At 69.7% G+C, this 56,530-nt stretch carries 55 protein-coding genes and 1 pseudogene (2 of these 56 only partly in view); 26 read left to right on the plus strand and 30 right to left on the minus strand.

Going from position 1 to position 56,530, the window contains the following annotated elements; translation table 11 throughout:
- Together idsA2 and A5757_RS09855 are read left to right on the plus strand one after the other, a co-directional pair.
- Positions 1–821: the 3' portion of a bifunctional (2E,6E)-farnesyl/geranyl diphosphate synthase gene (idsA2, locus tag A5757_RS09850; protein WP_066832596.1), read on the plus strand. It extends 262 nt beyond the left edge of the window; only the last 821 of its 1,083 coding nucleotides appear in the window; its start codon lies off the left edge, out of view; its stop codon occupies positions 819–821.
- A 16-nt stretch (positions 822–837) separates the two neighbouring features.
- Entirely contained in the window at positions 838–2,418 is a 1,581-nt protein-coding gene (locus tag A5757_RS09855) for an alpha-(1->6)-mannopyranosyltransferase A (RefSeq protein ID WP_066832598.1), read from the plus strand.
- On the opposite strand, the gene A5757_RS09860 is transcribed toward A5757_RS09855, so the two are convergent.
- Positions 2,309–2,710, minus strand: a complete 402-nt coding sequence (locus A5757_RS09860) for an Rv2175c family DNA-binding protein (RefSeq protein ID WP_066832603.1) — start codon at positions 2,708–2,710, stop codon at positions 2,309–2,311. The genes A5757_RS09855 and A5757_RS09860 overlap by 110 nt on opposite strands.
- A gap of 45 nt (positions 2,711–2,755) precedes the next feature.
- On the opposite strand from A5757_RS09860, the gene A5757_RS09865 reads away from it, so the two are divergent.
- The gene (locus A5757_RS09865; protein ID WP_369815930.1) at positions 2,756–3,946 is read left to right on the plus strand and encodes a protein kinase; all 1,191 of its coding nucleotides are present in this window, start codon (positions 2,756–2,758) and stop codon (positions 3,944–3,946) included.
- On the opposite strand, the gene A5757_RS09870 is transcribed toward A5757_RS09865, so the two are convergent.
- The 3 genes from A5757_RS09870 to A5757_RS09880 are packed head-to-tail and all read right to left on the minus strand — an operon-like array spanning position 3,947 to position 6,687.
- Positions 3,947–5,344, minus strand: a complete 1,398-nt coding sequence (locus A5757_RS09870) for a class II 3-deoxy-7-phosphoheptulonate synthase (protein WP_066832608.1) — start codon at positions 5,342–5,344, stop codon at positions 3,947–3,949.
- Positions 5,345–5,358: 14 nt separating this feature from the next.
- Positions 5,359–5,865, minus strand: coding sequence for a polyadenylate-specific 3'-exoribonuclease AS (locus tag A5757_RS09875; RefSeq protein ID WP_066832612.1), 507 nt, complete (start codon positions 5,863–5,865; stop codon positions 5,359–5,361).
- Positions 5,866–6,687 carry a hypothetical protein gene (locus A5757_RS09880; protein WP_066832931.1) on the minus strand — a complete coding sequence of 274 codons (822 nt, stop codon included), beginning with the start codon at positions 6,685–6,687 and terminating at the stop codon, positions 5,866–5,868.
- 131 nt (positions 6,688–6,818) lie between these two features.
- Between A5757_RS09880 and A5757_RS09885 the strand changes: the two genes are divergently transcribed.
- A complete protein-coding gene (locus tag A5757_RS09885) occupies positions 6,819–8,093 on the plus strand; it encodes a glycosyltransferase 87 family protein (RefSeq protein WP_066832615.1) in 1,275 nt (424 codons plus the stop codon).
- Here A5757_RS09885 and A5757_RS09890 read toward each other — a convergent pair.
- From A5757_RS09890 to A5757_RS09910, 5 genes are all read right to left on the minus strand, one after another.
- The gene (locus tag A5757_RS09890) at positions 8,090–8,794 is read right to left on the minus strand and encodes a 1-acyl-sn-glycerol-3-phosphate acyltransferase (protein WP_066832617.1); all 705 of its coding nucleotides are present in this window, start codon (positions 8,792–8,794) and stop codon (positions 8,090–8,092) included. The genes A5757_RS09885 and A5757_RS09890 overlap by 4 nt on opposite strands.
- An 82-nt stretch (positions 8,795–8,876) precedes the next feature.
- On the minus strand, positions 8,877–9,251 hold the full coding sequence (locus A5757_RS09895; protein WP_066832933.1) for a hypothetical protein: 375 nt from the start codon (positions 9,249–9,251) through the stop codon (positions 8,877–8,879).
- The gene (locus A5757_RS09900) at positions 9,248–10,513 is read right to left on the minus strand and encodes an ArsA family ATPase (protein WP_066832620.1); all 1,266 of its coding nucleotides are present in this window, start codon (positions 10,511–10,513) and stop codon (positions 9,248–9,250) included. The genes A5757_RS09895 and A5757_RS09900 overlap by 4 nt, the downstream gene beginning before the upstream one ends.
- On the minus strand, positions 10,510–10,947 hold the full coding sequence (locus A5757_RS09905) for an SRPBCC family protein (RefSeq protein WP_066832622.1): 438 nt from the start codon (positions 10,945–10,947) through the stop codon (positions 10,510–10,512). The genes A5757_RS09900 and A5757_RS09905 overlap by 4 nt, the downstream gene beginning before the upstream one ends.
- Before the next feature lie 52 nt (positions 10,948–10,999).
- Complete coding sequence (locus A5757_RS09910; RefSeq protein ID WP_066832625.1) at positions 11,000–11,389, minus strand: SRPBCC family protein; 390 nt, start codon at positions 11,387–11,389, stop codon at positions 11,000–11,002.
- A 62-nt stretch (positions 11,390–11,451) separates the two neighbouring features.
- On the opposite strand from A5757_RS09910, the gene A5757_RS09915 reads away from it, so the two are divergent.
- A complete protein-coding gene (locus A5757_RS09915) occupies positions 11,452–13,287 on the plus strand; it encodes a long-chain fatty acid--CoA ligase (protein ID WP_066832627.1) in 1,836 nt (611 codons plus the stop codon).
- Here the strand turns inward: A5757_RS09915 and A5757_RS09920 are convergent.
- The 4 genes from A5757_RS09920 to A5757_RS09935 all read right to left on the minus strand — a co-directional run bounded on the left by A5757_RS09920 (position 13,284) and on the right by A5757_RS09935 (position 16,757).
- Positions 13,284–14,420, minus strand: a complete 1,137-nt coding sequence (locus tag A5757_RS09920; protein WP_066832629.1) for a glycosyltransferase family 4 protein — start codon at positions 14,418–14,420, stop codon at positions 13,284–13,286. The two genes, A5757_RS09915 and A5757_RS09920, sit on opposite strands and share 4 nt — an antisense overlap.
- Positions 14,421–14,429: 9 nt before the next feature.
- On the minus strand, positions 14,430–15,329 hold the full coding sequence (locus A5757_RS09925; protein ID WP_066832632.1) for a basic secretory protein-like protein: 900 nt from the start codon (positions 15,327–15,329) through the stop codon (positions 14,430–14,432).
- Positions 15,253–16,389, minus strand: coding sequence for a peptidoglycan hydrolase RipC (gene ripC / locus A5757_RS09930; RefSeq protein ID WP_066832634.1), 1,137 nt, complete (start codon positions 16,387–16,389; stop codon positions 15,253–15,255). The genes A5757_RS09925 and ripC overlap by 77 nt, the downstream gene beginning before the upstream one ends.
- A gap of 152 nt (positions 16,390–16,541) precedes the next feature.
- Positions 16,542–16,757, minus strand: coding sequence for a hypothetical protein (locus A5757_RS09935; RefSeq protein WP_066832637.1), 216 nt, complete (start codon positions 16,755–16,757; stop codon positions 16,542–16,544).
- 124 nt (positions 16,758–16,881) lie between these two features.
- Here A5757_RS09935 and A5757_RS09940 point away from each other — a divergent pair.
- Positions 16,882–18,663: pseudogene (locus A5757_RS09940) on the plus strand (DEDD exonuclease domain-containing protein); the annotation flags it as partial.
- On the opposite strand, the gene trpD reads toward A5757_RS09940, so the two are convergent.
- Positions 18,601–19,683 (minus strand): anthranilate phosphoribosyltransferase, encoded by a 1,083-nt coding sequence (gene trpD, locus A5757_RS22715; RefSeq protein ID WP_082929391.1) that lies wholly within the window; start codon positions 19,681–19,683, stop codon positions 18,601–18,603. The pseudogene A5757_RS09940 and the gene trpD overlap by 63 nt on opposite strands.
- Positions 19,684–19,750: 67 nt before the next feature.
- On the opposite strand from trpD, the gene A5757_RS09955 reads away from it, so the two are divergent.
- From A5757_RS09955 to A5757_RS09970, 4 genes are read left to right on the plus strand one after another with little or no spacing between them, the layout of a single operon-like run.
- Positions 19,751–20,362, plus strand: coding sequence for a heme-copper oxidase subunit III (locus A5757_RS09955; protein ID WP_066832646.1), 612 nt, complete (start codon positions 19,751–19,753; stop codon positions 20,360–20,362).
- On the plus strand, positions 20,359–21,177 hold the full coding sequence (locus tag A5757_RS09960; RefSeq protein WP_197497307.1) for a cytochrome c: 819 nt from the start codon (positions 20,359–20,361) through the stop codon (positions 21,175–21,177). The genes A5757_RS09955 and A5757_RS09960 overlap by 4 nt, the downstream gene beginning before the upstream one ends.
- Positions 21,174–22,439, plus strand: a complete 1,266-nt coding sequence (locus tag A5757_RS09965; RefSeq protein ID WP_082929392.1) for a ubiquinol-cytochrome c reductase iron-sulfur subunit — start codon at positions 21,174–21,176, stop codon at positions 22,437–22,439. The genes A5757_RS09960 and A5757_RS09965 overlap by 4 nt, the downstream gene beginning before the upstream one ends.
- A complete protein-coding gene (locus A5757_RS09970) occupies positions 22,436–24,136 on the plus strand; it encodes a cytochrome bc complex cytochrome b subunit (RefSeq protein ID WP_066832656.1) in 1,701 nt (566 codons plus the stop codon). The genes A5757_RS09965 and A5757_RS09970 overlap by 4 nt, the downstream gene beginning before the upstream one ends.
- A gap of 206 nt (positions 24,137–24,342) precedes the next feature.
- Here A5757_RS09970 and A5757_RS09975 read toward each other — a convergent pair whose 3' ends face one another.
- From A5757_RS09975 to A5757_RS09990, 4 genes are all read right to left on the minus strand, one after another.
- The gene (locus A5757_RS09975) at positions 24,343–24,954 is read right to left on the minus strand and encodes a DUF2561 family protein (protein ID WP_066832659.1); all 612 of its coding nucleotides are present in this window, start codon (positions 24,952–24,954) and stop codon (positions 24,343–24,345) included.
- A complete protein-coding gene (locus A5757_RS09980; RefSeq protein ID WP_066832662.1) occupies positions 24,954–25,730 on the minus strand; it encodes an MmpS family transport accessory protein in 777 nt (258 codons plus the stop codon). Before A5757_RS09980 ends, A5757_RS09975 begins: the two co-directional genes overlap by 1 nt.
- A 168-nt stretch (positions 25,731–25,898) precedes the next feature.
- Entirely contained in the window at positions 25,899–26,318 is a 420-nt protein-coding gene (locus A5757_RS09985; protein ID WP_066832664.1) for a cytochrome c oxidase subunit 4, read from the minus strand.
- 8 nt (positions 26,319–26,326) lie between these two features.
- The gene (locus A5757_RS09990; RefSeq protein ID WP_066832667.1) at positions 26,327–27,379 is read right to left on the minus strand and encodes a cytochrome c oxidase subunit II; all 1,053 of its coding nucleotides are present in this window, start codon (positions 27,377–27,379) and stop codon (positions 26,327–26,329) included.
- Between the two features lie 138 nt (positions 27,380–27,517).
- On the opposite strand from A5757_RS09990, the gene asnB reads away from it, so the two are divergent.
- Positions 27,518–29,473, plus strand: a complete 1,956-nt coding sequence (asnB, locus tag A5757_RS09995) for an asparagine synthase (glutamine-hydrolyzing) (RefSeq protein WP_066832670.1) — start codon at positions 27,518–27,520, stop codon at positions 29,471–29,473.
- Here the strand turns inward: asnB and A5757_RS10000 are convergent.
- Together A5757_RS10000 and A5757_RS10005 are read right to left on the minus strand one after the other, a co-directional pair.
- A complete protein-coding gene (locus A5757_RS10000; protein ID WP_066832673.1) occupies positions 29,470–30,201 on the minus strand; it encodes a DUF4333 domain-containing protein in 732 nt (243 codons plus the stop codon). The two genes, asnB and A5757_RS10000, sit on opposite strands and share 4 nt — an antisense overlap.
- 15 nt (positions 30,202–30,216) lie before the next feature.
- A complete protein-coding gene (locus tag A5757_RS10005) occupies positions 30,217–31,194 on the minus strand; it encodes a carbohydrate kinase family protein (RefSeq protein ID WP_066832676.1) in 978 nt (325 codons plus the stop codon).
- 203 nt (positions 31,195–31,397) lie between these two features.
- Here A5757_RS10005 and A5757_RS10010 point away from each other — a divergent pair, with 203 nt between their 5' ends.
- Positions 31,398–32,036, plus strand: a complete 639-nt coding sequence (locus A5757_RS10010; protein WP_066832679.1) for a hypothetical protein — start codon at positions 31,398–31,400, stop codon at positions 32,034–32,036.
- Positions 32,037–32,049: 13 nt separating this feature from the next.
- On the opposite strand, the gene A5757_RS10015 is transcribed toward A5757_RS10010, so the two are convergent.
- Positions 32,050–32,412, minus strand: coding sequence for an iron-sulfur cluster assembly accessory protein (locus A5757_RS10015; protein WP_066832682.1), 363 nt, complete (start codon positions 32,410–32,412; stop codon positions 32,050–32,052).
- Positions 32,413–32,538: 126 nt separating this feature from the next.
- On the opposite strand from A5757_RS10015, the gene A5757_RS10020 reads away from it, so the two are divergent.
- Genes A5757_RS10020 through A5757_RS10035 form a run of 4 tightly spaced genes read left to right on the plus strand, consistent with a single transcriptional unit; the run spans position 32,539 to position 35,543 of the window.
- A complete protein-coding gene (locus A5757_RS10020) occupies positions 32,539–33,231 on the plus strand; it encodes a DUF3043 domain-containing protein (protein WP_066832684.1) in 693 nt (230 codons plus the stop codon).
- Positions 33,224–33,757, plus strand: a complete 534-nt coding sequence (locus A5757_RS10025; protein WP_066832691.1) for a bifunctional adenosylcobinamide kinase/adenosylcobinamide-phosphate guanylyltransferase — start codon at positions 33,224–33,226, stop codon at positions 33,755–33,757. Before A5757_RS10020 ends, A5757_RS10025 begins: the two co-directional genes overlap by 8 nt.
- Before the next feature lie 44 nt (positions 33,758–33,801).
- The gene (cobT, locus tag A5757_RS10030; RefSeq protein WP_066832943.1) at positions 33,802–34,800 is read left to right on the plus strand and encodes a nicotinate-nucleotide--dimethylbenzimidazole phosphoribosyltransferase; all 999 of its coding nucleotides are present in this window, start codon (positions 33,802–33,804) and stop codon (positions 34,798–34,800) included.
- Positions 34,797–35,543 carry an adenosylcobinamide-GDP ribazoletransferase gene (locus tag A5757_RS10035; RefSeq protein WP_066832693.1) on the plus strand — a complete coding sequence of 249 codons (747 nt, stop codon included), beginning with the start codon at positions 34,797–34,799 and terminating at the stop codon, positions 35,541–35,543. The genes cobT and A5757_RS10035 overlap by 4 nt, the downstream gene beginning before the upstream one ends.
- A 12-nt stretch (positions 35,544–35,555) precedes the next feature.
- On the opposite strand, the gene A5757_RS10040 is transcribed toward A5757_RS10035, so the two are convergent.
- Together A5757_RS10040 and gcvT are read right to left on the minus strand one after the other, a co-directional pair.
- Entirely contained in the window at positions 35,556–36,662 is a 1,107-nt protein-coding gene (locus A5757_RS10040; RefSeq protein WP_066832696.1) for a branched-chain amino acid aminotransferase, read from the minus strand.
- Positions 36,663–36,685: 23 nt separating this feature from the next.
- Positions 36,686–37,783 (minus strand): glycine cleavage system aminomethyltransferase GcvT, encoded by a 1,098-nt coding sequence (gene gcvT, locus A5757_RS10045; RefSeq protein WP_066832699.1) that lies wholly within the window; start codon positions 37,781–37,783, stop codon positions 36,686–36,688.
- A gap of 22 nt (positions 37,784–37,805) precedes the next feature.
- On the opposite strand from gcvT, the gene A5757_RS10050 reads away from it, so the two are divergent.
- Positions 37,806–39,332 (plus strand): leucyl aminopeptidase, encoded by a 1,527-nt coding sequence (locus A5757_RS10050; RefSeq protein ID WP_066832701.1) that lies wholly within the window; start codon positions 37,806–37,808, stop codon positions 39,330–39,332.
- A gap of 33 nt (positions 39,333–39,365) precedes the next feature.
- Here A5757_RS10050 and A5757_RS10055 read toward each other — a convergent pair whose 3' ends face one another.
- On the minus strand, positions 39,366–41,075 hold the full coding sequence (locus A5757_RS10055; RefSeq protein WP_066832703.1) for an SDR family oxidoreductase: 1,710 nt from the start codon (positions 41,073–41,075) through the stop codon (positions 39,366–39,368).
- Positions 41,072–41,422 (minus strand): oxidoreductase, encoded by a 351-nt coding sequence (locus tag A5757_RS10060; RefSeq protein ID WP_066832705.1) that lies wholly within the window; start codon positions 41,420–41,422, stop codon positions 41,072–41,074. The genes A5757_RS10055 and A5757_RS10060 overlap by 4 nt, the downstream gene beginning before the upstream one ends.
- Positions 41,423–41,572: 150 nt before the next feature.
- Between A5757_RS10060 and sucB the strand changes: the two genes are divergently transcribed.
- From sucB to A5757_RS10090, 6 genes are read left to right on the plus strand one after another with little or no spacing between them, the layout of a single operon-like run.
- Positions 41,573–43,414 carry a 2-oxoglutarate dehydrogenase, E2 component, dihydrolipoamide succinyltransferase gene (gene sucB / locus A5757_RS10065; RefSeq protein WP_066832707.1) on the plus strand — a complete coding sequence of 614 codons (1,842 nt, stop codon included), beginning with the start codon at positions 41,573–41,575 and terminating at the stop codon, positions 43,412–43,414.
- Positions 43,415–43,419: 5 nt separating this feature from the next.
- On the plus strand, positions 43,420–44,322 hold the full coding sequence (locus tag A5757_RS10070) for a TIGR01777 family oxidoreductase (RefSeq protein ID WP_066832709.1): 903 nt from the start codon (positions 43,420–43,422) through the stop codon (positions 44,320–44,322).
- Positions 44,323–44,339: 17 nt separating this feature from the next.
- Entirely contained in the window at positions 44,340–45,032 is a 693-nt protein-coding gene (lipB, locus tag A5757_RS10075) for a lipoyl(octanoyl) transferase LipB (RefSeq protein WP_066832711.1), read from the plus strand.
- Positions 45,032–45,979 carry a lipoyl synthase gene (gene lipA, locus A5757_RS10080; protein ID WP_066832714.1) on the plus strand — a complete coding sequence of 316 codons (948 nt, stop codon included), beginning with the start codon at positions 45,032–45,034 and terminating at the stop codon, positions 45,977–45,979. Before lipB ends, lipA begins: the two co-directional genes overlap by 1 nt.
- A 5-nt stretch (positions 45,980–45,984) precedes the next feature.
- A complete protein-coding gene (locus A5757_RS10085; protein WP_066832717.1) occupies positions 45,985–46,749 on the plus strand; it encodes a DUF4191 domain-containing protein in 765 nt (254 codons plus the stop codon).
- A gap of 10 nt (positions 46,750–46,759) precedes the next feature.
- Positions 46,760–48,580, plus strand: a complete 1,821-nt coding sequence (locus tag A5757_RS10090; RefSeq protein WP_082929395.1) for an amidohydrolase — start codon at positions 46,760–46,762, stop codon at positions 48,578–48,580.
- Between the two features lie 58 nt (positions 48,581–48,638).
- Here the strand turns inward: A5757_RS10090 and A5757_RS10095 are convergent, their stop codons facing one another.
- Complete coding sequence (locus A5757_RS10095; protein WP_066832948.1) at positions 48,639–49,121, minus strand: RDD family protein; 483 nt, start codon at positions 49,119–49,121, stop codon at positions 48,639–48,641.
- 145 nt (positions 49,122–49,266) lie between these two features.
- Here A5757_RS10095 and glnA (A5757_RS10100) point away from each other — a divergent pair, with 145 nt between their 5' ends.
- The 3 genes from glnA (A5757_RS10100) to A5757_RS10110 all read left to right on the plus strand — a co-directional run bounded on the left by glnA (A5757_RS10100) (position 49,267) and on the right by A5757_RS10110 (position 51,772).
- Positions 49,267–50,703, plus strand: a complete 1,437-nt coding sequence (gene glnA / locus A5757_RS10100) for a type I glutamate--ammonia ligase (protein WP_066832719.1) — start codon at positions 49,267–49,269, stop codon at positions 50,701–50,703.
- Positions 50,704–50,768: 65 nt separating this feature from the next.
- A complete protein-coding gene (dtd, locus tag A5757_RS10105; protein WP_066832952.1) occupies positions 50,769–51,200 on the plus strand; it encodes a D-aminoacyl-tRNA deacylase in 432 nt (143 codons plus the stop codon).
- A 32-nt stretch (positions 51,201–51,232) separates the two neighbouring features.
- Positions 51,233–51,772: a DoxX family protein gene (locus A5757_RS10110; RefSeq protein WP_066832723.1), complete on the plus strand. Its 540-nt coding sequence runs from the start codon at positions 51,233–51,235 to the stop codon at positions 51,770–51,772.
- On the opposite strand, the gene A5757_RS10115 is transcribed toward A5757_RS10110, so the two are convergent.
- The 4 genes in view from A5757_RS10115 to glnA (A5757_RS10130) are tightly spaced (at most 27 nt apart) and all read right to left on the minus strand, a layout consistent with a single transcriptional unit that may run on beyond the window.
- On the minus strand, positions 51,769–52,629 hold the full coding sequence (locus tag A5757_RS10115; protein ID WP_066832726.1) for a TIGR03619 family F420-dependent LLM class oxidoreductase: 861 nt from the start codon (positions 52,627–52,629) through the stop codon (positions 51,769–51,771). The genes A5757_RS10110 and A5757_RS10115 overlap by 4 nt on opposite strands.
- Positions 52,626–53,255 (minus strand): PaaI family thioesterase, encoded by a 630-nt coding sequence (locus tag A5757_RS10120; protein WP_066832728.1) that lies wholly within the window; start codon positions 53,253–53,255, stop codon positions 52,626–52,628. Before A5757_RS10120 ends, A5757_RS10115 begins: the two co-directional genes overlap by 4 nt.
- Before the next feature lie 10 nt (positions 53,256–53,265).
- Positions 53,266–56,241, minus strand: coding sequence for a bifunctional [glutamine synthetase] adenylyltransferase/[glutamine synthetase]-adenylyl-L-tyrosine phosphorylase (locus A5757_RS10125; RefSeq protein ID WP_066832731.1), 2,976 nt, complete (start codon positions 56,239–56,241; stop codon positions 53,266–53,268).
- 27 nt (positions 56,242–56,268) lie between these two features.
- Positions 56,269–56,530 carry the final stretch of a type I glutamate--ammonia ligase gene (gene glnA, locus A5757_RS10130; RefSeq protein WP_066832734.1) on the minus strand. It continues 1,079 nt past the right edge of the window, so the window shows 262 of its 1,341 coding nt (coding positions 1,080–1,341); its start codon lies beyond the right edge, outside the window; its stop codon occupies positions 56,269–56,271.

Raw genomic sequence — 56,530 nt, forward strand, 5'->3', positions numbered from 1 at the left:
ACGCCTGCGCGCTGGTGCACGACGACGTCATCGACGCGTCGGCCACCCGCCGCGGCCTGCCCACCGTGCACCGGCACTTCTCCGACCGCCACCGGGACCGGGACTGGCACGGATCGTCGGACCAGTTCGGGTTGTCCGCGGCGATCCTCGCCGGTGACCTGTCCCTGGTCTGGGCCGACGACATCGTCGCCTCCGCTGACCTGTCCGTCGACGCGCACCGACGCGTCCAGCGGGTGTGGAGCGACATCCGCACCGAGGTCCTCGGCGGGCAGTACCTCGACATCGTCGCCGAGGCGAGCCGCGCGGAATCGGTGGCGTCGGCGATGAACGTCAACACCTTCAAGACCGCGTCCTACACCGTCGCGCGCCCGCTGCAGATGGGCGCGGCCGCGGCCGCGGACCGCCCGGACGTGCAGAAGATCTTCCACGAGGTCGGCAACGACATCGGCGTGGCGTTCCAGCTGCGCGACGACGTACTCGGCGTCTTCGGCGACCCCGCGGTCACCGGCAAGCCGTCGGGGGACGATCTGCGCTCGGGTAAGCGCACCGTCCTGCTGTCGGAGGCCCTCGAACTGGCCGGCCGAACCGATCCGCGCGCGGCCGACCTGATCCGCGCCTCGATCGGCACCGACCTGTCCGACGCCCAGGTGCGCGAGGTGTGCTCGGCGATCGAGTCGGTGGGCGCGCTCGCCGCCGTCGAGGAGCGGATCGAGCTGCTGTTCCGCCGATCGCTGGACCTGCTCGACTCCGCCCCCATCAACGCCCAGGCGAAGGTGGGGCTCGCCGAGCTCGCCGGATTGGCCGCCAACCGGTCTGCCTAGATCGGCGCACACGAACATGGCATCACCTGTGCTCAGCCCCGCGACTCGGCTGCTCGACTTCGTCCGGTCCGCGGAGGCCAAACCCGCGCTGCTCGGCTGCCTGGGCGCGCTGCTGATCGCGATCGGGGCGCCCGGGGCAGGCAGCACCCGCCTGCACGATCCGCTGCTGGAGTCGCTGCACCTGTCATGGCTGCGGTTCGGCCACGGTCTGGTGCTGTCGTCGGTGCTGCTGTGGAGTGGCGTCGCGCTGATGCTGATCGCGTGGCTGTGGCTGGGCCGGCGGGTGGTCGGGGACGATCCGGAGCGCCGGCCCACGGAGTACACGCTGATCGCGACGACGGGGATCTGGCTTCTGCCGCTTCTGCTGTCGGCGCCGGTGTTCAGCCGCGACACCTACTCCTATCTGGCCCAGGGCGCGCTGCTGCGCGACGGCTTCGACCCCTACGTGGTCGGCCCGATCGCGAATCCGAATTCGCTGCTCGACGACGTCAGCCCGATCTGGACGACCACCACGGCGCCCTACGGCCCGGCGTTCATCCTCGTTGCGAAGTTCGTGACGATGCTGGTGGGCAACGACGTGCTGGCCGGGACGATGCTGCTGCGGCTGTGCATGCTGCCGGGGCTGGTGCTGCTGATCTGGGCGGCCCCGCGGGTGGCGCGCCACGTGGGCGCCAGCGGCGCGGCGGCGCTATGGATCTGCGTGCTCAACCCGCTGGTGATCATCCATCTGATGGGCGGCGTGCACAACGAGATGCTGATGGTCGGGCTGATGATGGCCGCGCTGGCGCTGACTCTGAACCGGCATCCGGTCGCCGGGGTCAGCGTGATGGCCACCGCCGTCGCGGTCAAGGCCACCGCCGGTCTGGCGCTGCCCTTCATGGTGTGGATGTGGATGCGTCAGTTGCGCGATCAGCGCGGTTACCGGTCCCCGCGGGCGTTCGCCGTCGCCACCGCTGCGTCGGTGCTGATCTTCGGCGCCGTGTTCGCCGTGCTGTCCTGGGTGGCCGGAGTGGGTCTGGGCTGGCTGACGGCGCTGGCGGGTTCGGTGAAGATCATCAACTGGCTGACGGTGCCCACCGCCGTGGCCAATCTGACCAACGCCGTCGCCGGACTGTTCGTCCCGGTGAACTTCTACGCCGTCCTGGAGGCCACCCGCATCGCCGGCGTGGCGATCATCGCGATCACGCTGCCGCTGATCTGGTGGCGGTTCCGGCACGACGACCGCGAAGCGCTCGTCGGCATCGCCGCGGTGATGGGCGTCGTGGTGCTGTTCGTTCCGGCCGCGCTGCCTTGGTACTACACGTGGCCGCTCGCGGTGGTGTCGGCGCTGGCCCGCTCACGGCGCGACATCGCGCTCATCGCCGGGTTCTCCACCTGGATCATGGTGATCTTCAAACCCGATGGCGCACACGGGATGTACTCGTGGCTGCACGTGCTGCTGGCCACCGCGTGCGCGGTGGCGGCGTGGTACTCGCTCAGCAAGCCGGTCAGTAGGCCATCGCCTGGGCCCGGCGCACCACCTCACGGGCCTGATGAGAGTGCAGTGCGTCGACCGGCCTGGCGTTGGGCTGGGCTTCGGTCGAGCCGTCCCGGCTGATCGTCAGCGACGAATCCGGGGTGAACAGCCAGCGCACGATCTCGGTGTCGTCGTAACCGCCATCGCGCAGCACCACCAGCAGACCGGGTAGCGCCTTGGCGACGCGTCCGCGGTCGTCGAAGAAGATCTTGGGCACCACCAGTTTGCCGTCGCGGCGCACCGCCATCAGGTGCCCTTCACGCAATTCGTGATGGACGCGGGTGACGACCATGCCGAGCAGTTCGGCGACAGCGGGCAGATCGTAGACGGGCTCGTCGGGGTCGAGGACGTCGTCGGCAGCGGGAATGCTCACGCTGCCGAGTCTAGGGTCCGCCGGCCGACTCGTAACATGTGTTCGATGCAGCCCACTCCGCCGGCGGATCCTCTGGTCGGTGCCGTCCTGGATGGGCGCTACCGCGTCGACGCCCCGATCGCCACGGGCGGTATGTCGACGGTGTACCGCGGGCTCGACGTCCGGCTCGACCGGCCGGTCGCGCTGAAGGTGATGGATTCCCGGTACGCGGGCGATCAGCAGTTCCTGACCCGCTTCCAGCGGGAGGCCAAGGCGGTGGCGCGGCTCAAGGATCCCGGTCTGGTAGCGGTCTACGACCAGGGCCTGGATGGGCGGCACCCGTTCCTCGTGATGGAACTGGTGGAGGGCGGCACGCTGCGCGAGCTGCTGCGCGAGCGTGGGCCGATGCCGCCGCACGCCGCGGCCGCGGTGCTGGGCCCGGTGCTGTCCGGGCTCGCCGTCGCCCACCGCGGCGGTCTGGTGCACCGCGACGTCAAACCCGAGAACGTGCTGATCTCCGACGACGGCGAGGTCAAGATCGCCGACTTCGGTCTGGTGCGGGCGGTCGCCGAGGCCCAGATCACTTCCACCAGCGTCATTCTCGGCACGGCGGCGTACCTGTCCCCCGAACAGGTCGGCACCGGCACCGCCGGACCCGGCAGCGACGTCTACGCCGTCGGCATCCTGGCCTTCGAGATCCTCACGGGGACAACGCCTTTCAATGGCGACAGCCCGCTCGCGGTGGCCTATCAGCGGATGGACCACGATGTGCCGCCACCCAGTACGGTGATCGCCGGGGTGCCCGCCGAATTCGACGAGCTGGTGCTGCGGGCCACCGCCCGCGACCCCGCCGACCGATTCGCCGACGCCCTGGAGATGGGCGCCGCCGTCGACGATCTCGTCGACGCGCTCGGGCTGCCGCCGTTCCGGGTGCCCGCGCCACGCAACTCCGCTGAACACGCCTCGGCCGCGCTCTACCACAGCCGGCTGGACGAGCGGCAGGACGCGACCGACGACATCACCAGTTCAGCCTCACCCGCGGCCGCGCCGGAGCCGCCCCGTCACCACACCCGCGTCATGATGGCGCCGCCTCCGGTCCGGGACCAATTCGCCGGCATCGACATCGCCGATTTCCAGTGGGCGCGTCAGCGCGCCAAGCGGGTGCTGCTGATGTGGGTGATCGCGGTGATCACCCTGACGGGGCTGCTGGCCGCCGGTGCGTGGACCCTCGGTACCAACCTGCCGAACCTGCTGTAACTAGTCGCGCAACATCTCCGCGACCAGGAACGCCAGCTCCAGGCTCTGCTGGGTGTTCATCCGCGGATCGCAGGCGGTCTCGTAGCGGCCGGCCAGATCGGAGTCGGAGATGTCCTGCGCGCCACCGAGGCATTCGGTGACGTTCTCGCCGGTGATCTCGACGTGGATGCCGCCGGGATGGGTGCCCAGCGCCCGGTGCACCTCGAAGAAGCCCTGAACCTCGTCGACGATGCGGTCGAAGTGCCGGGTTTTGTAGCCCGTCGAGGACTCGTGGGTGTTGCCGTGCATCGGGTCGCACTGCCAGATCACCTGGTGACCGGCGGCCTGCACCTTTTCGATGATCGGGGGCAGCAGATCGCGCACCTTGTGGTTGCCCATCCGGGTGACCAGGGTCAGGCGGCCCGGCTCGTTGTGCGGGTCGAGGCGCTCGACGTACTCCACCGCCGTCTCCGGCGTCGTGGTCGGTCCGAGCTTCACGCCGATCGGGTTGGCGATCGTCTCGACGAAGGCGATGTGGGCGCCGTCGAGCTGGCGGGTGCGCTCCCCGATCCAGACGTAGTGCGCGGACAGGTCGTAGAGGCGCGGTTCGGGCTGCTCGACGGGGAAATCGTTGGACAGCCGCAGCATCGCGCGCTCGTAGTCGAGCACCAGCGCCTCGTGGCTGGCGAAGATCTCGGCGGTCTTCAGGTTCGGGTCGTTGACGCCGCAGGCGTTCATGAAGCGCAGCCCGCGGTCGATCTCACCGGCCAGCGCCTCATAGCGGGCACCAGCGGGCGAGGTGCGGACGAACTCGCGGTTCCAGTCGTGCACCAGATCCAGCGAGGCCAACCCGCCGGAGGTCAGCGCGCGCACCAGGTTCATCGCGGCGCTCGCGTTGGCGTAGGCGCGGACCAGACGCGACGGATCGTGCTCGCGCAACGCCGCATCCGGGGCGAAGCCGTTGATCATGTCGCCGCGGTAGGACCGCAGCCCGAGGGCGTCGATGTCCGCGGAGCGTGGTTTGGCATACTGCCCGGCGATGCGCGCCACCTTCACCACGGGCATGCTCGCGCCGTAGGTCAGGACGACGGCCATCTGCAGCAGCGTGCGGATGTTGGCGCGGATGTGCGGTTCGGTGTTGTCGGCGAACGTCTCGGCGCAGTCCCCGCCCTGCAGCAGGAACGCCTCACCGCGCGCCACGTCGGCCAGCAGGGACTTCAGCCGCTCGATCTCGGAGGCAACGGTGATCGGCGGCACGCTCTCGAGCACGGTCCGCATGGCCGAGGCCACCTCGGGGTCCCAGCTGGGCTGCTGCAGCGCCGGCCGCGCGAGCGCGGCGTCGAGCCGTTGCCGCAGGTCATCGGGCAGCGGCGGCAGGTCTGGCAGCTGTTCGATGGGAACGTCGACGGTCCAGTTCACCCGTCAATGGTAAGTCAGGCCCGCGGACGCCCATCCAGGCCGACCACCCCGGTCATGATCTGGTACCGCAGCAGATTGTGCTTGGCGTCGACCAGCGCGTCGTGGGCGTCGCGTGGACGCGGTGGCATCCGGGGCGAACCGCGTTCCTCCCAGAACTGGCGCAGCTCACGGGTGAACCGTGGCATCTCCGGTGGCAGGCTGGTCATCGGGCCCCACAGCTGGCACAGCACGACGTGGTCGTAGGCGCCCACCCAGGCCCACAGCTCGATGGATTCCGGACCGTCGATACCGAAGAAGTCCTCGAGCTCCTCGCGGATCTGCCTGCGCGAGCGCCACACCTTCGACGCCGGTGACGGCAGCTTGGGCAGCACGTGTTTGCGCACCCAGCTGCCGGCGCGCTCGGGATCGAATTCGGTGGACACCGCGTAGTACTCGCGGCCGTCCTCGGCGGCCACCCCGATCGAGATCAGCTCGATGGTCCGGCCGTTGTCGATGAACTCGGTGTCGTAGAAGTAGCGCATCTACACCCCCACCGCCTGAACCTCGGGGGCGGGTGCGGCGTGAATCTCCTTGTCGAGCTGCTCGTCGACCTGCGCGTCGTCCGGGAAGTGCGGTTCCCCGGCGACGACGTGCTGCAGCCACAGTTTGGCCTGTACGACCGGTCGGCGCAGCCGTCGTTCCCGTTCCAGGGCGCGGTGCATCTTGCGCGGCCGGCTGGTGTAGCGCCAGCGAGCCCACGGGGCGTGCGGCCGCGACAGCCGGATCGCACCGACGAACAGCAGCGGCGTGATGAACATGCCCACCAGACCCGTCCACACCTTGCCCTTGAACAGGACGACCACCGCGAGCGCCAGGGTCAGGACCGCCAGCACGATGACACTGACCCTCGCCTCGACGGTGTGGTCGCTCTCCCAGATGCCCACGTCGAAGAACGACAGCGGGTTGAACCCGAGGATGAGCAGACCGGCCACCGCGACGGCGGCGAACACCGCGTCGACCGAGGTGCGCCCGTCCTCGGACCAGTAGACGTCGGACAGGTGCAGGATCAACGCGAACTCGTCGAGCACCAGGGCGGCGCCGATTCCGAAGACGGTCGCGGCCGCCGTCATGACCTGCACGCCGCCGCTCACGGTCAGCGTCACCATCGTCAGCCCGGACAGCAACACCAGCACCACACCGATGACGACGTGATGGATGTGGGTGCCGCCCGCGGCGGAGATGTTGCGCGGCTGCCACCACCGCCGCGGCCCGTGATTGTCGGCGTTGGCGCGGATGTAGCGCACGATCGTGCGGGTCACCAGGAACGTCAGCAGGAACGCGACCAGACAGAACAGCAGCGGCATCCGGTCCGAGGTGAGGAAATCCAGCCGCAGCTGAAGGCTCTCGTGCACGGTCGAGAACTTACGCCGCGCGCAGGCCGTCACCACAGGGATACCACTCGACGCGCCGGGCCACCGATAGTCTGTTCGGCGACATGAGTACTCGGCGGTCGCCTGCCTGGGCGCCAACCCTCGCGTGGCGGCTGTTCTGCCTTCTGACAGTCGCCGCACTCGGCTACGCCGGATGGCGGCTGCTGGGGCACGTGCCCTACCGCATCGACATCGACGTCTACCGGATGGGCGGCCAGGCCTGGCTGGACGGCAGGCCGCTGTACGCCGACGACGCGACGTTCTCCACCAAAATCGACCTGGATCTGCCGTTCACCTATCCGCCGCTGGCGGCGATCGTGTTCGCGCCCTTCACCTGGGTCTCGCTGGAAGTGGCGAGTACGGCCATCACGGCGATCACGCTGGTGCTGCTGATCGCGGCGATGACGATCGTGCTGACCCGCCTGGACGTCTCGCCCCCGGACCGGCTGTCGTCGGCACCCATATGGCTGCGCCGGGTGTGGATCGCGTCCGCGATCGTGGCGCTGGCGGCGATCTTCTGCGAGCCGATCAAGGCGAACTTCGACTTCGGCCAGATCAACGTGGTGCTGATGACGCTGGTGATCGCGGACTGCGTACCGCGCCGCACCCCGTGGCCGCGCGGGCTGCTGCTGGGCCTGGCGATCGCGCTCAAGCTCACCCCGGCGGTGTTCCTGCTGTACTTCCTGCTGCGCCGGGACGTGCGGACGATGCTGACGACCGCGGCGTCGGTGGTGGTGCTGACCCTGATCGGGTTCGCCTTCGCCTGGCGGGACTCGTTGGAGTACTGGGGCCACACCCTGCGCGACACCGACCGGATCGGCGCGGCGACGCTGAACACCAACCAGAACATCGCCGGGGCGCTGGCGCGCATCGGGCTCGGCGAGGACGTCCGCTTCGTGGTCTGGGTGATCGCCTGCTTCGCGGTGCTGGGGTTGACGGTGTGGGCGGCGCGGCGGGCGTTGCGGGCCGACGAACCGCTGCTCGCGCTGATCAGCGTGGCGATGTTCGGGCTGGTGGTCTCACCGGTGTCGTGGTCGCATCACTGGGTGTGGTCGCTGCCGACGGTGGTGGTGACCGCGGTGGTGGCCTATCGGCACCGCAACACGGCCCTGGCGGTCGTCAGCGCGCTCGGTGTCGCGCTGATGGTGTGGTCGCCGTTCACCCTGATGCCCAAACACCGCGAGACGACGGCGCCGCTGTGGCGTCAGCTGGCCGGCGGGTCCTACGTGTGGTGGGCGATCGCGGTCATCATCGCGGCGGCGACGGTCACCGCGGTGGCGGTCCGGCGCAGGAACGGCGAGGACGTCGACTCCACGCCGCCGGTACCCGCGACGCGTTAGCCGGCGAGTTGCGCGGGGCGCTCGACGGGTTTGCCGTCTTTGACGTCGGCGGCGTACAGATCGACGTATTCCTGGCCCGACAGCCGCATCAGTTCGTACATGACCTCGTCGATGACGGCACGTTCGATGAAGCGGTTACCGGCCAGCCCCTCGAAGCGGCTGAAATCCATCGGCTTGCCGAATTTGACCTGGACCTTGCCGAACCGCCACATCTTGCTGCCGGGCGGGTTGACGGAGTCGGTGCCGATCATCGCGACGGGGATCACCGGCACGCCCGTCTCCAGCGCCAGCCGGGCCAGCCCGGTCTTGCCCTTGTAGAGCCGGCCGTCCGGGGACCGGGTGCCCTCCGGGTACATGCCCAGCAGCTTGCCCTCGCCGAGGATGCGCTGGGCGGTGACCAGGGCGGCCTGCGCCGAATCCGCGTCGGTCCGGTCGATCGGCACCTGACCGGCGACGGTGTAGAACCAGCGCTGGAACCAGCCCTTGAGGCCCGTGCCGGTGAAGTACTCGGCCTTGGCCAGGAACGTGATGCGCCGGTTGACGACGAGCGGCTTGTAGAAGCTGTCCGCCACGGCGAGGTGGTTACTGGCCAGGATCGCCGCGCCGGAACGCGGAATGTTCTCCAGCCCTTCAACTTTCGGCCGCCCGAGCAGCGACAGCAAGGGTCCCATGAAGATGTACTTGAACAGCCAATACCACATGGGCCCTCCGAATCGGCTGCACCGGACGGTGCACTGCGACAACTTTACCCAGGCGCTGTGGGTACGACCACAGCGGAAGAGGTCACTCCTGCACGGTCACGGGGATGCTCTGATAGCGGCCCGGGCCCGAGGACTCCGGCGGGCCGCTCGGCGGGGGCGGCGGCGGGGTGTCGTCGGGCGGGGCGGACCCGTCGTCCATGGTGTCCACGACCGCACGGATCACGGTGAGCAGCGCGACGCTGTGTTCGGCGACGATCGCCAGCAGCGGATGCTGTTCGCCCCGCACCCCGGCGGCCAGCGCGCACACCGGGCACCACACCTGCTGACAGGCGCCCGGGGTGTCCGCGGCCGCGGCGGCTCGGGCCGCGGCGAACCGGACCGCCGGATCCAGGCGGTCGAGGATGACCTGCGCGAGCGCTCGCAGCTCGGCACCGATCTCGGGGTGTGCCCCTGTCACGCCGGCCATACCTCCGGATTGGGTCGGAAACGTACCGTCAATTCGCTGCCCCGCAGCGCGGCGTCGGTCACGATGCATCTGCGCAGGACGGACGCCAACCGGACGCGGCGACGCATACCGCCTGCGCCGATGATCAGATCGTCGTCCACCCGACCCAACGTCAGGTCGGCGGAGTCGACCTGCGGCAACTCTAGCCGCATCCGGTAAACGGCCTCCAGGCCCGTACCCGATTCGCGGTCGACCACCGGACGCAGCGGGGCGGGCGGGGCCGAACCGTCCCGTCGACGGGCCGCGTCGAGCAGCTCGGACAGCGCCTTGGGTCCGATCGGCTCCCCCGCGACGTGCGGCACCAGCACCAGCGCCACGTCGCCGATGATCGAGTCCAGGTCGCCGAGCACCGACCGCTGCTCGGCGATACGCTCCGCGTACCAGTCGAAGGCGGGGTGTTCGGGCAGGTTGTGGTACTCGAACGAGTCGTCCTGCAGCAGCACCTGGTTGACGATGAGCTCCTCGACCCGCACACCCATCAGCGCCAGCGAGCCCAGCGTGCGGGCCGCCTCCGCGGCGACCACCCGCTCGGCGGTGAGCACGAGGTGCGCGGTGACGCGGTCGGCGTCGGTGAGCAGTTCACCGAGTCGCGCGGTCGCGGCGTCGATGCGTTCCACCAGCGCCACCAGTGCGGCGGCGGCAGCGTCGTCGAACGTCCCGGACAGCCGGCGGTGCCGTGGCCACGCCCGCTCCAGGTAGAGCCCGAACGTCGCGGGCAGCGTCAGCATCCGCAACGCGTCGGCCGTGGACGCGCAGTCCACGACCACATGGTCCCACTGTCCGCACGAGGCGAGTTCGCCCACCTCGTGCAGGCCGAGCACCTCCTGGATGCCGGGCAGCGCCGAGAGTTCTTCTGGCGCAATGTCTCCGACGTCGGATTCGGGGAACCGGTCGGCGATCGAGCCGGCGATCTCGCGCCACCGCTCGGCCAGCAGGGCCAGCGTGTCGAGGGCGAGCGCGTCCAGTGAACCACCGGCTGCGGGGGCGCCCGTCTCGAGGTCGGCGAGCACCCGGGTGGGTTCGCGCCGGCCGGTCGGGGTGACCGGGACGCCGAGGACGTCACCGGTCGAGTGGGCCTGGTCGGTGGAGACGATGAGCACCCGCGCACCGGCCGCCGCGTCGCGCACAGCGGTGGCCGTCGCCAGGGTGGACTTGCCTACTCCGCCCTTGCCGACGAACAGACTGATGCGGGCCGCGGCGTCACTCGGGTTCACTCAGCCTCGACCCGTTTCTTCAGGTCCTTCAGCGCGGTCTCGATCAGCCGGCGCTCGGCCTTGCGTTTGAGCAGACCGATCATCGGGATCATCAGGTCGACCGCCAGCTCATAAGTGACCTCGGTACCCGATCCCTTGGGCGCCAACCGATATGCGCCCTCCAAAGATTTCAGCAGCGAACTCGACACCAGCGTCCAGGTCACCGAGCCGCCGTCGGCGGGCCAGTCGTAGGCCAGCACCATGGTGTCCTTGAGCACGGCCGCGTCCAGGACCAGCCGCGCGGTCTTGGGGTTACCCGCCGCGTCGGTTTCGAGCACCTCGGTCTCCCGGTACTCCTTGACCCAGTCCGGATAGGACCCGATGTCGGCGATCACGTCCATCACCGTCGCAGGATCGGCATCCATGTAGATCGTCTGCGCAGTCTTGTCCGCCACGTGCCCTCCTTATGCAGGAAATCTACCTGCTTCGACCAGCCGACCCCCGGCGTCACGCCAACCGGGACACCCCGACCGGGCGACCCGCCTCGAGGACGGCCTTGAGCTCGAACGCCATCCGCTTGCCGGCGACGCGACGTTCGTGGTTCAGCTTGGCGAGGTTCATCTTCGCCAGCTCCCACGCTGCCGCACCCGAGGGTTCCGCGTGCAGGAAATAGTGCAGGATCACCCCGTCGAGGGAGGGCTCCAGCCAGACTTCCATGGACCCGGTCAGCGCGCCCGTCACCGTCCAGCGCTGCCCGACGGGACCGCGGTCCTGGACCACGGTCAGCCGCAGATCCGGCCACCACCGGCGCCAGTTCGACGGGTCGGCGACGATCCGGCCCACGTCAGCGGGGTCGGCGGCGACGAAGGTCTCGTCGGCGATCTGGACGCTGTTCATCGCTGTCCAGCTTCACACATGGTCGGCCGGTGCGGTGCGGCGGCCGACTACGCTGCATATTCGTGCGTGAGTTCAGCGTTCCCGCCACGTTCACTGTCGGCGAGCACGACACCGTCGCCTCATCGGTCTTCGACCACGAGCGCGACGATCCCGACCACGTCATCGTCAGGCGGCTGGTGGACGGCGCGTGGACCGACATGACGTGTGCGCAGGTGGCGGCCGCGGTCCGCGCTGCCGCGCTGGGTCTGATCGGCAACGGGGTGCGGCCCGGCGACCGCGTGGCACTGCTGTCGGCGACGCGTTACGAGTGGCCGATCCTGGACTTCGCGATCCTGGCGGTCGGGGCGCTGACCGTCCCGATCTACGAGACCAGCTCCGATGAGCAGGTGCGCTGGGTGCTGTCGGACTCCGGTGCGGTGCTCGCGCTGGCCGAGACCGACGGCCACGCCGACCGGATCGAGCGGATGCGCGCCGAACTGCCGGAGCTGCGGGCGGTGCTGCGCATCGACGGGTCGGGCCCCTCCGCACTCGAGGCGCTCGCCGAGGCGGGCCGATCGGTCGATCCGGCCGAACTCGACGCGCGGCTGGCGGGGATCCGCTCGGCCGATCCGGCGACGATGATCTACACGTCGGGCACCACCGGACGCCCCAAGGGTTGCCAGCTCACCCACGCCAACCTCGTCTTCGAGGTGCGGGGTGCGAAGAGTTGCTTCCCCGATCAGCTCGACAAGGGCGAGCGGATGCTGGTGTTCCTGCCGATGGCACACGTACTGGCGCGGGCCATCGCGATCGCCGCGTTCGCGAACAAGGTGACACTCGGTTTCACCGCCGACATCAAGAACCTGGTCCCGACGCTCGGGGTGTTCAAACCGACGTTGGTGGTGTCGGTGCCGCGCGTGTTCGAGAAGGTCTACAACACCGCCGAGCAGAACGCCCGCAACGACGGCAAGGGCCGGATCTTCGACATCGCGGCCGCCACTGCGATCGACTACAGCAAGGCCCTCGATGCCGGCGGGCAGGAGCGAAGCGACTCGGGGAAGAAGACCGGCGGGCCCGGATTGCTGCTGCGCGCCAAGCACGCGCTGTTCGACCGGCTGGTCTACGGCAAATTGCGCGCCGCGCTCGGCGGGGATTGCCATGCCGCGATCTCCGGTGGCGCGCCCCTGGGCGCCCGGCTCGGCCACTTCTACCGCGGCGTGGGCCTGACCATCTACGAGGGATACGGACTGACCGAGACGAGTGCTGCCATCACCGTGAACCGCGTCGACGACATCAAGATCGGTTCGGTCGGGAAGTTGTTGCCGGGGAACAGCATGCGGCTGGGTGAGGACAACGAACTGCTCGTCCGCGGCGGTGTGGTGTTCGCCGGCTACTGGCGCAATCAGGAGGAGACCGACAAGGCTTTCTCCGACGGCTGGTTCCACACCGGCGACCTCGGCGAGATCGACGAGCACGGCTTCCTGACGATCATCGGCCGCAAGAAGGAGATCATCGTGACCGCCGGCGGCAAGAACGTCGCCCCGGCGGTCATGGAGGATCAGCTGCGGGCCCATCCGCTGATCAGTCAGGCGATGGCGGTGGGCGACGCACGCCCGTTCATCGCTGCGCTCATCACCGTCGACCTCGAGGCGTTCGAGGGGTGGAAGCAGCGCAACAGCAAGAACTCCACGGCCACGGTCGGCGAGCTGGCCGACGATTCGGATCTGATCGCCGAGATCGACGCCGCGGTCAAGGAGGCCAACCAGCTGGTGTCGAAGGCCGAGGGCATCCGGAAGTTCCGCATCCTGCCCGTCGACTTCACCGAGGACACCGGTGAACTCACCCCGACGATGAAGGTCAAGCGCAAGGTGGTCGCCGAGAAGTTCGCCGTCGACATCGAGGCGCTCTACAGCGGTTAGAGCAACTCGCTGAGCCGGGCGGCGCGGGTGGCCCACTGCCAGTTGTCCACCGCCCAGCGTCTGCCCTCGGCGCCCATCGCCGCCGCGCGGTCGCGGTCGCGCAGCAGTTCGCCGACCCGGGCGGCCACCTCGGCCACGTCGGTGCCGTCGACGACCACACCGGTCTCGCCGTCGCGAACGGTCTCGGGCGCACCGCCCGAGCGGCCCGCCACCACCGGCACCCCGCTCGCCGACGCCTCCAGATAGACGATGCCGAGACCCTCGACGTCCAGGCCGGCGCCGCGGGTGCGGCAGGGCATCGCGAACACGTCGGCCATCGCGTGGTGGGCGGGTAGCTCCTCGCCGGGGACGCCGCCGGTGAAGTGCACGTTCTCGGTGACGTCATGGCTCGCGGCCAGCCGCTGCAACGTCTCGCGGTGCGGTCCGCCGCCGACGATGACCAGCGCGGCATCCGGGACGCGGCGCAGGATCGCGGGCATCGCCTTGATCAGGACGTCCTGGCCCTTGCGCGGTACCAGCCGGGACACGCAGACCACGACCGGCCGGTCCCCGAGCCCGTAGCGGCTGCGGAGTTCCTCGCGGGCGGCGGGATCGGGGGTGAAGCGATCGGTATCCACACCGGGCGGCAGGTGTTCGAGCGCGGCGCGGGGTCCGAACGCACCCGCGAACCGGCGCCGGGTGTACCGGCTGATGAACGTCACCACATCGGTGTCGTCGCCGATGCGGCGCAGCGCGCTGCGCGCCACCGGCAGCATCGACCAGCCCACCTCATGACCGTGGGTGCTCGCGAGCACCCGGCCGGCGCCGGCGCGCCGGGCCAGCGGCGCGAGCAGGGCCAGCGGGGCCGCGGCGCCGAACCACACCGTCTCGATGCCGCGGTCGGCGATGAGCCGGCGCATCCGCCCCGCGACCGACGGTTCGGGCAGCATCAGGCTGCCGGGGTGGCGCACCACGTCGTAGGGCGCCGCCGCGTCGTAGTCCGCGGCACCCTTCCAGGCGGGGGCGTAGACCGTGATCTCGTGTCCGCCTGCGCCGTCCAGGGCGACGAGGCTGTCGACGAACGCCTCGAGATAGGACTGGATGCCGCCGCGACGCGGCGGGTAGTCGTTGGTCACCAGCAGCACGCGGGCCATCGGTGGAGGTTAGCCCGACTGCCGGCCGGTCCAGCCGGCCACCACGTCGTCGAGATCGGCGCCGAGCGCGACGCGGACGGCGGTCGGCACGTCGGGGTGGCCGGGTCCGCACGCCTGCACGTACAGCGTTCGCAGGGCGTCGCGGCCGTACCGCTCGGCGACGTAGGTGGCGAACGACCACGCGCGGTCGTACGCCGACGAGCGGGTGGCGCCGGCCGTGTCGAGCTCGGCGTCGGTGGGCAGGGCGGTCGGTTGCTCGGTCGGAGTGGCGGCGCGCGGCCGTGCCACGTAGTCGGCGACGCCCTCGGTCAGCCAGCGGGGGGCGTCGGCGGCGGTCGCGTCGCGGGCGGCGAAGTGAAACAGTTCGTGGCGCAGCACGATCCGCAGGTCCTCCGGCGTCATCGCCGCCGCGCCGGGAGCGAACAGGATGCGGTCGACGGTGGTCGCCGCCGCGATATCGGCGCCGCCGCCGGCCAGTGCGCTGAACTGGGCGTCGGATCCGGTGGCGACGACGGTGATGTCGCGGCGCCAGTGCGGACCCCAGAAGTCGCTGACCGCCGCCGCGGCGTCGCCGAGTTCGCCGGCGATGCGCCGCAGCAGGGCATCGCTGTCCCGGCCGCCGAGCGAGACCAGCTCTGCGGTTCGGCCGTCGGGCAGGGCGACCGGGGTGCTGCCCAACGTTGCGGGCGCGGCGGACGTGGTGGCCGGTGGTGCGGCGGCCAGTACGGGGCCTCGGGTCGTCGTGGGCCGCCCGATCAGCAGGACCGCGGAGAGCAGCTCGGCCAGAAGGAGGGCGAGCAGCAGGCGACGTGGGTTCTTAATACCGGCGGACTTAATACCGACGAACGTTGTAGATCGGGGCGTTGTCGACAGGGGCGACGCGCACCGGGGTGCCGTAGGTCGACGCATGCACCATCATGCCGTCGCCGATGTAGATCCCGACGTGGGAGGCGTCCGAGTAGTAGGTCACCAGGTCGCCCGGCTGCATCTGGTCCATCGACACCGGCTGTCCACCCGACGCGAGCGCCTGGCTGGAGTGCGGCAGCGAGATGCCGGCCTGCTGGAAGGACCACATGACCAGACCGGAGCAGTCGAACTGGCCGGGGCCCGACCCGCCCCACGAGTACGGCGAGCCGATGCGGCTCAGCGCGGCCTGCACCGCGATCGCGCCCTGGCCGCCGGCGGGCGGAGCGGGCGGGGCGATGTCGCCGGGCGGGATGGCCCCGGGCACGGGCGGCGCGGCCAGCACACCGGGATCCGGCGGTGTCGCACCGGCGGGCGGTGGAGGCGGCGGCGCGACAGGCGCAGGCGGGATCGCTGCGAGCGCCTCGCGCTGCATCGGGGTGAGCGCCTCGTACTGGGCCTTGACGATCGCGATCTGCGTCTGAAGCTGGCTCTGCTTGTTCTGCAGGTTGGCCCGCACCTGCGCGGCCTGTTCGGCGGCGGTCTTGGCATCGGCGGCGGACTGCGCAGAGGCACGTTCGGCGACGGCGGCCCGTTCGCTGACGATGCGGAAACCCGTCATCCGATCGGTCACCTGCGCGGCCATCACACGCTGGATCGACAGCTGGTCGATGAACTGCTGCGGGGAGTCGGCGGTCAGGATCGCGCTCATCCCGTCGGTGCGCCCGCCCATGTACTGGGCGGCGGCGACGTTGTTCACGGCCGTCTGGAAGGTGGCGAGCTCGTTTCGCGCTGCCTCAGCGGTAGCCAGGTCGGCGCCGTGTCTGGCCTCGGCGGCCTGCTGCGTCGCCAGCTTGCCGTTGAGGTCGAGCTGCGCGGAGTGCATCGCCTCGGTGGTCTGCTCGGCCTCGCGGGACAGCGCGGTCAACTTTGCCAGCGCGTCATCAGCCGGGTCGGCCTGCACACCGGAGGCCAGCACCCCCGAGAGCACGGTGATACCCGCCAACGCAGCGAATGCGGGTCGTCTGAGAACACGGATGCCCCACTGCTTGCGGTCAAGCCTCAAGATTTCGCGTCCTTCAACTGGCTGAAAGAGCCGGATCGAACTGCTCAAAGTCTCAAGTAGGTTACGAAACGGCAACGGCGTTGTCCAACAGGAAGGCCAAATTTAACAGCTGTCAGGGCCCGTTTTCTTCCCGCCGGTTGCCGCAGACACCGTCAGGCAACGCCCGGACGACTTTGCCGGTGAATCGGAACGAGCCGCAGCCGCGGCGCCAACCCGGCCTCGGCCAGCGCTTCCAGGGCGCGGCACTCGTCGTCCAGCAACGTCTCGGGCACCCCGAGCAGCACACTGACGACACAATCCTGACATCCCGGTCCGCGTACGGCGCAGTCGTCGCAGTCGATGGTGATGGAGCCCGGGTGATCTGCCATGTCGGCGGTCCTCTCGATCGGTGTTGCCCGGACGGTAACCACCGCCACCGACAACCCAGGCAGAACGATCCGCGCCGACCGCGTGGCGGCCACGGTTGTCGGTGCGGTTCCCTACGTTTCTCGCATGGGTCCGGGCGGTGCCGAGCAATTGGCGTTCGACATGGAGGCCCTGTCCCTGCGGGATACGACGTTCGTCGTCGTCGACCTGGAGACGACGGGCGGGCGCGCCAGTGGCGACCGTGCCGACGCCATCACCGAGATCGGCGCGGTCAAGGTACGGGGCGGCGCGGTGCTCGGCGAGCTGGGCACCCTGGTCGACCCGGGCCGGGCGATCCCGCCGCAGATCGTCGCGCTGACCGGGATCACCACCGCGATGGTGCACTCCGCGCCGCGTATCGAGGCCGTGCTGCCCGCGTTCCTGGAGTTCGCCAGGGGCGCGGTGCTGGTGGCCCACAACGCAGGCTTCGACATCGGCTTCCTGCGCGCGGCCGCCGAACAGTGCGACATCGCCTGGCCCCGGCCCCCGGTGCTGTGCACGGTGAAGCTGGCGCGTCGCGTGCTCACCCGCGACGAGGCGCCCAGTGTGCGACTTTCCGCGCTGGCCAAGCTGTTTCGCACCTCCACCACCCCGAACCACCGCGCCCTCGACGACGCGCGCGCCACGGTCGACGTGCTGCACGGGCTGATCGAGCGCGTCGGCAACCAGGGCATTCACACGTACACCGATCTGCGGGCGTACCTGCCCGACGTGACGCCCGCGCAGCGCCGCAACCGCAGGCTCGCAGAGGGGGTGCCCCACCGGCCCGGGGTGTATCTGTTCCGCGGACCGTCGAGCGAGGTGCTCTACGTGGGCACCGCGGTCGATCTGCGCCGCCGGGTGAACCAGTACTTCAACGGGTCTGATCCGCGCACCCGGATGAAGGAGATGGCGTCGCTGGCCACCGCCGTCGACCACGTCGAGTGCGCGCACGACCTCGAGGCGGGGGTGCGCGAGCTGCGGCTGCTGGCCGCGCACGCGCCGCCGTACAACCGCCGGTCGAAGTTTCCGCACAAGTGGTGGTGGGTGGTGCTGACCGACGAGGCGTTCCCGCGGTTCTCCGTCGTGCGCTCGCCGCGCAGCGCGTCGGCCGTCGGCCCGTTCCGGGCCCGCGCCGACGCGGTGGAGACCGCCGAATTGCTGGCGCGGTTCACCGGGGTCCGCACGTGTACCGCCCGGCTGGGCCGCAACGCGCGCCACGGTCCGACGTGCCCCGAGCGGGAGTTGTCACCGTGTCCGGCGCCCCGCGAGATCGACGCCGCCGCCTACGCCGGGGCGCCTGCCCGCGCCGCCGATCTGATCGACGGCCGCGATCACGGCCCGCTGGCCGCGGTGGTCGAGCACATCGGTGACCTGGCCGCCGCCGGCCGCTACGAGACCGCGGCACGGCTGCGTGACCACGCCGCGGCGGGAATCGCCGTGCTGTGGCGGGGTCAGCGACTGGCCGCGCTGGCCGCAGTGCCGGAGTTGATCGCCGCGCGGTCGGACGGCGCGGGCGGCTGGCACCTGGCGATCGTGCGGTACGGGCGGCTGGCGGCAGCGGGCTGCGCACCGCGCGGTGTGCCGCCGATGCCGGTGGTCGAGGCGCTCAGCGCCGGCGCGCAGACCGTGCTGCCCGACGCCGCACCCCTCGGTGGCGCGCTGGTGGAGGAGACGGGGCTCATCGCCCGCTGGTTGGGCAGCCCGGGGGTGCGCATCGTGCGGTGCGAGGCGGGCTACGCCACACCGATCGGCTCGGCGGGCCGCTGGCAGTCGTGGGCGGACACGGCGCGGTCGGCGCGGCTGGCCGCCGAACAGGCCGACCGCTCAGAGCTTCTGGGTGAACCGCACCCATCGCGCGAGGAACTGTTCGGCAGCCCCGGAGTCGATCGTCTCCTTCGCCCGGGCCAGCCCCGCCTCCCAGGCGGGCACCCATTTGGCGTCGCTGGATAGCCCGGCGTGGGCCACCATGGCGCCCGCGGCGTTGAGCACGACCGCATCGCGGACCGCGCCCTGGGCACCGCCGAGGACCGCCCGCACCTCCGCCGCGTTGTGTTCGGCGTCGCCGCCCACCAGATCGGACAGCTCGGCGCGCGCGAACCCGAACGCCGCCGGATCGAACGTCAACCGCTCGACGGTGCCGGCCTGCACCCGCCAGATGGTGCTCGTCGTGGTGGTGGTGAGCTCGTCGAGACCGTCGTCGCCGTGCACCACCAGCACGCTGGAATTACGGGAGGCGTAGACGCCCGCCATCACCTCGGCCAGTTCGGCCCAGGCGCAGCCGATCAGCCCGGCGCGCGGGCGGGCGGGGTTGGTCAGCGGGCCGAGCAGGTTGAACACCGTCGGCACCCCCAGCTCCCGGCGCACCACCGAGGCATGCTTGTAGGACGGGTGAAAGTGGTTGGCGAACGCGAAACCGATGCCGACCTCGGCGACACAGGCCGCCACCTGATCGGGTCCGAGGTCGATCCGCACGCCGAGCGCCTCGAGGGTGTCGGCGCCGCCCGACAGCGACGAGGCCGCCCGGTTGCCGTGCTTCATCACCGGGACGCCGGAGGCGGCCACCACGATGGCGGCCATCGTGGACAGGTTGACGGTGTTGGCGCCGTCGCCGCCGGTGCCGACAATGTCGACGGTCTCGTGCCCGATGGTGTCGGTCGGGATGCGACGGGCGTGCTTGAGCATCACGTCAGCCAGCTCGGTGACTTCCGCGGACGTCGGCCGCTTCATCTTCATCGACACCGCGAACCCCGCAATCTGCGCGGGTGTGGCTGCGCCCGACATGATCTGGTCCATCGCCCAGGCCGCCTGACCGGCCGCCAGCGACTGCCCGGTGGTCAGTCGGCGCAGGATCTGGGGCCACGACGGCGGGTCGACGGGATGAGGTACGGGGGCGTTGTCAGACGTCACCGGAAGATTATGACGAAATAGCCGACCCGGGTGGAGTTCAACAACTACAAAGCGTCATACTTCAGGGGTGACGAGTGCTGTTGGTACCTCGGGAACCGCGATCACTTCGCGCGTGCATTCGCTGAACCGACCGAACATGGTCAGTGTCGGCACCATCGTATGGCTTTCCAGCGAGTTGATGTTCTTTGCTGGGCTCTTTGCGATGTACTTCACCGCACGCGCCCAGGCGGGCGGCAACTGGCCGCCAGAGCCGACTGAGCTGAATCTGGCGCTCGCCGTGCCGGTGACGCTCGTGCTGATCGCGTCGTCCTTCACTTGCCAGATGGGTGTCTTCGCCGCCGAGCGAGGTGACGTGTTCGGCCTGCGCCGCTGGTACACGCTGACCTTCCTGATGGGGCTGTTCTTCGTCCTCGGCCAGGGCTACGAGTACATCCACCTCGTCGAGCACGGCACCACCATCCCGGGCAGCGCCTACGGTTCGGTCTTCTACCTGGCCACCGGCTTCCACGGTCTGCACGTGATCGGCGGTCTGGTCGCGTTCGTGTTCCTGCTCGCCCGCACCAAGATGAGCAAGTTCACCCCGGCCCAGGCCACCGCGGCGATCGTCGTGTCGTACTACTGGCACTTCGTCGACATCGTGTGGATCGCGTTGTTCGCCGTCATCTATTTCGTCCGATGAGAAGGGGTTCGATGACCAGCAAGCCCCGCCGACGGTTGCGCCGGCGCCTGTCAGCAGCGGTGCTGCTGCTGATCGGACTCGGTGTGGCCGGTGGCGTCGCCGCCACGTTGACCCCGGCACCGCAGGTCGCGGTCGCCGACGAGTCCCAGTCGGCTCTGCTGCGCACCGGCAAGCAACTCTTCGACACCTCGTGCGTCTCGTGCCACGGCGTGAACCTGCAGGGTGTGGCCGATCGCGGGCCCAGCCTGATCGGCGTCGGCGAGGCCGCGGTCTACTTCCAGGTCTCCACCGGCCGCATGCCCGCGATGCGCGGCGAGGCCCAGGCGCCCGACAAGCCGGCGCACTTCGACGAGGCCCAGACCGACGCCCTCGGCGCCTACGTGCAGGCCAACGGTGGCGGCCCGGTCGTCCCGCGGGACGAGAACGGCCAGATCGCCAACGAATCCCTGATGGGCGACAACACCGCCCGCGGTGGCGAGCTGTTCCGGCTGAACTGCGCCTCGTGTCACAACTTCACCGGTCGCGGCGGCGCCCTGTCGTCGGGTAAGTACGCACCCGAGATCAAGGCGAACCCGGCGCAGATCTACACGGCGATGACGACGGGCCCGCAGAACATGCCCAAGTTCTCTGACCGCCAGCTCTCGCCGGAGGAGAAGCGCGACATCATCGCCTACATCGAGGAGGCGCGGGACGCGCCGCCTCCCGGCGGTTACGGTCTCGGCGGCTTCGGCCCCGTGTCCGAAGGTATGGCGGTTTGGATCATCGGCATCGTGGCCGTCATCGGCGCGGCCATGTGGATCGGGGCACGGCAATGAGTGAGCGCGACGCGGATCAGGAACGCAACGTCGGCGGCGACTCCGGTAGCGACAAGGTCGACGGCGCCCCGAAGGGCACCGACGCGCCCGGCCACGCCGGTGTGCCGGGACAACCGACCGACGCCGAGCTGGCCGCGATGAGCCGCGAGGAACTGGTCGAGCTCGGCGGCAAGCTCGACGGCGTCGAGATCGTCTACAAGGAGCCGCGCTGGCCGGTGCCGGGCACCCGGGCCGAGAAGCGCGCCGAACGGTCGGTGGCCACCTGGCTGCTGCTCGGCGGCGTCGCGGGTCTGCTGCTGCTGGTGGTCTTCCTGTTCTGGCCGTGGGAGTACGTGCCCTACGGCGAGGAGGGCGAGTTCTTCTACTCGCTGACCACCCCGCTGTACGGTCTGCTGTTCGGTGGCTCGATCCTCTCGATCGGCATCGGCGCGGTGCTCTACCAGAAGCGCTTCATCCCCGAGGAGATCTCGATCCAGGATCGCCATGACGGCGCCTCCCCCGAGATCCAGCGCAGGACGGCCGCGGCCAACCTGACCGACGCGCTCGAGGGTTCGACCATCAAGCGCCGCAAGATGATCGGCGTCTCCCTGGGTGTCGGACTCGGCGCCTTCGGGCTCGGTACGGCCATCGCCTTCATCGGCGGCCTGATCAAGAACCCGTGGAAGCCGGTCGTGCCGACCGCGGAGGGTCCCAAGGCGGTGCTGTGGACGTCCGGTTGGACGCCGCGTTTCACCGGCGAGACCATCTTCCTGGCCCGGGCCACCGGCAACACCGGTCACGGCGGGGCCTTCGCCAAGATGCGCCCGGAAGATCTGGACGCGGGCGGCATGGAGACCGTGTACCCGTGGCGGGAATCCGACGGCGACGGCACGACCGTCGAGTCGTCCCACAAGATCACCAACATCATCATGGGTGTGCGTAACCCCGTGATGCTCATCCGGCTGCGCGCCAGCGACATGCCCAAGGTGGTCAAGCGCAAGGGTCAGGAGAGCTTCAACTTCGGTGAGTTCTTCGCCTACACGAAGATCTGCTCGCACCTGGGTTGCCCGTCGTCGCTCTACGAGCAGCAGACGCACCGCATCCTGTGCCCGTGCCACCAGTCGCAGTTCGACGCGCTGCATTTCGCGAAACCCATATTCGGTCCCGCTGCACGAGCCCTCGCGCAGTTGCCCATCACGATTGACCAGGACGGGTACCTGGTCGCCAATGGCGACTTCATCGAACCCGTCGGGCCCGCCTTCTGGGAACGGAAAACATCATGAGTCCTCAAGGTGAATCGAAGCTCGGAGCTCGACTGGCAGCTCAGGGCGACGCGATCGACTCGCGCTACCACCCGTCGGCGGCGGTGCGGCGGCAGCTGAACAAGGTCTTCCCGACGCACTGGTCGTTCCTGCTCGGTGAGATCGCCCTGTACAGCTTCATCGTGCTGCTGCTCACCGGCGTGTGGCTGACGCTGTTCTTCGACCCGTCGATGGCCCACGTCGTCTACGACGGCGTGTACCAGCCGCTGCGTGGCGTCGGTATGTCGCGGGCCTACGAGACGGCGCTGGACATCAGCTTCGAGGTCCGCGGTGGTCTGTTCGTGCGGCAGGTCCACCACTGGGCGGCGCTGCTGTTCGCGGCATCGATCATGGTCCACCTGGCTCGCATCTTCTTCACCGGCGCCTTCCGGCGTCCGCGTGAGGCGAACTGGGTGATCGGCTCGCTGCTGCTGATCCTGGCGATGTTCGAGGGCTTCTTCGGCTACTCGCTGCCCGACGACCTGCTCTCCGGCACCGGCCTGCGCGCCGCGCTGTCCGGCATCACGATGGGCATTCCGGTGGTCGGCACCTGGATGCACTGGGCGCTGTTCGGCGGCGACTTCCCCGGCACGATCATCATCCCGCGCCTGTACGCACTGCACATCCTGCTGATCCCGGGCATCATGCTGGCCCTGATCGCCGCGCACCTGGCGCTGGTGTGGTTCCAGAAGCACACGCAGTTCCCCGGCCCCGGCCGCACCGAGAAGAACGTCGTCGGCGTGCGCGTCATGCCGGTCTTCGCGGTGAAGTCCGGTGCGTTCTTCGCGATGACGGTCGGCATCCTCGGCCTGATGGGCGGGCTGCTGCAGATCAACCCGATCTGGAACATCGGTCCCTACAACCCATCTCAGGTGTCGGCCGGTAGCCAGCCGGACTTCTACATGATGTGGACCGACGGTCTGATCCGGTTGTGGCCGGCGTGGGAGTTCTACATCGGCAACTACACGATCCCGCAGCCGGTGTGGATCGCGGTGCTGATGGGTCTGATCCTGGGCCTGCTGACGGTGTATCCGTTCCTGGAGAAGAAGTTGAGCGGCGACACCGCCCACCACAACCTGTTGCAGCGCCCCCGGGACGCTCCGGTGCGTACGGCGATCGGTGCGATGGCGGTGGCATTCTACATCCTGCTGACGTTCGCCTGCATGAACGACGTCATCGCGCTCAAGTTCGACATCTCGCTGAACGCGACGACATGGATCGGCCGCATCGCCATGGTGGTGCTGCCCGCGATCGTGTACTTCACCACCTACCGGTGGGCGGTGTCGCTGCAGCGCAACGACCGCGAGGTGCTCGAGCACGGCATCGAGACCGGCATCATCAAGCGGCTCCCGCACGGTGCCTACATCGAGCTGCACCAGCCGCTGGGACCGGTCGACGAGCACGGTCACGCGATTCCGCTGGAGTACCAGGGCGCTGCAGTGCCCAAGCGGATGAACAAGCTGGGATCGGCAGGCGCGCCGGGCACCGGCAGCTTCCTGTTCGCCGATCCGATCGTCGAGCACGAGGCCATCACCGAGGCCGCCCAGGCCGCCCATCACCGCTCGCTGACCGCCCTGCGGGAGCGTCAGCACACCAACGGTGACGGGCACGGTGCGGACGGCGACGGTAGCGGCCCCAACGGCTCGAACGGCTCGAACGGCTCGAACGGCCACCACTAGCCGGCCGACAAGCGCGACAACGACACGGTCGCCGCACTCCTCGCAAGAGGGTGCGGCGACCGTGTCGTTTCACGGGTGTAGGTGGACTCCGATGACCGGGTGCCAGGCGTGCAGAAGTGCCCAGGGCGAAGGGGCGCCAGACCCCCTCCCCTCCCCCACCGCCGGGGCGGGGTCGGTACCGGGCGGAGTCGGTTACGGAGAAGCGCTCAGACAGTCGGTTCGAGGAGCTCGCGGAGCCGGCGCAGATGCCACCAGGCCGCGACGGGCATCGCGAGGGTGGCCACCGCGGCCACCCCGTAGAGCGCCCACGCGGCCGTATCGCTGTCGACGGCCATCAGGTAGGTGGCAGTGCCGATCGCGGTCACCGCGAGGCCCATGGCCGTCGTGACGGCCAGCACGCTGCGCAGCCACAGCTGATCGACTGCGGCCGTGGGAGATCCGGGCGGCAGGGAGGTCGGCACCTGAGTCGGGGTGATTGCCCGCATCCGTTCGGTGCGCGGCTCCGGCGCGGCGCTGGGCGTCGGCCGGTCCTGGACGAGCGGGGCGGGCGCCGGGTCGGCCTGCGCGGTCCGGCGGGCCCGCAGCAGCAGGGGGACGGCGGCGACGATGACGGCCGCCGACACCCCGATCACGGTGTACAGCAGCCACGGGGTCTCCCCGCCGCCTGACGGCTGGGGGTGCCGGCCGCCGAGGTCCGTGAGCGCGACGGTGGCCGCGACGGCGGCGCCCAGGGCGGCCAGCCAGGCGGCCGCGCAGACGCTCATGAGGATGCGGTCGAGGTGCGCACTCGGCGCGCCGGCATCGGTGAGCTGTGCCATCAGCAGCTGGTCTGCGGGGTGTTGGCGGTGTTCGAGGACAGCACCGTTCCGTCGCTGGACGTGATCGAGCAGTTCAGCCGGCTCACCAGGAACAGACTCGACGCCTGCACCGAACCCACCTCGGAGGCCGAGATCGGCGTCACGGTCAACGACCACGGGATGTAGACGTTGCGCTGGGTGCGGCTGCGGCCCGCGGCGTCGACGTAGGTCACCGTGATGATGTCGCCGGGAGCCTTGGTGCCCGTCACCGTGTAGGTGACCTGCCGGGGCCCCGCCGGTGTCGTCGTCGTGGGTGGCGGCGGAGGCGGCGTCGTGGTCGGGGTGATCTCGTCCTGCACCGGCGGCGCCGACGACGTGGTGGTGTCGGGATTGGCCAGCTGATCGGAATCGGTGCTGGTCACCAGGAGCGCGACCGAGACGACGAGTGCCACCGCGGCGATGATCGCCGTCACGCCGACCACCCAGGGCCAGCGCGGCGGAGCGACGTCGTCGACGACGGCGGCGGGGGCGGCCTCGTAGCTGTCGTAGTCGTAGAGCGCCGCGTCGGCGGGCACGTAGGGCCCGCTGGTGAAGTGTTCGGCTTCGGGCGCCGAGTAGGCCTGCGAATGCAGATCGGTCTGGCCGGTGGGTGGCGCCGAATCGCCAGAGCCTGCGGCTAAGTCGGGACCGGAGCCGACCTGTTCGGTCGGCTCCTCGGGTGCCGAGTGCCTGCCGCCCTCCCGTTCGGGCTGGTCTGGTCCCGGCGAGTCGGCCCCTGGGGGATTCGGCCCGCTCATCTCACGCCTATCCTTCTCGCACTGCGTAACCCGGCGCCGGTTACGTCAGCCTCAGCCGCTCACCGCGCCCCGGCAACACTACCCAACGACAGAGGATGGCCGAACGAGGCAGCGCACTTCGCCGACCAAGTGGTGATCTTTTCGTGATCTTCGCCCGGCGCACCCGCGTCAGTGCTTCTCGGGGCCCCAGTGGTACTCGAAGACCAGGCCGCCGGCGGACGCCAGCACGAACACGACGCCAGCGGCGATCAGCCACGGCAGCCACAGGGCGGTACCGACGGCGGCGATCGAGAAGGACAGCGCGATCAGGATCGGCCACCAGCTGTGCGGCGGGAAGAAGCCCAGCTCGCCGGCGCCGTCACTGATCTCGGCGTCCTCGTAGTCCTCGGGCCGGGTGTCGAGCCGACGGGCGACGAAGCGGAAGAACGTTCCGGTGATCAGCGTCAGTCCGGTGGTCAGGACCAGCGCCGTGGTTCCGGCCCACTCCACGCCGCCGGGGCTGAACATCGCGGTCAGCACCGCGTAGACGACCGCGGTCAGCGCGAAGAAAGCCGTCAGGAACTCGAACAACCGGGCTTCGATATGCATCTGGTGTCCTACCTGCTCGCCTGGGGAGCCATCTCGCCGCGGCGGGAATCGAACGGGCGGGTGGTGGTGGCCGTGGGTGACTGGTTGATCGCCAGCAGCGCCTCGGCGTTGGTCTTACCGGCGATGCGCTGATCCAGGTACGCCTTGAAGTCGTTGGGCTCGACGACGCGGACCTCGAAGTTCATCATCGCGTGGTAGGTGCCGCACATCTCGGTGCAGCGCCCGACGAACGCACCGGTCTCGTAGATCTCGGAGACCTGGAAGATGTGGTCGGAGTTGTTCGCCTGCGGGTCCGGGATGACGTCGCGCTTGAACAGGAACTCCGGCACCCAGAATCCGTGGATGACGTCGGCCGAGGCGATACGGAACTCGATGCGCTTACCCGCGGGCAGCACCAGCACCGGGATCTCCTCGGTGGTGCCGAGCGTCTCGATCTTGTCGAACGCCAGGTAGCTGCGGTCCTCGGGGCTCTTGCCCGCGATGGCGCCGTGCTCGGTCTCGGCTTCGTGACCTTCGCCCGTCGCGCCGACCTCACCGGGACGCGAGGCGACGGCCTCGGCACGCTCGGGATCAGTGCCGTCGTAGTCGATCGTGCCGTCGGCGAAGCGCACGCTGTTGTAGCCGAACTTCCAGTTCCACTGGAACGCCGTCACGTCGACGGTGACCTCGGGGTTGTCCTCCTTGGCCAGCATCTCCTCCTGGACGACCACGGTGAAGTAGAACAGCACCGAGATCATGAGGAACGGGATGACCGTCAGCGTGAGTTCCAGCGGCATGTTGTAGCCGAACTGCCGCGGGAAGTCCGTGTCACCGGCCTTCTTGCGGTGGAACAGGCTGGTCCAGAAGATCAGCCCCATCACGATGGCACCGACCGCCAGCGCAGCGATCACCGAGCCGATCCACAACTCCCGGTTCGCATGCGCTTCGGGAGTGATGCCGTTGGGCCATCCCAGGCCGAGCACGTGCGACCAGCTACAGCCACTGAGCAGCACCGCGGTGGCCGCCAGGACCAGTGACAATGCCGCGGTGCGTGCCTTCGCCTTCCGCCCACGAGGGGTCACGTTGGCGCCTCCTAAGAACTCCGTGAAGCCAGCCGAATACTACGCAGCGTAGACCACCCGACCGGAGCAGTCTCGACACACCCGACCCTTTGTGTGCCGTCGCGCCCCGCGGTGGACGCATTAGGCATACTTGGCCCGGTGTGCGGACTGCTGGCGTTCCTGAAAGACCCGTCCGCGCAGCCCTCTTCGACGCTGGTCGAGGCGGTATCGGGGGCTGCCGAGCTGATGCGGCATCGCGGACCCGACGAGCCGGGGACATGGTCCGACGACCCAGCCGCACCGTCCATCGTGCTCGGCTTCAACCGGCTGTCGATCATCGACATCGCCCACAGCCACCAGCCGCTGCGATGGGGCCCCCCGGAGACCCCGGACCGCTACGTGCTGGTCTTCAACGGCGAGATCTACAACTACTTGGAACTGCGTGAAGCGTTGCGGTCCGAATTCGGCGCGGTGTTCGCCACCGACGGTGACGGTGAGGCGATCATCGCCGGCTACCACCACTGGGGCACCTCGGTGCTGACGCGGCTGCGCGGGATGTTCGCGTTCGCTCTGTGGGACACCGTCGGGGGCGAGCTGTTCTGCGCGCGCGACCCGTTCGGCATCAAGCCGCTGTACGTGGCGGCCGGGCCCGGCGGCACCGCGGTCGGCAGCGAGAAGAAGTGCCTGCTGGCCGTCGCCGAGCAGCTCGGCGTCGACACCGGCCTCGACGAGCGGGCGGTGCAGCACTACACCGTCCTGCAGTACGTCCCCGAACCCGAGACGCTGCACCGAGGCATCCGCAGGCTGGAGTCGGGCAGCTACGCCCGCATCCGTCCCGGCAACGCCCCGGACGTCACCCGCTACTTCGTCCCGCGGTTCGACGCCGTGCCCTTCCGGAGCCGAACCGGATCCGGCGACGATCAGGCCCGCTACGACGAGATCACAGCGGTCCTCGAGGACTCGGTGGCCAAGCACATGCGCGCCGACGTCACCGTCGGCTCGTTCCTGTCGGGCGGGATCGACTCGACGGCGATCGCGGCGCTGGCGATGCGGCACAACCCCCGGTTGATCACCTTCACCACCGGCTTCGAGCGGGAGGGTTTCTCGGAGGTCGACGTCGCCGTCGCCTCGGCCGAGGCGATCGGTGCGCGGCACATCACCAAGGTCGTCAGCCAGGCGGAGTTCGTCGAGGCGCTGCCCGCGATCGTCTGGTACCTCGACGAGCCCGTCGCCGATCCGGCGCTGGTACCGCTGTACTTCATCGCCAAAGAGGCCCGCAAGCACGTCAAGGTCGTGCTGTCCGGCGAGGGCGCCGACGAGTTGTTCGGCGGCTACACCATCTACCGCGAACCGCTGTCACTGCGCGCCTTCGACTATCTGCCCCGCCCGGTGCGCCGTTCGCTGGGCCGGGCGTCGGGGCCGCTGCCGGAGGGGCTGCGCGGTAAGAGCCTGCTTCACCGCGGCTCGCTGACCCTCGAGGAGCGCTACTACGGCAACGCCCGCAGCTTCTCCGACGCCCAGCTGCGGGCGGTGCTGCGCCGCTTCTCCCCCGACTGGACCCACACCGACGTCACCGCACCCGTCTACGCCGAGTCCGAGGGCTGGGACCCGGTGGCGCGGATGCAGCACGTCGACCTGTTCACCTGGCTGCGCGGCGACATCCTGGTCAAGGCCGACAAGATGACGATGGCCAACTCTCTCGAGCTGCGGGTGCCGTTCCTGGACCCCGAGGTGTTCGCGGTGGCCGCGCGGCTGCCGCTAGACCAGAAGATCACCCGATCGACGACGAAGTACGCGCTGCGGCGCGCCCTGGAGCCGGTGATTCCCCCGCACGTGCTGCACCGGCCCAAACTCGGTTTCCCCGTGCCGATCCGGCACTGGCTACGCGCGGGCGAGCTGCTCGACTGGGCCTACGCCACCGTTGCGTCGTCGCACACCGGCGACCTGATCGATCTGCAGGCCGTCCGGCGGATGCTCGACGAGCACCGCACCGGTGAGAGTGATCACAGCCGCCGGTTGTGGACGGTGCTGATCTTCATGCTCTGGCACGCGATCTTCGTCGACGGGAGCGTCATCCCGCAGATCAGCGAGCCGCACTATCCGGTGCAGCTCTAGGTTTTCGGCTTGAACCCGTAGTTGACCTGCGTCCCGTCCACCGACTCGACGGTGAGGACGAAGTCCTGCGTCGACGCGCCGAGCGTCACGGTGCAGTCCACGGTCGCGTCGACCCGGCCTTGCAGATCACCCGTGCACTCGACGGTCTCGGGACGGGCGCCGAGCTGGCTTTCCAACTGATCGGTCAGCGAGGTGGCGACCTCGTCGGCGCGCAGAACGGGCAGGACGGTGTAGTCCATCAGCAGCCCTTTGACGCTCTGGACGGTCACCTCGCGCTGCACGGGAACACCGTCGGAGGTGACGGTGCAGAACGTGCCGGTGTCGACGGTCGGCTCGAGACCGGCGTCGCAGGTGACGGCGTCGACGGGCGCGGTCTGGGACAGCAGCGCGGACACCGACGCCTCCAGCTGCTGCTGGGTCACCTCGGGTGAGGCGTCGTAGTCGATGACGCCGCCCTCGACGCCGGTGACCGTGATCAGCGCGACGATGCTGGAGGTCGGACCGAGGTCGAGGGTGCACCGGCTCTCGTTGCCGATCTCACCCACCAGATCGGTGTCGCAGGTCACCGCATTCGCTGTCGCACCGGCGTCTTCCAGTTTGGTGGTGAGGTCTTCCTGCAGAGCGTCCCTGCTGACCGTCGGCGGGGCGGACCCGCCACCGGAGCTGCAGCCGATCAGTGCGGCGGCGCCGGTCGCGGCGAGGGCGACCGTGGTTCGGAGTGCGCGCATGCGGGGTGCCGGCGCCTACGCGCCGAGCGCCTCGCCGATCTCGCGGCCGGCGTCCTCGCCGTAAGCGTCGGTCAGCCGCCGCACCGCATCGTCGCGGTCCCAGCTCCACTCCTGCGGGCCGGGAGCCTCGAACACCAGCACAGCCACCAGGGACGCCAGCTGCGCCGACCGCTCGAGGCTCAGCCCGGCGGAGCGGCCGGTGAGGAAACCGGCGCGGAACGCGTCGCCGATTCCGGTCGGGTCGGCCTGGTGCTTCTCGGGGACCACGTCGACGTGGATGAAGGTGCCGTCGGAGCTGACCAGGTCGACGCCCTTGGGGCCCAGCGTGGTCACGCGCAGACCGATCTGGTTCATCACCTCCGCCTCGGACAGCCCGGACTTCTGCAGCAGCAGATCCCACTCGTAGTCGTTGGTGAACAGGTAGGTGGCGCCGTCGATCAGCGCGCGGATCTGCGCGCCGTCCAGGCGGGCCAACTGCTGGCTGGGATCCGCGGCGAACTGCAGCCCCAGCTCACGGCACTCTTCGGTGTGGCGGAACATCGCGTCGGGGTCATTGGCGCCGACGATCACCAGATCCGGTGTCCCGAGGCGTTTGACGACGTCGGCCAGCACGATGTCACGTGCCTCCGACATCGCACCCGGATAGAAGGACGCGATCTGCGCCATGGCCTCGTCGGTGGTGCACACGAACCGGGCGGTGTAGGCCGAATCGGACACCAGCACGCTCTCGGTGTCCACACCGGCGGCCTCCAGCCAGTTGCGGTAGTCGTCGAAATCCTGGCCGACAGCGCCGACGAGCGCGACGTCCCCGCCCAGCACGCCGATCGCGTAGGCCATGTTCCCCGCGACGCCGCCCCGGTGCATCACCAGGTCGTCGACGAGGAAGCTCAACGACACCTTCTGCAGGTGGTCGGGCAGCAGTTGTTCGGAGAATTTGCCCGGAAACCGCATGAGATGGTCGGTGGCAATGGAGCCGGTCACCGCGATGGTCACGAACCGTCACCCTTCATTTCGTTACCTTGTCTAGCTGACTGTAGCGGCCCCGCTGAGCCGTGGTGGGCCCGCACGGAGCCTCCCTCGGCACACCGAGCGGTTCGCCGGTGGTGCGCTAACCTGCCTACACATGCCCGCGCGGGTCTACGGGAAGAAACTGTAGACCGGTGATCTGACCTCACGTCTGGGGAGCGAATTACTCGATGAGCGGCCCGTATCCGTACCCGGAGCCCTACCCGTCGCAGCAGCCCGGACCCCCTCCAGGCGTGGCGCAACCGTATCCCGGTCCCGCTGGCGGGATGTATCCGGGCATGCTGCCGCCGCCGGTGCCGTACCGGAAGCGGCCGCGCGGCACGATCATCGCCGCGGTGGCGGCGGTGCTGGCGATCGTCGGGGTGATCGTCGCGCTCGTCGTCTCCACGCGGGACAGCGGCGGACAACAGGCGGCGGGTCCGCTGACCGACGAGACGGCCCGCACCACGATCCAGGACTATCTCAACGCGCTGTCCGACGGCGACGACGAGACGATCGCCCGCAACACACTGTGCGGACTGTTCGACGCGGTGACGGAAAAGCGCTCGGACATGGCGTTGGCCGGCCTGGCCGGCGACGCGTTCCGCAAGCAGTTCAGCAAGGCTGAGGTGACCTCGATCGACACGATCGTGCCGTGGTCGAGCAACCAGGCTCAGGTGCTGTTCACCATGCGGGTGGCGCCGGCCGCGGGTTCGACACGCAGCCAGAAGCCACCGGAGGAGGAAGTGCAAGCCGTCGCCCAGCTGCTGATTCAGCCGGACGACGTGCTCGTGTGCTCGTATCTGCTACGCAGCGGCGGTCAGTACTGACCGCCGAGCGCGGTCAGTTGAAGGAATCGCCGCAGGCGCAGGAGCCGGTGGCGTTCGGGTTGTCGATCGTGAAGCCCTGCTTCTCGATGGTGTCGACGAAATCGATCGACGCGCCCTGCACGTACGGCGCGCTCATCCGGTCGACGGTGAGGTTGACGCCGCCGAACTCCACGGTCAGATCGCCGTCGAGCACCCGGTCGTCGAAGAACAGGTTGTAGCGCAGACCCGCGCATCCGCCCGGCTGCACCGCGATACGCAGGGCCAGGTCGTCGCGGCCCTCCTGATCGAGCAGAGCCTTGGCCTTGGCCGCCGCAGCGTCCGTGAGCTGCACACCGTGGGTTGCGGTCGCGGTCGCCGACTCGTCCTGAACAGTCATTGCTCTCCCTTTGCATCCCTGCTGTGGTTCATGGCCAGACTCCTCAACGGTACCTTGCTTTCGCCCTATTCCCGAGGTGGCTCCCGGCCGGTCTATGAGCGACGCCCGGCAAGTAGCCTGACGGGTGTGAAACTGCTGGGCCGCAAGAACGACGGAGGCCGCGACGACGGCGGGGAATCCCAGGACGCTGCTGGAGCCGCCGCGGCGGCAGGTTCCGCGGCCGACGACGGGTCGCGGGAACGCAAGACCGCCCCGAAGGGCAGGCCGACGCCCAAGCGCGACGCCGCCAGGCGTCGCGGACCGGTGGCACCTGCGCCGCTGACCGCCGCCGAGGCGCGCAAACGCCGCAAGGAGCTGCGCGGTCCGAAGCTCAGCCGCGAAGAGCGCAAGGCCGAGAAGCTGGAGCGCCGGGCCGGAATGGCCGAACGCCGCGAGCGGATGATGGCCGGCGACGACGCCTACCTGCTCCCCCGCGACAAGGGACCGGTGCGCCGCTACGTGCGCGACGTCGTCGACTCCCGGCGCAACGTCCTCGGGCTGTTCATGCCCGCCGCGCTGGCGCTGATCTTCGTGATGCTCGCGGTGCCGTCGGTCGAGTTCCAGCGGCTGCTGTCGCCCGCGATGCTGGTCCTCGTGGTGATCATGATCATCGACGGATTCCTGGTCGGCCGCCGGGTGAACCGCATGGTGGACGAGAAGTTCCCGGGCAACACCGAAAGCGGCTGGAAGCTCGGGTTCTACGCGGCCAGCCGCGCATCCCAGCTGCGCCGCATGCGGGCCCCGCGTCCGCAGGTCGAGCGCGGCAGCAAGGTTGTCTGAGCGCACGCTGGTGCTCGGCGGAATCCGGTCGGGTAAGTCGGGCTGGGCCGAGACGGCGATCGCCACGGCGGCCGGGTCGGCTCCGGTGCGCTACCTGGCCACCGGGGCGCCCGCGGATCAGGACGCCGAATGGTCCACCCGCGTCGACGCGCACCGCCGTCGCCGCCCGGCGCACTGGACCACCGAGGAGACCACCGACGTCGCGGGCCGACTGCGGGCTGCCCCCACCGCCACCCTCGTCGACGACATCGGCGGCTGGCTGACCGCCGAGATGGACCGCTGTGGCGCCTGGACGGGTGCGCCGATGTCCACCTCCACCGACGACCTCGTCGACGCGGTCCGCGGTTTCCCCGCACCGCTGGCACTGGTCAGCCCCGAGGTCGGCCTGACCGTGGTTCCCGCCACCGCCGCGGGCCGGCGCTTCGCCGACGAGCTGGGGCTGCTCAACCAGCGCCTCGCCGCGTGCTGCGACCGGGTCGTGCTCGTCGTGGCCGGTCTCCCGATCACCGTGAAGGAGCCGGCGTGACCGGACCAGCGTTCACCGCAGTGGTGCCACCGGACGCCGCGGCGATGGCCGAGGCGCGCGCCCGCCAGGACCGGCTCACCAAACCGCGCGGCGCGCTGGGCCGGCTGGAGGAGCTGTCGGTGTGGGTGGCGGGCTGTCAGGGGGTGTGCCCGCCGCAGCAGTTCACCCGGGCCCGGGTGGTGGTGTTCGCCGGGGACCACGGGGTCGCGGCGGCGGGGGTGTCCGCCTACCCGGCGGAGGTCACCGCGCAGATGGTGACGAACATCGCCACGGGCGGCGCCGCCGTCAACGCCCTGGCCGAGACGGCGGGTGCCGGTGTCCGCGTGGTCGACGTCGCCGTCGACGTCGACGAACCGCTGTCCCCGGCGATCGGCGCGGTCAAGGTGCGCCGCGGCAGCGGCAACATCGCCGTCGAGGATGCGTTGACCGACGAGCAGACCATCGCGGCGATCGCCGCGGGCCGCCGAATCGCCGACGAGGAGGTCGACGCCGGCGCCGATCTGCTGATCGCCGGCGACATGGGCATCGGAAATACTACGGCCGCAACGACATTGATCGCGCTGCTGACGGGGACGGAACCGGTCGCGGTGGTCGGCCGGGGCACCGGGATCGACGACGCCGGCTGGGGCCGCAAGACCGCCGCCGTCCGCGACGCGATGTACCGGGCCAAGAGCGTGGCCGCCGATCCCGAGGCACTGCTGCGGGTCTGCGGCGGCGCCGACCTCGCGGCGATGGCGGGGTTCTGCGCGCAAGCCGCGGTGCGGCGCACGCCGCTGCTGCTCGACGGGTTGGTGGTCACCGCCGCTGCATTGGTCGCCGATCGGCTCGCGCCCGGCGCGCGGGACTGGTGGCAGGCCGGGCACCGCTCCCCCGAACCCGGACATGCGCTGGCGCTGAGCCGGCTGGACCGCGAACCGATCGTCGATCTGGGGATGCGGCTCGGTGAGGGCACCGGCGCGGCCGTGGCGCTACCGGTGCTGCGGGCCGCGGTGGCGGCGCTGGCCTCCATGGCGACGTTCGACGAGGCCGGCGTCTCGTCGTGATCCGTTCCGTCGCTGGAGCGTTCGCGTTCGGCACGGTGGTGCCGGTGACTGCGGGCCGCCTCGGCCCGATGGGCCGCGGCACGATGTCCGCGCTGCCGCTGGTCGGGGTGGCGCTCGGCGCGCTGGCCGCCGCCGTGCTCTACGCCGGCACCTGGGCGTTCGGCGCGCACAGTGCGCTGGCCGGGCTGCTCGCGGTCGCCATGCTGCTGCTCGTCACGCGCGGTATGCACATCGACGGAATGTCCGACACGGTCGACGGGCTGGGCTGCTACGGACCGCCGCAGCGGGCGCTGCACGTGATGCGCGACGGATCGGCGGGCGCGTTCGGGGTCGCGGCCGTGGTGGTCGCGATCGGCGCGCAGACGCTGGCCTTCGCACATCTGGCGGACGGCTGGCGGGGCGCGGTGGCCGTCGTCGTCGCCGTGACCGCAGGTCGCGCCGCCGCGGTGCTGGCCTGCCGGCGCGGTGTCCCGGCCGCCGAGGGCAGCACGCTGGGCGGCTCGGTCGCCGGGACCCAGCCGGTCGCGATCGTGGCGGCATGGCTGGTGGCCGTGGCCGCCCTGGCGATCACGGCGACGACGCGGCCGTGGCAGGGCCCGGCGGTGGTGGTGCTCGCCGTCGCGGTGACCGCGCTGCTGGTGCGGCACTGCGTGCGTCGCTTCGGCGGGATCACCGGCGACGTGCTGGGCGGTGCGATCGAGGTGACGACGACCCTGGTCGCCGTCGGCCTGGCGATCAGGTGAGCCGTCGGCCCCTCAACTCAGTTTCGCCATCCAGCCGTGGGTGTCGGCGAAGGTGCCGCGCTGGATTCCGGTCAGGGTGTCGCGCAGCGCCATCGTGACCTCGCCCGGTTCGCCGTCGGCGATCGTGAACTCGCCGTCGTTGTGCTTGACGTGGCTGACGGGTGTGATGACCGCGGCCGTCCCGCACGCGAACACCTCGGTGATCTCGCCGGCGGCGGCCTTCTTCTGCCACTCGTCGACATCGATCTTGCGTTCCTCGATGGCGAATCCGGCGTCGGTGGCCAACTGCAGCAACGAATCCCGGGTGATTCCGGGCAGCAGGGACCCGCTCAGCTCCGGCGTGACCAGCCGTGCCGATCCTCCGCTGCCGAACACGAAGAACAGGTTCATCCCGCCCATCTCTTCGACGTAGCGGCGTTCGATGGCGTCCAGCCACACGACCTGATCGCAGCCGTTGTCGGCGGCCTGCGCCTGCGCGAGCAGCGACGCCGCGTAGTTCCCGCCGAACTTCGCCGCACCGGTGCCGCCCGGGCTGGCCCGCACGTACTCGTGGGACAACCACACGCTGACCGGTTTGATCCCACGCGGGAAATAGGCCCCGGCCGGCGAACCCAGCACCAGATAGCGGTACTCGTCGGCCGGGCGGACACCGAGCCCGGGCTCCGTGGCGATCATGAACGGCCGCAGGTACAGCGACTCCTCACCGCCGGCCGGCGGCACCCACTTCTCGTCGACCGCGATGAGCTGGCGCAGCGATTCGAGGAACACCTCGTCCGGCAGTTCCGGCATGGCCAGCCGGCGCGCCGAACTGCGCAACCGCGCGGCGTTGGCCTCGGGGCGGAACGACACCACCGACCCGTCGGCCCAGCGGTAGGCCTTGAGCCCTTCGAAGATCTCCTGCCCGTAGTGCAGCACGATCGCCGACGGGTCGAGCTGGATCGGGCCGTAGGGCAGCACCTGGGCGTTGTGCCAGCCGGCGTCGACGGTGTAGTCGATCGACACCATGTGATCGGTGTAGAAGCGGCCGAATCCCGGATTGGCCAGGATGCCGGCCCGTACCTCGTCGGACGCCGGCTCCGCGTTGCGGTGAACGGTGAACGAGAGCGGGCCGTCAGTCATGGGGGAAAGTGTATCGGTGCGCGCTAACGGGTTTTAGCCTCCACGAACGGGGGCTTGACCACCTCGCACTCGATGCGTCTGCCGCGGACATCGACCTCGACCCGGCCGCCGTCGGCGACCTCGTGGGAGGTGTCCAGCAGCGCCAGCGCGATCCCGACCTTCAGGCTCGGGGAGAACGTGCCGGAGGTGGTCGTCCCGATCGCGGTGTCACCGTCGAACACCGTCAGGTCTGGGCGCAGCACGCCCCGGCCGACGGCGCGCAACCCGCGCAGCAGCCGCTTGGGCCCGGCCTCCTTCTCGGCCAGCAGCGCGTCGCGGCCCCAGAACGCGTCCTTCTTCCACCCGATCGCCCAGCCGCAGCGGGCCTGCAGCGGGGAGATCTCCGGCGACAGTTCGTGGCCGTGCAGCGCGTAACCCATCTCGGTGCGCAACGTGTCGCGGGCACCGAGGCCCGCCGGTTCACCGCCGGCGGCGCGGACGGCGTCGACCAGGGCGTCGAACACCGGCCCGGCGTCATCCCACGGCGGCAGCAGCTCGAAGCCCTGCTCACCGGTGTAGCCGGTGCGGCACACCCGGACCGGGATCCCGCCGAGGTCGGCGTCGGCGTACCCCATGTAGTCCATCTCCGTCGGCAGGCCCAGCGCCGTCAGCACCTCGGCCGACTTCGGGCCCTGTACCGCCAGCACCGCGAACGAGCGGTGTTCGTCGGTGACGGTCACCCCGTCCGGCGCCTGTTCGGCCAGCGCGGCCACCACGGCAGCGGTGTTCGCGGCGTTGGGCACCAGGAAGATCTCGTCGTCGGAGACGTAGTAGGCGATCAGATCGTCGATCACGCCACCGGATGCGTTGCAGCACAGCGTGTATTGCGCCTTGCCGGGACCGATGCGGTTGAGGTCGTTGGTCAGCGTCGAGTTCACGTAGGCCGCGGCGCCCGGGCCGCGCACCAGCGCCTTGCCCAGGTGGCTGACGTCGAACAGCCCGACGGTGGTCCGGGTGGCCGTGTGCTCGCTGACGGTGCCCGCGTAGGACACCGGCATCAGCCATCCGCCGAACTCGGCGAAGGTGGCGCCCAGCGCCCGGTGACGATCTTCGAGGGGGCCGTGTAGGGGTTCGCTCACCATGCACAGCTTAGGGTGGATTCCCGTGAGCAACGATCCCGGCTATCAGGCCCCCGTCGTCACCGTCAGTTCCGCCCTGCCGCGCCGCGGTGTCGGTGAGTCCGTGCTGGTCGTGCCCATCGTGAAAGACAGCGTGAACGGCGGCGACACGGCGACCGTGCTCGCCGGTGAACCGTTCCTCGACCGCGGCCAGATCGACGACATCGAATCCGCCCTGGCCGCACTCGGCGCGACCGGCGGCGAAGGCCAGATCCACCGCCTGGTGGTGGGGTCGCTCCCCGTCGCCAGCGTGCTGACCGTCGGCCTCGGCAAGCCGCGCGACGAGTGGCCTGCCGACACCGTGCGCCGCGCCGCGGGCAACGCGGCTCGGTCGCTGGACAAGGCGGCCGCCGTGCTGACGACGCTGTCGGCTCTGGACCTCTCGGCGGCGATCGAGGGTCTGATCCTCGGCAGCTACCGGTTCACCGATTTCCGCAGCGCCAAGACCGCCCCGAAGGACGGCGGCCTGCGGGCCGTCACGGCGCTGTCGCAGGAGTCGAAGGCCCGCGCCCGCGACGCCGCGCAGCGCGCGACCGACATCGCGAGTGCGGTCGCGACTGCTCGAGACTTCGTCAACACGCCGCCCAGCCACCTCTTCCCCGACGAATTCGCCAAGCGTGCAAAGGCTTTGGGTGAGGCGGCCGGTCTGAGCGTCGAGATCCTCGACGACAAGGCGCTGGCCAAGAACGGATACGGCGGCATCGTGGGCGTCGGCAAGGGTTCGTCGCGGCCGCCGCGGCTGGTCCGACTGACCCACAAGGGCGCCAAACGGAAGGGCAAGACGGTGGCGCTGGTCGGTAAGGGCATCACCTTCGACACCGGCGGTATCTCGATCAAACCGGCCGCGAACATGCACCACATGACCTCCGACATGGGTGGGGCGGCCGCGGTGATCGCGACGGTGGTACTCGCGGCCAAGCAGAAGCTCCCCCTCGACGTCATCGCGACGGTGCCGATGGCCGAGAACATGCCGTCGGCGACCGCGCAGCGGCCCGGTGACGTGCTCACCCAGTACGGCGGCACCACGGTGGAGGTGCTCAACACCGACGCGGAGGGCAGGCTGATCCTGGCCGACGCGATCGTGCGGGCCTGCGAGGACAATCCGGACTATCTGATCGAGACGTCGACGTTGACCGGCGCGCAAACGGTCGCGCTGGGTTCCCGCACGCCGGGCGTGATGGGCAGCGATGCTTTCCGCGACCGGGTCGCGGCGCTGTCGCAGCAGGTCGGCGAGAACGGCTGGGCGATGCCGCTGCCCGAGGAGCTCAAGGATGACCTCAAGTCGACGGTGGCCGACCTCGCCAACGTCAGCGGATCGCGGTTCGCCGGGATGCTGGTCGCGGGCACGTATCTGCGGGAGTTCGTCGCCGACGGCGTCGAGTGGGCGCACATCGACGTCGCCGCCCCGGCGTACAACACCGGCGGACCGTGGGGCTACACGGTCAAGGGCGGCACCGGGGTGCCGACCCGCACGATGTTCGCCGTACTGGAAGACATCGCGAACGCCGGCTAGATTTCCCGGCTCCGCCTCCGCCGGGGCGGCTGGTCAGAGCACCCGGCCCCGGGCGGTGCTGCGCAGCACCTGCGGCGCCATCCGGGACACGCCGTACACCAGGTAGGCCTCGGGCATCACGGGCCGAATCGCCTTGTCGGCCTTGACCGCCGACAAGATCGCCTTGGCCGCCTTGTCGGGGCCGTAGCGGCGCAGCGCGAACATCTTCTGCAGTTGTCCGCGCCGGCCCGTGACGTCGCGCGTGCGTCCGCTGGGTGCGCTGAAGCGCGTGTCGCGCACGATGTTGGTGTTGACGGTGCTGGGGCAGATCGTGGTGAGCCCGATGCCCGCCTCGTCGAGTTCGGCGCGCAGGCAGTCGGAGAACATGTACACCGCCGCCTTGGACGTGCAGTAGGCGTTGAGGGACTGCAGGGGTGCGTAGGACGCCATCGACGCCACGTTGACGATGTGGCCGCCGGTGCCGCGTTCGACGAGGCGGCGCGCGAACGCCCGGCACCCGTTGACCACGCCGCCCAGGTTGACGTCCAGGACGCGGTCCCAGAGTTCCGGCGGAGTGTCCAGGAAGCTGCCCGCCTGCCCGATACCGGCGTTGTTGACCACGACGTCGGGCACCCCATGCGTGGCGCACACCTCGTCAGCGAACCGTTCGACGGCGTCGGCGTCCGATACGTCGAGGGCGTAGGCGTGGGCCGTGCCGCCGCGTGCGGTGATCTCGGCGGCCGTTTCCCGGGCGGCCGCCGCGTCGATGTCGCTGACCACCAGCTCGGCACCCTCCGCGGCGAAGGCCAGCGCGGTCTCGCGCCCGATGCCGCTGCCCGCGCCCGTCACCGAGACGAGCTGGTCGCCGAAGTATCCGCGGCTGCGGCCCACCTCGGCGCGGCGCAGTTCCCGGCAGGCGGGCGCACCGTCGATGTGGTCGGCGAACTGCTCGACGGCGCGGGCGATGACGCCCGGATGCGAGATCGGCGACCAGTGCCCGGCGTCGAGGTCACGCCGCCACAGCCGCGGCGCCCACCGGCCGATGCCGGCGAAGGCGTGCGGACGGATGAACGGATCGGCGGTGTTGACGATCAGCTGGACCGGGGCCTCGACGTGGTGGTCGCGGCGCGGGTGGAACAGGGCGGGCAGGGCGTTGGCCCGGTACACCTTGATGCTGGCGGCCGCGTCGGCGGCGGTGGACGAGGCGATGAACGGCCCGCCGAACACCCGCACGGCCAGGCCGGGCAGCAGCGGCAGCGAGAACAGCGCCATGTAGGACAGCCGGGCCAGCTGGGCGACGCCGCGGGCGAACGCTATCGGCCGCCAGGGCCGGGCCAGTGCGCCGCGGATGTAGAGCATGGCGTGGTGGGCGCTGGGTCCGGAGACCGAGGTGAACGATGCGACCCGGGTGGCCGCCTCGGGCCTGCCGAGGTACTCCCAGGTGCCGATCGACCCCCAGTCGTGGGCCAGCACGTGGGCGGGGCGCCCGGGGCTCACGGCGTCGAGAACCGCGGCCAGATCGTCGGCGTAACGCTCCAGCGAATACGCCGCGGCCGGTTTCGGGGTGGACGTCGCCCCGACGCCGCGGTTGTCGTAGCGCACGATGCGGAACCGGCCGGCCAGCTGCTCGACCACCCCGTCCCACAGCGCGTGGGAGTCCGGCCAGCCGTGGACCATGACGAGCGTGGGCCCGTCGGGGTTGCCTTCTTCGTAGACGGCGATACGGACGTCGTCGGCGCTTTCCACGAAGCGGGTCGGCGTCATCCCTCGAGTTCCTGCCGGGCCGCGCGTTTGCGCTCGATACGCCGCCGTGCGTCGTAATCGCGCATCCGCTGCGGATATCCCACCTTCTGGACGTCGTAGACCGGGATCTTCAGCCGGTCGCTGAGCTTGTGCGCGCCGGCGTCTCCCCCCGCGCGGCGCCTGGTCCATTCGCCGTCGGCGGCGACCAGACAGACCGTGACCTCGGTGACGGCGGTCTGCGGCTCGATGAACGCCTCGACGCCGTGGTGCTCGGCCACCCACTGCTGCAGATAGCGCAGATCGGCGGCGGGGTCGCGACCGTCGGACCGGGCTTTGCGGCGGCCCCGGAATTTGCTGAAGATCCCCACCTGCGTGCGGCTCCCTTCTCGAACCTCTTTTCCGATAGTGCCAGAGCCGGCAGTAGCCGAGTCTGCGACGAATACCGGTTACGGACGTGGAAGGATGGGAACGGACATTTCGACCCGGTACGACCGAGCCGTTCGAGGGAGTCAACACACATGGCCGTCTCTGTTCAGATGCCCGCTCTCGGTGAGAGCGTCACCGAAGGCACCGTCACCCGGTGGCTGAAGCAAGAGGGCGACACCGTCGAACAGGACGAGCCACTGCTCGAGGTGTCGACCGACAAAGTCGACACCGAGATCCCGGCACCCGCGTCGGGTGTGTTGAAGAAGATCGTCGCGCAGGAGGACGACACCGTCGAGGTCGGCGGTGAACTCGCCGTGATCGGCGACGAGGGCGAGGACTCCGGGGATTCGTCCGGCTCCGACGAGGATTCATCCGACGCTGATGGGGACTCTGACGACTCCGATGACGACTCGGCCGAGGAGGAGGCGCCCGCCGAGGAGTCCTCTGAAGACACCGAGGACACCGAAGACACCGAGGACACCGAGGACGAGCCCGCGAAGAAGCCGAAGGCCGACGCGAAGCCCAAGAAGTCCGGCGGGGGCACCTCGGTGACCATGCCCGAACTCGGCGAGTCGGTCACCGAGGGCACGGTCACCCGGTGGCTGAAGAAGGTCGGCGACAGCGTCGAGGTCGATGAGCCGCTGCTCGAGGTGTCCACCGACAAGGTCGACACCGAGATCCCCTCGCCGGTGGCGGGGACGCTGATCTCGATCACCGCCGAGGAGGACGACACCGTCGAGGTCGGCGGGGAGCTCGCCAAGATCGGCGACGCCGACGACGCCGACTCCGGCGAGGACGAGCCTGAACCGGAATCCGAGCCGGAACCGGAACCGGAGCCCGAACCTGAGCCCGAGCCCGAACCGGAGCCCGAGCCCGAGCCCGAGCCGGAACCCGAGAAGAAGCCGGAACCGAAGCAGGAAAAGAAGCCCGAGCCCAAGCAGGACGACTCCGACTCCGACTCCGACTCGGGGGACAGCGGCCCGTACGTCACGCCCCTGGTCCGCAAGCTGGCCGCCGAGCACGACGTCGACCTGTCCACGGTCAAGGGCACCGGCATCGGTGGCCGGATCCGCAAGCAGGACGTGCTCGCCGCCGCGGAAAAGGCCTCAGAGAAGTCCTCGACCGAGAAAGCCGCCGAGGCGCCGTCGAAGGCCCCGGCCGCCGCGATGGCGCCCGCGGACGCCAACACCGCCAATGCACCGCTGGCCCACCTGCGCGGCACCACGCAGAAGGCCAACCGGATCCGGCAGCTCACCGCGAAGAAGACCCGCGAATCGCTGCAGGCCACTGCGCAGTTGACGCAGGTCCACGAGGTCGACATGACCAAGATCGTGGCGCTGCGGTCCAAGGCGAAGAGTGAGTTCGCCGAACGCGAGGGTGTGAACCTCACGTACCTGCCGTTCATCGCCCGCGCGGTGATCGACGCACTCAAGGCGCATCCGAACATCAACGCCAGCTACAACGAGGACTCGAAGGAGATCACCTACTACGACGCCGAGCACCTCGGCTTCGCGGTGGACACCGAGCAGGGTCTGCTGTCGCCGGTGATCAAGAACGCGGGCGATCTGTCGCTGGCCGGGCTGGCTCGGGCGATCGCCGACATCGCCGCCCGCGCCCGCTCGGGTGACCTCAAGCCCGACGAGTTGTCCGGTGGCACGTTCACCATCACCAACATCGGCAGCCAGGGTGCGTTGTTCGACACCCCGATCCTGGTGCCGCCGCAGGCGGCGATGCTGGGTACCGGTGCGATCGTCAAGCGGCCGCGCGTCATCGTCGACGAGTACGGCAACGAGTTGATCGGTGTCCGGTCGGTGGCGTACCTGCCGTTGACCTATGACCACCGCCTGATCGACGGCGCCGACGCGGGCCGGTTCCTGACCACGATCAAACGTCGTCTCGAAGAGGGTGCGTTCGAGGCCGACCTCGGTCTGTAGGACCAGTGGCCACCGTCGCGGTCGCTGGTTCCTCGGGGCTGATCGGCTCGGCACTGGTGTACGGCCTGCGGGCCACCGACCATCGGGTCATCCGCATCGTGCGTCGTGCCCCGTCGAACGCCGACGAGCTGTTCTGGAACCCCGATACGGGTGAATTCGACGCCGGCGCGCTGTCCGACGTGGACGCCGTGGTGAATCTGTGCGGCGTCAACATCGGGGAGCGTCGGTGGTCGGGGGCGTTCAAACAGAGCCTGCGTGACAGCCGCATCGCACCCACCGAGGTGTTGGCCGCCGCCGTCGTCGACGCCGGCGTCCCCACCTTCGTCAACGCCAGCGCGGTCGGCTACTACGGCGACACCCGCAACCGCATCACCGACGAGACCGCACCGGCGGGATCCGGTTTCCTGGCCCGGTTGTGTGTGGACTGGGAGGCAGCGACGGGGGTTGCCGCAGCCGACGGCGCGCGGGTGGTGCTGCTGCGTTCGGGGCTGGTGCTGGGCCCGGCGGGCGGTCTGCTGGCGCGGGTACGGCCGCTGTTCGCGCTCGGCCTGGGCGCGCGGCTGGGCAACGGCCGCCAGTACATGCCGTGGATCAGCCTGGTCGACGAGGTGCGGGCGATCCTGTTCGCGATCGAGCACGACGACGTATCGGGCCCGGTGAACCTGACCGGTCCGGCGCCGGTGACCAACGCCGAGTTCACCGCGGCGCTCGGGCGGTCGTTGCACCGGCCGGCGCCGCTGATGGTCCCGGGGTTCGCGCTGCGCACGGTGCTGGGTGAGTTCGCCAATGAGGGCCTGCTCGGCGGGCAGCGCGCCATCCCGGCCGCGCTGGAGCGAGCGGGATTCGCCTTCGAACACAACACCGTCGGGGAGGCATTGGCCTACGCCACCGGCCCGAAGGAGCACTGACGAGTACCGTGCCTGGCATGGAGGTCTCGATCCGGTCGTCGACCGCACCGGTGGACGTGCGCAGGCTCGGCACCGTCGACTATCTGCAGGCCTGGGAGCTCCAGCGGGACGTCGCCGCGGCCCGCGTGGCGGGCGGACCGGACACGCTGCTGCTGCTCGAGCATCCGCCGGTCTACACCGCGGGTAAACGCACCGAGGCCCACGAACGGCCGGTGGACGGAACACCGGTGGTCGACACCGACCGCGGCGGCAAGATCACCTGGCACGGCCCGGGCCAGCTGGTGGGTTATCCCATCGTCGGTCTGGTCGAACCCCTCGACGTGGTGAACTTCGTCCGCCGCATCGAGGAGGCCCTGATCGCGGTGTGCGCGCAGCTCGGGTTGGACGCCGGCCGGGTCGACGGCCGGTCGGGGGTGTGGCTCCCGGCTGAGCCGTCTTCGGGGGGTCTGCGGCCAGCACGCAAGATCGGCGCCATCGGGATCCGGGTGTCGCGCGGGGTGACGCTGCACGGCTTCGCGTTGAACTGCGACTGCGACCTGTCGGCGTTCTCGACGATCGTCCCGTGCGGTATCGCCGACGCCGGGGTGACGTCGCTGACCGCGGAACTCGGCCACCGCGTCACCGTCGCCGACGTCACCGACGCCGTGACCGAGCGGGTGTGCGATGCGCTCGACGGCCGGTTGGCAGTCTCCGGCGTAAGATCGACATAGTGACAGTCACGCCACCTGAGGGCCGCAAACTGCTGCGTCTCGAGGTCCGCAACGCCCAGACGCCCATCGAGCGCAAGCCGCCGTGGATCAAGACGCGGGCCAAGATGGGTCCGGAGTACAAAGAGCTCAAAGCGCTGGTCAAACGCGAGGGCCTGCACACGGTGTGTGAAGAGGCCGGGTGCCCCAACATCTTCGAATGCTGGGAGGACCGCGAGGCCACGTTCCTCATCGGCGGCGAACAGTGCACCCGCCGCTGCGACTTCTGCCAGATCGACACCGGCAAGCCCGCCGAACTCGACCGCGACGAACCGCGGAGGGTCGCCGAGAGCGTGCAGGCGATGGGTCTGCGGTATTCGACGGTCACCGGCGTCGCCCGCGACGACCTTCCCGACGGCGGGGCCTGGCTGTACGCCGAAACGGTGCGCGAGATCAAGCGCCTGAACCCGAACACCGGCGTCGAGCTGCTGATCCCCGATTTCAACGGCGACCCCGATCAGCTCGGAACCGTCTTCGCCTCCCGCCCGGAGGTGCTGGCCCACAACGTCGAGACCGTGCCGCGCATCTTCAAGCGGATCCGGCCGGCGTTCCGCTACGAGCGCAGCCTCGACGTGCTGACCGCCGCCCGCGACGACGGTCTGGTGACCAAGTCCAACCTGATCCTCGGCATGGGTGAGACCCCCGACGAGGTGCGGACCGCGCTGGTCGACCTGCACGAGGCCGGCTGCGACATCATCACCATCACGCAGTATCTGCGCCCGTCGCCCCGGCATCACCCCGTCGAACGCTGGGTCAGGCCCGAGGAGTTCGTGGAGTTCTCGGAGTACGCCGAGGGGCTCGGATTCGCCGGCGTGCTCGCCGGTCCGCTGGTGCGGTCGTCGTATCGCGCCGGACGCCTGTACGCGCAGGCAGCACGGCTGAAACCGGCCGCCACCCCACCCGTATCCTGAGCAGTATGGCGAAATCCCGGACTCCCGCCGGATCCAAGGCGAGCAAAGCCGCCAAGGCCGAGGCGAAGGCCGCCCGCAAGGCGGCCTCCAAGCAGCGGCGCAGTCAGCTGTGGCAGGCGTTCCAGATCCAGCGCAAAGAGGACAAGCGGCTGCTGCCGTACATGATCGGCGCCTTCGTGCTGATCGTGGGCATCTCGGTGGCGGTCGGCGTGCTGATCGGCGGCTTCACGATGTACACGCTGATCCCGCTCGGGGTGATCCTGGGCCTGCTGGTCGCGTTCATCGTGTTCGGCAGGCGGGCGCAGAAGTCGGTGTACCGCAAGGCCGAGGGTCAGACCGGCGCCGCCGCCTGGGCGCTGGAGAACCTGCGCGGCCGCTGGCGGGTCACGCCCGGCGTCGCCGCGACCGGCCATTTCGACGCCGTGCACCGGGTGATCGGCCGCCCCGGCGTGATCTTCGTCGGCGAGGGCTCCCCCGCCCGGGTGAAACCGCTGCTGGCGCAAGAGAAGAAGCGCACCGCGCGACTGATCGGTGACACCCCGATCTACGACGTCGTCGTGGGTAACGGCGAAGGCGAGGTGCCGCTGAGCAAGCTCGAGCGCCACCTGAACAAGCTGCCGGCCAACATCACCGTCAAACAGATGGACGCGCTGGAGTCGCGGCTCGTCGCGCTCGGCACCAAGGCCGGGCCGGCGGCGGCCATGCCGAAGGGGCCGCTGCCCGCGCAGGCCAAGATGCGGGGCGTGCAGCGCACCGTGCGGCGGCGCTGAGCGCCGCGGGATGTGCACAGCATGTGACTGGGCACCCCATTTCACTCGATTCGGACTGAACACCTCACGTCGCTCGGCGCTGCGCGCCGCAGCGCTCGTGGTGGTCGCGGCGACGACCGCGAGCGCGTGTTCGTCGGGCCCGGATCCCGCGCCCTCTGACGGTGGGCAGGGCAGCGGCGCGGACGACGACCGCGCGGACGTCGTGTTCCACAACGGCACGGTCTACACCGGCGCGGCCGACGCGTGGGCGCAGGCGGTGGCGGTCAAGGGTGAGCGCATCGCCTACGTCGGCGACGACGCGGGCGCGATGGCGCTGGCCGGATCCGCCACCCGGGTGATCGATCTCGGCGGCAAGCTGCTGATGCCCGGGTTCGTCGAAGGGCACACCCATCCATTCCTCGGGGCGTTCCTGACGTCCGGGGTGGATCTGCAGGTGCCCACGGGCGCCGACGCACTCGCCGCAATCGAGGCCTACGCCCAAGACCACCCCACCGGACCGATCCGCGGATTCGGTTGGCGCGTCGACATGTTCGGCCCCGATGGACCCACCCGCGGCGACCTCGACCGCATCCTGCCCGACCGCCCCGCGTTCTTCTTCGCCATCGACGGCCACAGCCTGTGGGCGAACAGCAAGGCCCTCGAGATGGCCGGCGTCACCCGCGACACCCCGGACCCCATCCCGGGGTTCAGCTACTACGCGCGCGACGAGAACGGCGAGCCCACCGGCTACGTGCTCGAGGTCAACGCAGTGCTCGGCCTGGTCGACGCCGTCGAGCCGATCTCGCCGGAGACGATCGGCACGCTCACCGAGGAATGGCTGCCCAAAGCCTCGGCGGCGGGGATCACGTCGCTCTTCGACGCCGGCGTGCCCCCGATCGGGGACGATCAGGCGGCGATCCTGCGGCTCTACACCGACGTCGAGCAGCGCGGGCTGCTCCCGTTCCGCGTGGTCGCCTCCTATTCGGTGCGCGGGATGCCGATCGAGGGCACGGTGGACCGGTTCAAGGCCGTCCGCGACGAGATCTCCAGCGATCTGGTGTCGGTCGACGTCGTGAAGATCGTCGGCGACGGCACCCAGGGCGGATACACCGCGTGGCTCATCGAGCCCTACGCCGACAAACCGGATTCGACGGGCGCCTCGCCATTCACCGAGGAGCAGTGGCACCGCCTGGTCGGTGACGTCGACGCCGCGGGTTACGACGTGCACATCCACGCCTGCGGTGAGCGCACCGCACGCGTCGGCCTGGATTCGATCGAGCGGGCGATCGCAGCCAACCCGCCGCGCGACCGGCGCCACGCGATCGCGCATCTGGTCTACGTCGAGGACAGCGACGCGCCCCGGTTCGCCGAACTCGGTGTGACGGCACAGTTCTCGGCCAACTGGATGTCGGCCGACCCGGACACGATCGAGAACATGGGCGCGCGCTACGGCGCCCCCCGTAAGGAACTGCTGTACCGGCCGCAGGCGGTGCTGAAGTCCGGCGGGCGTGTCTCGCTGGGCGCCGACTGGCCGGCCGCCGGATATTTCTCGACGTACAAACCGCTCGAGTCGATCCAGATCGGCGTGACCCGTCAGCTGGTCGGCGACCCCGGGGCCCCGGTGCTGGCTCCCGAGGACCAGCGGCTGACGGTCGAGGAGGCGGTGCACGCCAACACGCTCGGCGCGGCGTACCAGATCCGGCTCGACGACAAGGTCGGCTCACTGGAGGCGGGCAAGTTCGCGGACATGATCGTGCTCGACCGCAACATCTTCGAGATCGACCCGCACGAGATCCATGCGGCCACCATCTCGCTGACCATGATGAACGGCCAGGTCCGGCACGAGGCCTGATCATCTCCGCCGAACGTGAGCTCGTGCGCGAGTTTTCCCCCGAAAGTCGCGCACAACGTCACGTTCGGCGCACGACGGCGGTCTTGGTGGCCAGATCGTGCAGCCCGCGCAGATCGGCGTCGGTGAACAGCGCGGGGATCACCAGCGTGATCAGGAGGTTGCGCCCCAGCGCACGGCCGAGCCCGACGTGCATGCGGTCGTCCATGGACACGACGGCCAGCCCCAGCACGAACTGGCCGGGCGTGAAGGTGAACAACCGCACCGAGACGACGCCGATGACGAACCAGATCAGCAGGATCGCCGTCGACATCGTCGCCACCGAGATCACTCCGACCGCCGTCGCCAGCGCGGCCAGTCCGTAGGCGATCAGCCAGTCGATGATCATGGCGCCCACCCGTCGACCGAACCGGGCGATCGATCCCGGCCCCTCGGGGGGCAGCCCGAGTCGTTGACCCGGATATTCGTTCGGTGGTTGGCCCGGGCCGCCGGGTCCGCGATTCGATTCGGGACCGGACAGCCAGGACCCGATCGCGCGGGCCATACTGTCCAGGATAGGCGGGCCAGTGTCTGCGGCACCGTCGGCCGGTTCGCCATCGCCGTAACTTCCGCGCAACATGCGGTTGACGACCGTGCAACATCGTGTCCCTAGCGTCAACGCGCGGGTTACCAGTAAAGGAGACAACTCAGTGGCAGATAAGACGGCCGACGACATCATCAAGCTGATCAAGGACGAAGCGGTCGAGTACGTCGACATTCGGTTCTGCGATCTGCCCGGCGTCGTCCAGCACTTCTCGATCCCGGCGTCAGCGTTCGACGAGAGCGTGTTCGAAGACGGGCTCGCGTTCGACGGCTCGTCGGTCCGCGGCTTCCAGTCCATCCACGAGTCGGACATGATGCTGCTGCCGGACCCCGCGACCGCGCGCATCGACCCGTTCCGGCACGCGAAGACGCTCAACATGAACTTCTTCGTGCACGACCCCTTCACCCGGGAGGCGTACTCGCGCGACCCGCGCAACGTCGCCCGCAAGGCCGAGAACTACCTGACCAGCACCGGCATCGCCGACACCTGCTTCTTCGGTGCCGAGGCCGAGTTCTACATCTTCGACTCGGTCACCTTCGACTCCAAGATCAACGGCACCTCCTACGAGGTGGACTCGGTCTCGGGTTGGTGGAACACCAACGAACCGTTCGAGGCCGACGGCAGCCCCAACCTCGGCTACAAGGTCCGCCCCAAGGGTGGCTACTTCCCCGTCGCGCCGTACGACCACTACGTCGACCTGCGTGACGAGATGGCCACCAACCTGCAGAACGCCGGGTTCACCCTCGAGCGCGGCCACCACGAGGTGGGCACCGCCGGCCAGGCCGAGATCAACTACAAGTTCAACACGCTGCTGCACGCGGCCGACGATGTGCTGCTGTTCAAGTACATCATCAAGAACACGGCGTGGAAGAACGGCAAGACCGTCACCTTCATGCCCAAGCCGCTCTTCGGTGACAACGGTTCGGGTATGCACGCCCACCAGTCGCTGTGGAAGGACGGCCAGCCGCTGTTCCACGACGAGTCGGGCTACGCCGGTCTGTCGGATCTGGCCCGCCACTACATCGGCGGCATCCTGCACCACGCCCCGTCGCTGCTGGCGTTCACCAACCCGACGGTGAACTCCTACAAGCGTCTGGTTCCGGGTTACGAGGCCCCGATCAACCTGGTGTACAGCCAGCGCAACCGCTCTGCCTGCGTCCGTATCCCGATCACCGGCAACAACCCGAAGGCCAAGCGCCTCGAGTTCCGCTGCCCGGACAGCTCGGGTAACCCGTACCTGGCGTTCGCGGCGATGCTGATGGCCGGCATCGACGGCATCAAGCGCAAGATCGAGCCGCTGGCGCCGGTCGACAAGGACCTCTACGAGCTGCCGCCCGACGAGGCCGCCAACATCCCGCAGGCCCCGACCTCGCTCGCCGCGGTCATCGACCGTCTCGAGGAGGACCACGAGTACCTCACCGAGGGTGGGGTGTTCACCGAGGATCTGATCGAGACCTGGATCTCCTACAAGCGGGAGAACGAGATCATGCCGATCCAGATCCGTCCGCATCCGTACGAGTTCAGCCTGTACTACGACGTGTAACCAGCACTGAGCGCAGGGGCCGGGTGGTGTTCGCACCGCCCGGCCCTTTCGCTTGGATGGACCCCATGCGGGTTCTGGTGCAGCGGGTGTCCTCGGCGAGTGTGACGGTCGACGGCGAGGTGGTCGGTGCGATCGCACCCGCCCATCAGGGACTGCTGGCACTGGTGGGTGTCACGCACACCGACGATGCCGACGTCGCGGCCAAACTCGCCGAGAAGCTCTGGCGGCTGCGCATTCTCGACGGTGAGCGCTCGGCGCATGACGAGAACGCGCCCATCCTGGTGGTAAGCCAGTTCACGCTGTACGCCAACACCGAGAAGGGCCGCAGGCCGTCGTGGAATGCCGCAGCGCCCGGCGCCGTGGCCGAACCGCTGGTCGGTGCGTTGTGCGAGGCGCTGCGCGCACTGGGCGCCGAGGTACAGACCGGTGTCTTCGGGGCGCACATGACCGTGGAACTGGTCAACGACGGTCCGGTAACGGTGCTGCTCGAGCTGTGAACATCCTGGACACCGAAGCGTAAAGTCGGTCCATGGCGACCAACTTCGACGCGCGGCTCGCGAGCTACTCCTCCCCCATCCTGAGCATCTTCCGGATCGTCTTCGGTCTGGCGTTCACCCTGCACGGCACCATGAAAATGTTCGGTTGGCCGCTGGGCCAAGCGGTTCCGGTCGGCACCTGGCCGTACTGGTGGGCCGGGCTCATCGAACTCGTCACCGGCGTCCTCATCACGATCGGACTGTTCACCCGCATCGCGGCGTTCATCGCCTCGGGCGAGATGGCGGTGGCCTACCTCTGGCAGCACCTGCCCACCACCTTCTGGCCCTACGACCAGGGTATGGGCGGCAACGGCGGCGAGCCCGCGCTGCTGTACTGCTTCGGCTTCCTGGCGATCGCCGCACTCGGCGCCGGCAGCCTGTCGGTCGACGCCCGCCGGCGCGGCCGCACGCTCGCCGGCGGGGTGGGCGCCAATCGCGTCGTCACCGGGACGGCTGCCCCCGCGGGTTACGCGACGGGCCAGCCGGTTCGGCGAGGCGGGTTGTTGAGCCGGTTCCGCCGCCCGCGCTACTAGGCGTCCAACGCGAGGTCTTTGCGGAACCGTTTCATCCCGTCGATCTTCTCAGCGACGCTCGCATCGGCACCGGTGTAGAACATCCACGGCATCGTCAGGATGTGGGTGATCCCGGCCGCCTCCGCACGGTCGTAGTCGGCGCGGACCAGCGCGTCGCTGAGCGGGGTCAGAATCGTGAAGTCATCGAGCGGAAGACCTGCGGCAGCACGCATCTCACGCACCCGGGTGGCCTTCTCGATCGCCTCGTCGGTGGAGATCAGGTCCCCGATCCAGCCGTCGTTGCGGGCGGCGCGGCGCAGCGCGATATCCGACAGTCCGCCGGAGTAGACGGGGATGTGCGGCGGCGTCGGCTCCATCTCCAGGCGCGGGGTGGTGTAGAACTCGCCGTCGAATTCGGTCCAGCCCGGCTGCCACAGCGCGCGGAACAGCTCGATCATCTCGTCGGTGCGCTTACCCCGACGGTCGAACCGCTGACCCATCAGCGTGAATTCCTCTTCGCACCAGCCCACCCCGATGCCGAGTTCGACGCGTCCGCCGGTCAGATACGCCGCGGTGCCGATGGCCTTCGCCGCGGAATACGGGTCCCGCATCGCGGGGATGTAGACGGTGTTGACGAAGCGCAGCCGCGTGGTCACCTGCGCGAGGGTGCCGATCAGCACCCAGGGGTCGGGCCAGTGGGTGAACGGTTGCCAGCGCCGCTGGCCGTCGGGGGTGTAGGGGTACGGCGTGGCCAGCGTCTCCAGGTTCAACACATGGTCTGGGATGCCGACGCCGTCGTAGCCGAGTTCGTCTGCGGCGCGCGCGATCTCGACGGCCTCACGGGTCTCCAGGAACGCCAGGCTGATGTAGAACTTCATCCGGCGTCACGCGCCCATGCCGGCATGATGAAGACGCCGTCCGCCTCGGCGGTCACGCCGTCGGCGTCGCGCACCTCGCCGCGGGCGAACGTCTTGATGCCTTCCACGCGGTCGATCCACGCCTCGGCCCGCACCGGTCCGAGCGGGGTGCCGCGCAGGTAGCGCACCGTGATGGTGCCGGTGAACAGCGGCCGGGTCAGCCCCTCGCTGGCGGCCTCCCCCAAGATGTGGTCGAGCACCAGCGCGCAGATGCCGCCGTGCACGAGGCCGGGTGGCCCCTCGTAGGCGGCGCCGAGGGTGAACGAGCTGACCCACCGGCCGTCCGCGGTGCGTTCGATCGTCATCGGCGGGGCGATCGCATTGCCCAGTCCCACAGCGGGATTCGCCCATGCCAACGGCCGGCCGGTGGTGGCGTGCCGGACGGGTTCGGAAGAGTCACGCTGATTGCTTCGCAGCGTGTCGGTGACGGCCCGGATCGCCGCCTCGGCGTCGCGCAGCGTGGCGTCGTCGGCGCCGGTGCGGACGCCCGCGTCGACCAGCTCGCGGATCGCCTCGGTGAGTGGTTCGTGCACGGCGCGCAGCCGCTCGTATTCGTCATCACCGATCTCCCGGAACGGGACGGTCATGCGGTTCCAGTCACTCACCGAACACCTTTCGCACCACAGTCTTGGCCCGCCTCGTCACGCGCAGGTAGTTGTCGAGGAACTCGCCGCCGTCGTCATTGTGCCAGCCGGCGGCCACCGCGACCGCGTTGAGCTGGCGGCCCGGACCGGGCAGCTGGTCGGTCGGCTTGCCGCGCACCAGCACCAGCGCGTTGCGCGCCCGCGTCGCGGTCAGCCACGCCTGGCGCAGCAGGTCGATGTCGCCCTCCGCGATCAGTTCGGCCGCACCGATCGCGTTGAGCGCGTCCAACGTCGACGTGGTGTGCAGGGCAGGCACCTTCTCGGCGTAGCGCAGCTGAATCAGCTGCACCGTCCACTCGATATCGGCCAGACCGCCGCGGCCGAGCTTGGTGTGGGTGTTGGGATCGGCGCCGCGCGGAAGCCGTTCGGCGTCCACCCGGGCCTTGATGCGCCGGATCTCGCGCACCGCATCGGCCGACACCCCGCCCTTGGGATAGCGGGTCTTGTCGATCATCAGCAGGAACCGCTCGCCGAGGTCGAGATCGCCGGCCACGCGGTGGGCCCGCAGCAGCGCCTGCACCTCCCACGGCTGCGACCACTGCTTGTAATACGCCTCGTACGACGCCAGAGTGCGCACCAGGGCGCCGTTGCGGCCCTCAGGGCGCAGCCCGATGTCGACCTCCAGCGGCGGGTCGGCGCTCGGGGTGCCCAGCAGCGCGCGGACCCGTTCGGCGACGGTGATCGCCCACTTCACGGCGGCAGGTTCGTCTGCGCCGTTGCAGGGTTCGCAGACGAACATGACGTCGGCGTCAGAGCCGTACCCGAGTTCCTGGCCGCCGAGGCGGCCCATCCCGATCACCGCGATCCGCGCGGGCGGCCCGCCCTCCGGTGCGTTGGCGCGCATCACGGCGTCCAGCGCGGCCTGCAGCACCGCCACCCACAGCGCGGTCAGCGCCGCGCACACCTCGGTGACCGGCAGCATGTTGAGCAGATCGGCCGAGGCGATGCGGGCCAGCTCCCGGCGGCGCAGGGTCCGCGCAGCCGCGATCGCCCGCACCGGGTCGGCGTGCCGGCCCGCCGACGCCACCAATCCCCTGGCCATCGCGTCGGTTTCGGTCTCGAGCAATTTGGGGCAGGTGGGTCCGTCGGCGTAGAGCCGAATCACCTCGGGGGCCCGCATCAGCAGATTGGGCACGTACGCCGAGGTGCCGAGCACCTTCATCAGCCGTTTGGCCACCGCGCCCTCGTCGCGCAGCGTCGACAGGAACCAGCGCTCCTCCGCCAGTGTCTCGCTGATGCGCCGGTACGACAGCAGGCCGGCGTCCGGATCCGGTGTGTCGGACAGCCAGTCGAGCAGGGTCGGCAGCAGGACCCGCTGCACCCGCCCGCGCCGGCCGCCGTCTCCGGTCAGCGCCGCCAGATGGGTCAGCGCGCTCTGCGGGCCCTCGTAACCGAGGGCGGCGAGCTGACGCTCGGCGGCGGCGGTGCTCATCCCCGGTTCGATGCCCAGCGCCGGCTGACCCACCGATTCCAGCAGCGGTTGGTAGAACAGCTTGGCGTGCAGCCGCGACACCCGCAGGCTCTGGCGTTTCAGTTCCTCGCGCAGCACCCCCAAGGCGTCGTGCTGACCGTCGGGGCGCACATGAGCGGCGCGGGCCAGCCAGCGCATCGCCTCGTCGTCGTCGGATTCGGGCAGCATGTGGGTGCGCTTGAGCCGCTGCAACTGCAGCCGGTGCTCGAGCAGCCGCAGGAACTCGTACGACGCCGTGAGGTTCGCCGCGTCGTCGCGGCCCACATATCCGCCGGTGCCCAGCGCAGCCAACGCGTCGACCGTGGACGCGACGTGCAGGGATTCGTCGTTGCGGCCGTGCACCAGCTGCAGCAGTTGCACGGCGAACTCGACGTCACGCAGACCGCCGGTGCCGAGTTTGAGTTCCCGGGTGCGGACGCCGGCGGGCACGGTCTCCTCCACGCGCCGCCGCATCGCCTGCACCTCGGGCACGAAATCCTCACGCTCGCAGGCCGTCCACACCATCGGCATCAGCGCGTCGACGTACTGGCGGCCGAGTTCGGCGTCACCGGCCGCGGGGCGGGCCTTCATCAGGGCCTGGAACTCCCAGGTCTTGGCCCACCTCTGGTAGTAGGCGACGTGGGAGTCCAGGGTGCGCACCAGCTGACCGTGTTTACCCTCGGGCCGCAGCGCCGCGTCGACCTCGAAGAAGGCGTCGGCGGCAAAGCGCATCATCTCCCCCGCCACCCGGGTGGCGGTGCGCACGTCGGACTCAGCGGCCTCCCCCACCACATAGATGACGTCGACGTCGCTGACGTAGTTCAGTTCCCGCGCACCGCATTTGCCCATCGCGATCACCGCGATGCGGGGCCGGTCGCCGTCACCGCACACCGACCGCATCGCGATCTCGAGCGCACCGCTCAGCGCGGCGTCGGCCAGATCGGAGAGGTGCTCACCGACCGTGGGGAACGGCAGCACCGGCTCGTTCTCCACCGTCGGGGCGACGTCGAGCGCGGCGAGCACCAGCAGCCGGTCGCGGTAGTGGTCGCGCATCGGCGCCATGGCCTTGGTGCTGTCGGGTGCGGCGGCGGCCAGTTCGTCGAACGCGTTGCGCAGTTCCGCCGCCGACGGCAGTTCCACCTTGCCCGCCAGCAACCGCCAGCGGTCGGGGTGGGCGACCAGATGATCGCCCAACGCCAGCGATGAACCCAGCACGGCGAACAGCCGGCCGCGCAGCCCCTTGTCGGTCAGTAGCGCGGCGTTGAGTTCGTCCCAGCCGTCGCCGAGCGCTTCGGCCAGCCGCACCATGGTGTGCAGCGCGCTGTCGGCGTCGGGGGCGCGCGACAGCGACCACAGCAGCTCGACGTGCCGGTCGGTGTTCCAGCCCAGCTGCGCCAGATGCGCGGTCGCCTGCTTCTCGACCAGGCCGAGCCGGCCCGGGCTGGGCAGCTTGGAGCGTTCGGTCGACGGTCTGGTCACACCGCAAACGGTAGCGCGCGACGAGTCCTACAGAGACAGGTAGGTCTTGAGCTCGTAGGGGGTGACGTGGCTGCGGTAGGTCTCCCACTCCGTGCGCTTGTTGCGCAGGAAGTAGTCGAAGACGTGCTCCCCCAACGCCTCTGCGACGAGTTCGGAGTTCTCCATCTCACCGAGCGCGGCGCCGAGGCTGCCGGGCAGCTCCTTGTACCCCATGGCGCGCCGCTCTTCGGGAGTCAGGCTCCACACGTTGTCCTCGGCCTGCGGGCCCAGGACGTAGCCCTTCTCCACC

The sequence above is a fragment of the Mycobacterium sp. 852013-51886_SCH5428379 genome, from assembly GCF_001665575.1.
In the GTDB taxonomy this organism is placed as follows: Bacteria; Actinomycetota; Actinomycetes; order Mycobacteriales; family Mycobacteriaceae; genus Mycobacterium.

What these genes read in the sequence shown, in the direction of transcription:
- A5757_RS09960 (WP_197497307.1), top strand. Translation starts at nt 20,359, where the DNA reads ATGAGAAGGGGTTCGATGACCAGCAAGCCCCGCCGACGGTTGCGCCGG.
- A5757_RS09880 (WP_066832931.1), bottom strand. Translation starts at nt 6,687, where the DNA reads ATGCCGCTGCTGTTCTGTCTGGTCGCGTTCCTGCTGACGTTCCTGGTG.
- A5757_RS09980 (WP_066832662.1), bottom strand. Translation starts at nt 25,730, where the DNA reads ATGAGCGGGCCGAATCCCCCAGGGGCCGACTCGCCGGGACCAGACCAG.
- A5757_RS10095 (WP_066832948.1), bottom strand. Translation starts at nt 49,121, where the DNA reads ATGGCCCGCGCGATCGGGTCCTGGCTGTCCGGTCCCGAATCGAATCGC.
- A5757_RS09920 (WP_066832629.1), bottom strand. Translation starts at nt 14,420, where the DNA reads ATGGCCCGCGTGCTGCTGGTGACCAACGACTACCCGCCGCGTCGCGGC.
- A5757_RS10110 (WP_066832723.1), top strand. Translation starts at nt 51,233, where the DNA reads ATGGCGACCAACTTCGACGCGCGGCTCGCGAGCTACTCCTCCCCCATC.
- A5757_RS10055 (WP_066832703.1), bottom strand. Translation starts at nt 41,075, where the DNA reads ATGACGCCGACCCGCTTCGTGGAAAGCGCCGACGACGTCCGTATCGCC.
- dtd (WP_066832952.1), top strand. Translation starts at nt 50,769, where the DNA reads ATGCGGGTTCTGGTGCAGCGGGTGTCCTCGGCGAGTGTGACGGTCGAC.
- A5757_RS09985 (WP_066832664.1), bottom strand. Translation starts at nt 26,318, where the DNA reads ATGCATATCGAAGCCCGGTTGTTCGAGTTCCTGACGGCTTTCTTCGCG.
- lipB (WP_066832711.1), top strand. Translation starts at nt 44,340, where the DNA reads ATGGAGGTCTCGATCCGGTCGTCGACCGCACCGGTGGACGTGCGCAGG.
- A5757_RS10120 (WP_066832728.1), bottom strand. Translation starts at nt 53,255, where the DNA reads ATGACCGTCCCGTTCCGGGAGATCGGTGATGACGAATACGAGCGGCTG.
- A5757_RS10115 (WP_066832726.1), bottom strand. Translation starts at nt 52,629, where the DNA reads ATGAAGTTCTACATCAGCCTGGCGTTCCTGGAGACCCGTGAGGCCGTC.
- A5757_RS10090 (WP_082929395.1), top strand. Translation starts at nt 46,760, where the DNA reads ATGTGCACAGCATGTGACTGGGCACCCCATTTCACTCGATTCGGACTG.
- A5757_RS09935 (WP_066832637.1), bottom strand. Translation starts at nt 16,757, where the DNA reads ATGGCAGATCACCCGGGCTCCATCACCATCGACTGCGACGACTGCGCC.
- A5757_RS10085 (WP_066832717.1), top strand. Translation starts at nt 45,985, where the DNA reads ATGGCGAAATCCCGGACTCCCGCCGGATCCAAGGCGAGCAAAGCCGCC.
- A5757_RS10015 (WP_066832682.1), bottom strand. Translation starts at nt 32,412, where the DNA reads ATGACTGTTCAGGACGAGTCGGCGACCGCGACCGCAACCCACGGTGTG.
- A5757_RS10040 (WP_066832696.1), bottom strand. Translation starts at nt 36,662, where the DNA reads ATGACTGACGGCCCGCTCTCGTTCACCGTTCACCGCAACGCGGAGCCG.
- A5757_RS09910 (WP_066832625.1), bottom strand. Translation starts at nt 11,389, where the DNA reads ATGAACAGCGTCCAGATCGCCGACGAGACCTTCGTCGCCGCCGACCCC.
- cobT (WP_066832943.1), top strand. Translation starts at nt 33,802, where the DNA reads ATGGCCGAGGCGCGCGCCCGCCAGGACCGGCTCACCAAACCGCGCGGC.
- A5757_RS09855 (WP_066832598.1), top strand. Translation starts at nt 838, where the DNA reads ATGGCATCACCTGTGCTCAGCCCCGCGACTCGGCTGCTCGACTTCGTC.
- A5757_RS09885 (WP_066832615.1), top strand. Translation starts at nt 6,819, where the DNA reads ATGAGTACTCGGCGGTCGCCTGCCTGGGCGCCAACCCTCGCGTGGCGG.
- A5757_RS09975 (WP_066832659.1), bottom strand. Translation starts at nt 24,954, where the DNA reads ATGGCACAGCTCACCGATGCCGGCGCGCCGAGTGCGCACCTCGACCGC.
- A5757_RS09890 (WP_066832617.1), bottom strand. Translation starts at nt 8,794, where the DNA reads ATGTGGTATTGGCTGTTCAAGTACATCTTCATGGGACCCTTGCTGTCG.
- A5757_RS09865 (WP_369815930.1), top strand. Translation starts at nt 2,756, where the DNA reads ATGCAGCCCACTCCGCCGGCGGATCCTCTGGTCGGTGCCGTCCTGGAT.
- gcvT (WP_066832699.1), bottom strand. Translation starts at nt 37,783, where the DNA reads ATGGTGAGCGAACCCCTACACGGCCCCCTCGAAGATCGTCACCGGGCG.
- A5757_RS09970 (WP_066832656.1), top strand. Translation starts at nt 22,436, where the DNA reads ATGAGTCCTCAAGGTGAATCGAAGCTCGGAGCTCGACTGGCAGCTCAG.
- A5757_RS09875 (WP_066832612.1), bottom strand. Translation starts at nt 5,865, where the DNA reads ATGCGCTACTTCTACGACACCGAGTTCATCGACAACGGCCGGACCATC.
- sucB (WP_066832707.1), top strand. Translation starts at nt 41,573, where the DNA reads ATGGCCGTCTCTGTTCAGATGCCCGCTCTCGGTGAGAGCGTCACCGAA.
- A5757_RS10010 (WP_066832679.1), top strand. Translation starts at nt 31,398, where the DNA reads ATGAGCGGCCCGTATCCGTACCCGGAGCCCTACCCGTCGCAGCAGCCC.
- A5757_RS09925 (WP_066832632.1), bottom strand. Translation starts at nt 15,329, where the DNA reads ATGCGTCGACCTACGGCACCCCGGTGCGCGTCGCCCCTGTCGACAACG.
- A5757_RS09965 (WP_082929392.1), top strand. Translation starts at nt 21,174, where the DNA reads ATGAGTGAGCGCGACGCGGATCAGGAACGCAACGTCGGCGGCGACTCC.
- A5757_RS10000 (WP_066832673.1), bottom strand. Translation starts at nt 30,201, where the DNA reads ATGCGCGCACTCCGAACCACGGTCGCCCTCGCCGCGACCGGCGCCGCC.